We start from the raw sequence: 57,671 nt of genomic DNA on the forward strand, positions 1-57,671 counted from the left end.
ATATAGTCCACTTTTGAATATAAGCCTTCGTAATCGTAATCACAAGGAAATTCATGACTAATTTTAATAATAAATCGCTCATTTGGCAAATTATCCAACATCTCTTTTGAGTCAATTAAATATAAAGTAAAATTATTTTGTCTAGCATATTCTATAAGTGATTTTACAGGACCGGAGCAACCACACCCTATATCCATTATAATTTTAGTTTTTTCATTGTCTGGTTTAATGTTTAACTTTTTTAAAATATCTGGAAATATATTTTCTTCAGTTCCTTTTCTATATATATCAGAAAAGCCAACCTTTTCATTGTCATTTAACGAATTGTCCAAAGCCATATTCTTAAAATCCTCAAAACTAAGCATTTTACATCCTATCTTTAGCTGTGATTCCCATTATATTAAATGCTGTTTTTATTGAGACAGCAACGACTGCAAAGACTTTTAGCAAGCTATCTTCATTTTCATTGCCAACTACGCGGTTTTCATTATAAAACTTATGAAAACTAGCAGCCAGCGACTTTAGATAGTCTGGTATTTTTTGAAGCTGCCTTGAAGCAAAAGCATCCTCTAAAATTTCAGGCAAGATAAGCGCCTCAAAAAGTAAATTTTTAGCATTTTCATCTAGGCACTCAAAGTCTGCATTTATCACGTCACTAACACTTTTTCCAGCCTTTGCAAAGATCTGATTTATTCTAGCGTGAGCGTAATTTATATAAAAAATAGGGTTTGAGCTATCCTCTTTTTTAAGCTCATCCACGTCAAATTCCAAACTGCTTGTGCTTGCTTTGCTTATAAAGATAAATCTAAGCGCCTCAGCACCGATCTCGCTCGCGATATCACTCATCAGCACCGCATTGCCAGCGCGCTTGCTCATTTTATATGGCTTGCCTTCTTTCAGCAGGCTAACCATCTGCATAAGTATCACTTCAAGCTTGTTTTCATCGTATCCAAGGAAATTTATTGCAGCCTTTAGCCTTGCGATGTATCCGTGGTGATCCGCGCCCCAAATGTTTATATAGTGGTCAAAATTTTTCTCAAATTTAGCGTTATGATAGATGATGTCTCCAGCTAGATATGTCGGTCTGCCGTCATTTCTAACCACAACCCTATCGTTATCGTCGCCAAGCGCAGTCGAAGCGATATAGGTAGCGCCCTCTTTTTCATACATTTGATTTGAGCGTTTTAGCTTGTTTATGGTCGGCTCCAGGCGGTCGTAAAGTGCTTTTTCGCTGGCCCAGTTCTCTATAAAAATGCCAACATCAGCCAAGTCTTTTTTGATAATCTCAAGCACGATATCCTTACCAAACTCAGCAAGCTCAAGGTTTCTGCTCTCGTCATAAAAAATTTCTTTACCAAATTTCTCATTTGCAAGCTTAGCAATATCTAAAATATAATCCCCGCGATAATATTTCTCTGGATAGACGACACTTTCGTTAAAAAGCTGCTCTTTAGCCGCAAGTGATATCGATGTGCCAAGCAGATCTATTTGATTGCCCGCATCGTTTATGTAGTATTCTGTTGAGATATCGTAGCCAAGCCTTTTGCCAAGCCTAGCCAAAGTATCGCCATAAACTGCGCCCCTAACGTGTCCGATGTGAAGCGGTCCAGTCGGATTTGCGCTGATGTATTCTATTAAATAGCTGTCTTTTTTCGCATCTTCTTTTGCAAAATTTTCGCTATCTAGCAAAATTTGCTTTGAAGTTTCATCTAAAAATTCACTCTTAAGCTTGAAATTTAAATATCCATTTACCGCGCTAGCTTCCACTATCTTACTGTCACTAAATTTATCAGCAAACTCGCTAGCTATCATAGCTGGCGAGTTTCTTAGCTCTTTTGCGAGGCTAAAAAGTGGCGTCGCATAGTGGGCTAAATTTTTATCCTTTGGCTTTTCAAGCACAAATTCTCGCTCTAAAACCTTTGAAATTTCAGCTTTTACTTTATCTTTCAACTCTAAAACCTACGCGTTTTTAGTTGTTTCTTCTATCTTTTGACTAGTTGCACTCTCTTCTTTATGCTCGACTTTTTCGCTCTTTTCAGGGGTTGTGTCCTCCATCTCAGCTTTAAAAGTCTTTATACCTTTGCCTAGTCCTTTCGCAAGCTCTGGGATCTTCTTTGCTCCAAAAAGTAATACAATGATCGCCAAAACGATCAACCAGTGGCCAATACTAAAAGAACCCATCTTTTCTCCTTATCAAATTTTCTCAAAATATTATCATAAATTCCTGAATTTCTAACAATCTATCCACTCGTCGATGACGTTTCTTAAGTTTATCTTAGCACTTTTTAACCTCATCGCTCGAAGGATTGATTTTAGCCCTTTATAGCTCTTTTCTATATCATCATTTACTAAAAAATAATCATACTCTAAAATATGCTCCATCTCACCAACTGCGTTCATTAAGCGATTTTCTATCGTCTCATCGCTATCTGTTCCGCGGTTTTTCAAGCGCCTTTTTAGCTCTTTTTTATTTGCAGTTGTGATAAAAACTGAAGTGATGTAGCTTTTAAATTTCTCAAGTGCGATGTGAAAACCCTGCACATCGATGTCAAATATTACTATCTTTCCAGCTTCAAGCGCTGCTAAAACTGGCTTTAAGCTCGTGCCATAGTAGTTTTTATGCACCTGCGCCCACTCTAAAAACTCACCTTTTTCTATACCGCTTTTAAATTCATCTTCTTTTATAAAATAATAATCCACCCCATCAACTTCGCCTTCTCTTTTGGCTCTTGTCGTGCTTGAGATAGAAAAATATAGGTCTTTCTCTTCCTTTAAAAGACGGCCCAAAAGCGTGCTTTTGCCGCTTCCACTAGGTCCCGAAACTACTAAAATTTGTCCTTGCAACTACTTTTCCTCGAAACTTATATTTATCTTGATGTTCATATCTTTTAGCACATCTCTTAGCGAGCTCTCATTTAGCGACTCGTGGACGTGTTTTGTGATCTTTTTAGTTAGCTCTTCTTTATAGTCTTCTTTTGCATCATTTTTTGAGCTTGTTTGAGGTATGTCTTTTAGTCCAAATGCCGCTAACATCGTGTTTTCATCTATATCATCTATCGATGCCACATCAAAATTTAACTCACTTGATGCTGCGTCTTTGCTCTCTTCTTTCGTGTCTTCTTGTGCGTCATCTTCTTGGATATTTTCTTCTTCAAAAGTTTCATCCACAAGGCCTAGATCTTCTTTGGCTTCTGGCTCGCTCACATCTTCTAGCTCTTCTGCTGACATCTCACTAGAAGCGTTCTCGCTATCACTAGGCTCTAAATTTTCTAGCTCCTCACTTGAAATTTCATCCAAAGCCTCTTCTTCTATATCCTCTTCTGCTTTTTCATCATCTACTTGAATTTGCTCATTATTAGCCTCAGAGATCTCATCTAAATTATCCTCATCTTTAGGCTCATCTTCTAAATTTAGCTCATTTTCAAGACTGTCTTCATCATCAAATTTAGCTAGCTCGTCTATATTTAGCTCTTCTTGCTCTAAATTTTGAACATCTAGCTCAGTATCGTCTAAATTTTTATTTTCTTCGTCAGCCTCTTCGCTATTTAGCTCTTCATCAAGCGAATCAATCTCACTAAGCTCAAATTTACTCTGATCTATCTCATCAAGCTCGCTACCCGCGTTCTCTTCATCAACCAAGCCTGCAACATCATTTTGGTTAATAATATCATCTAAATTTTTATTCAGCTCTTCATCTGCTTCAGACTCTTCTGGCATATTCTCTATCTCATCGACAAGCGCACTAAGCTCTGCTAGATCGCCATCTTTGCTCTCTTCGCTCTCATTTGCATCACTTATCGCTTCGCTAGTCTCTTCATCCACGCTCTCATCAGCAAGGTCCTCACTAGCAAGCTCTTGTAAGTCCTCAAACTCTTCTAAAGACTCCACATCGCTAGCTTCATTTTCCTCTTGCAAGTCACTCTCGTTAATCTCCTCGCTTGGGCTATCTATGCCACTTTCTAAAAGCTCTTTATCAAGGTCTGCGAAATTTTCTAAATTTGTATCTATATCAGGCAGCTTAAATCCTGACATCTCGTCAAAATTTATAGCCTCGTCGCTAAAATCACCAAAGTCGCTTTCGCCCTGCTCACTAGCATTTTGCTCGGCAGCTGGCTCATCTTTTGGGATATTTTGCTCAAAAACACTTATAAATTCAGTCGGTAAAAATGGTTTTTCAAGCATCAAAGTAGCAAATTCTGGTTTGCTCTCGCCGCGACTTGCCAGATACATCACCTTTTTGTCTGTAGCTAGCTCGCTACTATCCACGTCACTGTCGATTATGATAAAGTCAAACTGAGCATCGTCAAATCCATTTAGATCCTCAAATTCGCTATATTCGGTGCCGATTTTATTCAGACTTAAAGTTATCAGACGTGAAACTGCTGGATTTTTATTTATTAGAGCAACTTTCATCATCCCTCCTTGTAATAGTAAAAGCCTATTCTATGATAAATTTCATTGCTATTTTCTTAAAAAAACAGAGCCGGCAGATCATTTATCACTTTTAAAAGTAGGTCGCTCATTATCTTCATAATGCCTGCTAAAATGGCTATCAAAACAGAAAATCCGATCGTCACCTTGATAGGGTAGCCGATGACTAGTAGGTTAAACTGCGGCATCGTCTTCATGAGCATGCCAAAGATAGAGTCTGAGAGCAAAGAGAGAGCGATAATTGGAAATGACATAATAAAGCCAAACATAAATAAATTCGTAAATAAATTTATCGCATAGCTCATGATGCCAGGGCGTGGATAAAAATCGCCAAGAGGCACCACAGCAAGCGAGCTAGCGTAAAACTGAAGGAGCAAATGGTGACCATCAAATGCCAAAAATGTTAGTAGCGCGATGAAATTTATAAGGTTTGCGATGACTGGAGAGTTTGTGCCAGTTTGCGGGTCAAGCACCGATGCCATCGAAAAGCCCATGACCATCGAGATTTGCTCGCCTGCCATTTGAAGCGTGGCAAAGATGATGGTTAGCATAAGTCCAGCACTTAGACCCAGCATGACCTCGCCTAAGATCTCGCCGATTAAGAAATTTATAGAGTTTTCATGAGCTTTTGAGATGGGAAATAGCACAACGCAAAGGACAAAAACTAAAAGCGTTTTTACGCTAAGAGGAATTTGATTGTGTGAATAAAATGGAAAAAAGACAATGAGACCGCTTAGGCGTGCAAACAAAAGCATAAAAACTATTGCTTTATCGGCTCCAAAAAATTCTACTAGTTCCATTTTGCTCTTTTAAATTTTTTGCTAATTTTACAAAATTTTACTTTGTTTTTTAAATTTAAGCGGTAGTTTTTAGAAATTTGAAGCTAAATTTTAAGAGATTTGCACAAGCTCTTTGTTCTCAAGCTTGTATGAGTTGTCACATTTCGCGGCTAGGTCGTTGTCGTGAGTGACTAGAACAAGGGCAGCATTATTTTCATTTATATAGTCAAACAAAACTTGCATCACTTCATTTGCTGTTTGCTTATCAAGGTTGCCAGTTGGCTCGTCTGCAAAGATGATCTTTGGCTTTTTGGTAAGCACTCTAGCGATGCTGACACGCTGCTGCTGACCGCCGCTTAGCTCACCAACTTTTTGATTTATTACGCTTGAAATTTTAAGCGCTTCAAGATCATTTTTTTCTATATTTTCGCCAGATAAGATGCTTGCAAGCTCGATATTTTCATAAGCGCTAAAACCTTTAAAAAGATAGTGCGACTGAAAAATGATGCCAAAATGAAGCCTTCTAATGGCCAAAAGCTCGTTTTGAGAAAGTTCATAGATCGATCTATCTTGGTAGATGACTTCGCCAAAATTTGGCTTTAAAAGTGTTGAAAGTATGTGTAAAAGAGTTGATTTGCCACAACCGCTAACGCCGGTTATCGCGATGCTTTGTTTTTGATTGAGAGTTAAATTTATATTGTTAAAGAGCGTATAATCATACGCAAAGCCTAGATTAGACGCTCTTAAAATTTCCATTAGCCTATTTGAGCAGCAACTTCTGCAGCAAAGTCATCTACTTTTTTCTCTAAGCCTTCGCCAAGCTCGAAACGAACGTATTTTACGATCTCGATCTTGCCGCCAAGCTCTTTGCTCTTCTCTTCGATAACTTGTTCGATAGTCTTTTTATCGTCCATTACATAAAACTGACCTAAAAGTGTGAGGCGTTGGTCAAGCACTGTGTTATCAGCGTAAAATCTCTCGATCTTGCCAGGGATAATCTTGTCCCAAATTTTCTCAGGTTTGCCCTCAGCTTTTAGCTCTTCTTCGATCGCTTTTGTAGCTTTTGCAAGCTCAGCCTCACCTATCTGGCAGCGACTAGCATACTCAGGGATGTGGTGAAGTGGCTTGCCTAGGCGTTTTAGCTCTTCATTTTCTTTTTCAAGCTCAGCGCGAAGTGCGATAAATTCTTTCTCAACAAAATCTTTATCAAGGTCTTTGTAGCTTATAACGCTTGGCTTCATAGCAGCTGCATGCATACATAAATTTCTTATAAATTCAGCTGATTTGTTTGCAACTTCAGCACTTTCACAAGCTGCACCGATAAGCACGCCAACACGGCCATTTGAGTGAACATAGCCATTTACAACGCCCTTATCATCAGCGCTAATAGTCTCAAAGCGGCGAACTACAAGGTTTTCGCCGATAGTTGCGATCTGAGTTTTGAAGTATTCTTCAAATTTAACACCATTTAAAGTGCTTGTATTTAGCTCTTCAACTGTTTTTATGCCACTTGATTGGATGTGAGCTGTTGTATCTTTTGCAAGCGCTTGAAACTGTGGGTTTCTAGCAACGAAGTCAGTCTCAGAGTTGATCTCGCTGATAGTTGCTTTTTTGCATTTTGAGCAAACTTCAACGCTTACTAAGCCCTCGCTTGCAAGGCGGTCAGCCTTTTTAGCAGCTTGACCTAGGCCCTTTTCGCGAAGGATATCAACAGCTTTTTCCATGTCGCCATTTGCTTCGCCAAGTGCCTTTTTGCAGTCCATCATGCCAGCTCCGGTTGATTCGCGGAGCTCTTTTACCATTTGTGCAGTTATTTCCATTACTCTTCGTCCTCGCCAAAGTCTTCTTCGCTCATAGCCTCAGCTACAACTGCGTCTTTCTCATCTTGGCTTACTTCTTCGCCAGCAGCTTGCTCGCCACCATCTTGCTCAAGAAGTGATTTGCCTTCGTTAATCGCCTCAGCCATCTCTTGGCAGAAAAGTTGAACAGAGCGGATCGCATCATCGTTTCCTGGGATAGGATAATCAACAACGTCAGGATCGCAGTTTGTATCGATAGGTGCTACAACTGGGATTTTTAGGCGGTTTGCCTCTTGAACAGCGATCTTTTCTTTAACTGTATCAACAACAAATATCATATCAGGTAGGCTTTTCATGTTGCGGATACCACCAAGAGTTGCGATAAGCTTCTCTTTTTTGCGGCGAAGCATCAAAGCCTCTTTTTTAGTTAGTAAATTTATCGAACCATCTTCTTCCATAGCCTCGATGACTTCCAGTTTGCGGATAGACTGGCGGATAGTGCCGAAGTTTGTCATCATACCACCTAACCAGCGGTGATTTACATAAGGCATTCCACATTTTTCAGCGTACTCTTTTATAGCGTCGATAGCCTGTTTTTTAGTACCGACAAATAGCACTGACTTGCCTTCAGCAGCTGCGTCACGAACGATGTTGTAAGTGTAGCGGAAGTAGCGGATAGTCTTTTGTAGATCTATAATATAGATACCTTTTCTCTCGCCAAAGATAAATTTTTTCATCTTTGGGTTCCAGCGGCGTGTTTGGTGACCAAAATGTACGCCACACTCTAATAAATCTCTCATAGTTACCATGAGTTTCTCCTTGTTTTAGGCATTTTGCCTTGAATTTAGTTTTATCCTCCACGACCATTAATGCTCTCGCACAACCAAATTTAGGATTGTCGTGTGTGAAATAAAGCTTGGATTATATTGAAACTTGGCTTTATTGAAGCTAAATTTAAAGATATTTTTAGCTACAAATAAAGCTCAAATTTCTTTAAATTTACTCAAAAAAGCCTTTTTTAACGACCTTTTCATCCTTAACGCAAAACTCACCTTTTGCTATCACGTCGTATAAATTTAGCTCCTCGTCAAAGACGCAAAGATCAGCGTCATTGCCAACTTTTATCTCGCCTTTTTGGCTTAAATTTAGATATCTCGCCACGTTTTTGCTCATCAAAGCCAAGGTATCTTCTATCTTTAAAATTTTATTTCTTACCAAAGCTTGCAATACCTCTAAATTTGACGCACATGAGGCACAGCCGTATCCCACAAGCTCGCCATTTTCATTAAATTTAGGCACGCTGCCGTTGCCATCAGAGCTCATCGTTAGGCGCTCCAAATTTAGCCCATTTTCAAGGCCGTAAGCCACCACCTCATGAAGCGGGGCAAATTTACTTCCGCCGCTTGTGATATCGATGTTTCCGCCCATTTTTTGAAATTTTAAAGCCTCGTTAAACAGGTCTTTCGTCCTAGCGCAGTGCGTCGGCGAGAAGTAATGAACTGGGAATTCATAGTCTTTTATCACCTTAAAGACGTTGTCAAATTTCTCGCTTAGTCCGCCCATGTGCATGTGAAGCACGCCACCTTTTTTAGAGACCATGCCGCCTATGCGTATCTTGCTTAGAATTTTGATGAGCTCCTCTTTTGAGACGTAGCTGCCACGGTTGTCGGTCAGTGCGATCTTTACGCCGATCACTTTGTCGATTAGTATGAGATCCTTTGCGATGTCGCCGGTAAATGTCACACAGGGGCTTGCGTATGAGCCGGTGTGGATGAAGGTCGAGATGCCCTCAAACTCGAGCGCTTTTGCTTTGGAGTAGAGATTTTCTAGGCTTCTAGTGACACCATCAGTCCCCAAAACGCCAACAAGCGTCGTAGTGCCGTATTTTACGATCTGGCTAAGCGTGATCTCAGGCGTTCTTGAGTGATATCCAGCCTCGCCGCCGCCACCCGTGATATGCACGTGCTGATCAATGAGACCTGGAGCTAAAACCTTGCCCTTTAGGTCGTAAACGCTAAGCCCTTCTACGCTAAAGCTTAGCCCCTCGCCGATAGCTAAAATTTTACCCCCACCTACCAAAACATCGCGCTTGCCAAGAAATTTTGGCGTGTATAGATTAGCATTTTTAAGCAAAAGCATCTTTTCTCCTTTATTTGCTAAGTTGAACTTTTTCTTCTATCTCCATCAGTTTTATAAAAATTTGCTCGATATTTTCCCTATCCACGGCACTTAGCTCCATCTTTTTTGAGCTAAGTAGCATCTGCACAAACTCTTCATTCATAAGCTGCTCAAAGCCCAAATTTCTAGCATTTTGAGCTATTTTTGCCGCTAATGGATTTTTAAAGCTCTCATATCCCATTTTTATCCTTAAATTTCACTGCAAATCCGCAAAATCTACCGCACACGCCGTCTCTTCGGTACGAAAAATATCTCTCGTCGCAGTGCGTGCAGACCTCGCTAAAGTTTAAATTTCTAACCCCAAGTGCGCTAAATTCATCTCTCAAGGCTGCGTTCATATCAAAATTTCTACCTATTTTATATGCGTTAAATTCTCCAAGATCAAGCTCGCCCACTTCGTAGCAGCTGCCTTTTATATTTGCTCCCACAAAGACGCTGATGTCGCCCGCTCTTGAGCCAAATTTCTCGCTCATGAGCCTAACTGCTTTTGTGCAAATTTTTAGCGTCACGCCAGCTCTGCCTGCATGAGCCACGCAGATAGCGCCCTGCTTCTCATCTATCATCACGACCGGCGAGCAGTCAGCCACCAAAACACAGATGCCTACATCGCTTAAATTTGTGATCACAGCGTCGCACTCTGGCAGCTCGTCCTTTTCATCTTCAAGGACAAAAACCTTGTCCGAGTGGATCTGCTTCATAAATTTAAGCTGTCTAACGCCCAAATTTCTAGCCAAAATTTCTCTATTTTTTATGACATCTTTTGGCTCATCACCCACGTGATCGCCCAAATTTAGCGAGCTAAATTTAGCTTCACTCACGCCACCAAGCCTGTTTGTAAAGCCAGCCGTGATTCCATTTTTATCAAAAACGATCTCTAAATTTTCACGCATCTTCGCTCGCTTAGTAGAGGCTTGAAATTCTCTCGACCTCGTCCCAGCTAAGGCCGCCATTTTGCTTAGCTTCAAGCATCCTAGCCACGTAGCGAGCCAGCAAGTCGCTCTCGATATTTACGCGCCTGCCGACTTTGAAAGTGCCAAAAAGGCTATCTCTAAACGTGATCGGTATGATCGTTAGCCTTATGCTCTTTGGCAAAATTTCATTTATCGTAAGGCTCACGCCCTCGACGCCCACCGAGCCCTTGTTTGCCATCAGAGCCATCGCCTCACGTGGCAGATCGATGTAGAAATCAACGCCGTTTTCATGCTTTTTTATAGCCGAGATCACGCCGATAAAGTCGATGTGTCCTTGCATCAAATGCCCATCTACACGCTCTCCAAGCTTCATCGCTGGCTCGATATGCACCAAGCCACTTAAATTTTCAACCGCGACATTTGCCCTGCTCTCTGCGCTTAGCTCCACGCTAAAGCCATCATCATATAGTTTTATGACACTTAAGCAAGCGCCGTTTACTGCGATGCTATCACCTAAATTTGGGCGAAATTTAGCTCTTAGCCGTAAAACATTTTGCGAGTAGCTAATGACCTCGGCAAGCTCCCTGATTAAGCCATTAAACATATTTTGCCTTTAAATTTTTTAAGGATTTTACTAAATTTTGCCTAAATTTGGCGCATGGATAGATTTGCTGGTTACGTGAAATTTAAAAGATATAAATGCCAAATATCACAACTGACATAAAGATACGCTTTTGAGCGGTCATGCAAAAAACAAAAAACGCGAGTGCAACCTAGGAAAAGAATGTAAAAATGCTGGCAAATTAGCGATGAGCCGCTAGCTTGGTAGCAAAAGTCACTTGCAAGGTAAATTTGGCTGGCGGTAAATTGCAAAAGATTTTAAACTTGATCTAGCCAGTATAAATTTAATCTGCCATTTGCCTTTAAATTTACATATTCTAAGCGCGAAATTTATATGGCTCGCCAAAAAACAGCAATAATAATTTTACTACCAGACGCATATCAAAAGCTTTTGGCTAAATTTCGCCCTAGCTCGTCTGCAAAACTAGCCACGTCTTACTAAAGTCATGCGCCGCTAGGTCGTCCCTCTTTATCCATAGATAAACTCTGCCCTCTCCGTCCCAGTCCATGTCGCTATCCCAGTCGCTATCTATCTGCAAAAGCAGCTGCCACTGGACGGCATTTTTCTCAAACTCAGCAATATTTGGGTGGTGATAAGCGCTGCCATCGCCGCAGTCAAGGCCGTTTGCCACGAGCTCGCACTCTAGCTCCATGCCGTCTTGGATGTTGTCAGAGTGACCAAGTAGCTTGTTTTCTTTGGCCTGCCAGCTTGGCTCGATGACCTCGTGATAGGCCGCCCACTGCTCCTCGCTGAATTTGCCAAATGGCACGAGCGAGCTTTGCAAACTTGGCAAATTTAGCTCATTTTTAAAGCTAAGAGAGCGTGCGCCAAATGTGAAATTTCCGCTATCTATGTTTTGGCGAGCAAGCTGGTCTTGAGCTGCCTCACTAAAGATAACGGCAAAACCCTTTTTATCAGCAGGGTCGTAGCCCCAAATGCGTAAATTTATATCATAAAAAAGATAGAGCATGCCACTTTTTGGTAGTAACCCGTCGATGTCAAATTTGCTAGCTTCAGCAAAATTTATCTGCGCCACAAAGCTAAGCGCGCCGTTTTCATTTGAGGGCCAAGGCACATTTGCTGGCAGATCAGGCTGCCCGCCAAATTTAGACGCTCCAACAGCGATATCACCGTCATCTTTAGCCTGCGTATCTATCTTTATAGCATTTTTGGCCATTGGCTTTAAAAACTCAAAAAGCTCATCCAAGCCGTGCTCTTTGCAGCCTTTAGAAATTTCATTTAGATCCATATTTTTCCTTTCTAACAAGCATCAATGTAGATGTGATACTTTTTGCAGTGCAAGCAGCGAAACAAATACCCAGCAAAGTCACCGCCCGCTACGAGCAGCTCGCGAGCCATTTTCGCGTCGTAATCGTCCCTTTTTGCGTAGTCATCAAAGACCTCGTCTGCGATGCCAAGCTCCTCAAGCTCCTTCGTGCCCACATCGCCCAAAAATGCGCAATAATCATCACAGCACGCCACCCAGTGCTCACCCTGCCAGCTCTCATAGCCAGGTGTTCTATTAAAAAGCTCCTCATCTTTTTTAGCATCATCCGTGGCAAGCTTGTCGGCGCTCTGCACAAAGGTAGCGTCAAATTTCTTGGCAGCTTCGCCATTTGCGATGCAGGCTGGGCAAAGATAGGTGACATCTTGCTCGCTGTAGATGCCATTGTTGTAATAAATTTCTGTGTTTTTGCCGCAGCACTCGCAAATGACACTCATATCATCTTTAAATGCGCCAGTTTTTAATGGCTCTGGGTGATAGCGAAATTTTGGCAAGGTAGCAGCCTTTTCTTTTTGAGCCAAAATTTGCTCTTTGCTCTTTGGCCTTGGCACCGCCCATTTGTCGCCCTCATCCACAAACTGCACAAGGTAGCCAAGCGTTTTTAGCTGTTTTTTGTCGTTTTTATCGTGTATCTTTAAAAGTAGCTCGTAAGCACTCTTTTGCATAGACAAAAGCTGATAAATATCGACTAAAACGCTCTTTGCCTGTGGCTCCTCGCTTGCCTCAAGCTCTTCTTTAAACTGATAAAGCGCTTCCACGCTTGCTGCATTACCGTTATTTTTGTAGTAATCTTTTGAAAGATTTATATATTTTTCTTGAAATTTATCCACAAATGACCTTTGTTTAAATTTGCTAAGAATTTTAGCCTTAAACACTTAAAAGTCGCATAGATGAGTTATTAAAATTTAGAAGATTGCGATAAAAATATAAAATTGTTTAATTTTTTAAATTTTAAAAAAGTATATTAGATTTAATGTAAAGGAGAGTCACAAGCAAATTTACTTAAATTTCAACTCACTTGTGACTATAAATTTTACTCCTCGTAAGCTCCGATAGAGAGAATTTTATCTATTCTTTTTGCGACAAGCTCATTTATATCAAGCTTCTCAAGCTCGGCTAGCTCTGAGATGAAGTAGTTTGCAAGTGCTTTTGCAGCACCGTCTTTATCTCTATGAGCTCCATTTATCGGCTCGTTTATCACGTCGTCTATAAGCGATAAATTTTTTAAGTCATCAGCCGTTATCTTCATAGATTTTGTAGCTTGCTCTTGCTTAGCTGGGTCGTTCCAAAGTATCGCAGCACAACCCTCTGGCGAGATGACTGAAAAGACAGAGTTTTTCATCATGGCAAGTCTATCAGCCACGCCGATAGCTAAAGCACCACCGCTTCCGCCTTCGCCGATAACGACAGCTATTATTGGAGTTTTTAAATTTGCAAATTCAAATAAATTTCTAGCTATGGCCTCGCTTTGACCTCGCTCTTCAGCACCAACGCCAGGATACGCACCTGGAGTGTCTATCAAAAATAAGATAGGTAGGTTAAATTTCTCAGCCAATTTTGCTACGCGTAAAGCCTTTCGGTAACCCTCCGGATGAGGCATACCAAAATTTCTTTTTAGTTTATTTTTAGTACCGCGACCTTTTTGCTCGCCTATAACGACAGTCTTTTTGCCTCCGATATAGCCGATGTAGCAAACTATTGCTGGGTCGTCGCGAAATGCCCTGTCGCCATGAATCTCATAGCCATCAACTAAAAATGAATTTATATAGTCAATAGCATATGGTCTATCTGGGTGACGAGCAAGTTGCAAACGTTGATATTCGTTTAAATTTTTATATACTTTTGATATCTCTTTAGATAGGTTCTTATTTAAAATTTCAACAGCATGTTCATCGCCTCTGATCTTAGCATTTGCTATATCTTCATCAATCTGCTTTATGCTCTTTTCAAAATCTAAATAATTTGACATCTTAATCCAACTTTTTAAATATCACGACACCGTTTGTTCCGCCAAAGCCAAATGAGTTGCTCATAACAGCTTTTATATCAGCTTTTCTAGCTTTATTTGGAACGTAGTCTAGATCACAGTCTGGATCTGGCGTTTCGTAGTTTATTGTTGGAGGGATGATGCCATCTCTCATTGCCATTATAGATATGACAGCTTCGATCGCACCAGCACCACCTAAGCAGTGTCCAGTCTGACCTTTGGTTGAACTAACTGGTGGGCACTTATCACCAAAAACAGCCTTTAACGCAGCTGTCTCGTTTTTATCATTTACTGGTGTTGAAGTACCATGCGCATTGACATAGTCTATCTTTATACCTTTTGCCATATCAAGTGCTTGCTTCATCGCGCTTAATGGACCTTCGAGTGTTGGTGATGTGATATGATGTGCATCTCCGCTCTCACCAAAGCCAACTACTTCAGCGTAAATTTTAGCACCTCTTGCAACAGCTGACTCATACTCTTCAAGCACAAGTGCGCCAGCGCCCTCGCCCATTACAAAGCCATCGCGGTTTGCGTCAAATGGCCTTGATGCCTTACTTGGTTCATCGTTTCTTGTTGATAGCGCTTTCATCGCTGCAAAACCACCTATGCCAACACCACAGATAGTTGACTCAGCACCGATAACTAGCATATTTGTTGCTTGACCGATCATTATGCATTTTGCAGCTTGTGATATCGCATGAGTGCTTGCTGCACAAGCTGTTACGCTTGATAAATTTGGACCTTTTAGTCCGTGATTTATTGAAACTATGCCACCTAGCATATTTACAAGTGCAGATGGGATGAAAAATGGCGAAATTCTCTTTACGCCTTTTTCAAAATATGTGATTGAGTTTTTCTCAATATTTGGCAAACCACCTATACCAGCCGCTGAACTAACGCCAAATTTATGAGCGTCAAACTCCTTAAAATTTGCATCAGCCATAGCTTCGTTAGATGCTTTTATGCCAAGCTGTATGAAACGATCTACCTTTTTCACCTCTTTGCCGTCTAAAATGCTATTTGGATCAAAATCAGTTATCTCGGCAGCAATTTTAACAGGGAATTCGCTTACATCAAAGCTCGTGATCTCTTTCACACCTGTTTTACCCTCGCAAATAGCCTTAAAAGAGCTCTCTTTATCAAGACCAAGTGCGTTTATCATGCCAATACCAGTTACAACGACTCGTTTCAATACATCTCCTTAAATCAAACTATGCAAATTTAAATTATTTGCCTAGTTTTTCTATATAATTTACAACGTCTTGAATGCTTACTAATTTCTCTGCTTCGCTATCAGGAATTTCTACTTCAAATTTCTCTTCTAAAGCCATAACTAGCTCTACAACGTCAAGTGAATCAGCGCCTAAATCTTCGATGATTTTAGACTCTAGTTTTACCGCTTGTGGATCTACGCTTAGTTGCTCTACAACTACGTCTCTTACGTCTTCAAATACTGCCATTTAAGGTCTCCTTATAAAAAATGTCTGTTATCTTATAATATTTACGCTTTTATTTATTTTAAATTTCAAAACTTGTTGAAATTTCATTACATATAAAGTCCGCCGTTTATTTTTAGCGTCTCGCCAGTTACGTAGCTAGCGTGATCACTTAGTAAAAATGCAACCGCCTCGGCTACTTCGCTAGCACTGCCAAAGCGTTTTAGCGGGATATTATCGCTATAAGTTTTTTTCACCTCATCACTTAGCCCATGCGTCATATCAGTCTCGATAAAGCCCGGAGTTACGCTATTAAAGCGGATATTTCTACTTGCGCCCTCTTTTGCAAAGCTTTTATTCATAGCGATTAGTCCGCCCTTGCTGGCTGAATAATTCACCTGTCCTGCATTTCCCATCTCACCAACGATAGATGCGACGTTTACGACCGCTCCAAAGCGCTTTTTACTCATTACTTTTAAAGCCTCTCTACATCCTATGAAAGCTGAAGTTAAATTTGCATTTATCACATCTGTAAATTCGCTAGTTTTCATGCGAAGCGCTAGTTTGTCATTTGTGATACCAGCGTTATTTACAAGGTAGCTTAGCTCGCCATCGCTATCGACTATCAAATTTATACCTTTTATAAACTCATCTTCGTCTGTTGCGTCAAATTTTATCACCGCAGCCTTGCCGCCATTTTGCTCGATCTCAGCCTGCAAAGCGTCTGCTATCTCAGGCTTTGAGCGGTAGTTTATCCACACTTTTAAGCCCATATTTGCAAGCGTCTTTGCGATCTGTGCGCCGATACCTCTGCTTGCACCTGTTATTAGCACGTTTTTTCCGCTAAATTTCATAGATTCTCCTTATAAATTTTGCTTATATTATCAAATTTAAAATAACGCCTCATCCATTTCAGCTGGGATCTCAAGCCCCATGAGCTTTAAAACGCTAGGCGCGATGTTGTTTAGTCCGCCATTTTTTAGCTCTTTTACACCATCAGCCATCACAAAGCAAAAGACGTCATAGGTCGTGTGGTTTGTCAGTAGCTCGCCGCTGCTATCACGCATCTCTTCGCAGTTTCCGTGATCGCTCGTGATGATCATAGCGTAGTTTTTCTCTTTTGCCTTGGCGTAAATTTCTCCAAGAGCCCTATCCACTGCCTCAACCGCCTTTATAGCGGCCTCGTAGTTGCCAGTATGCCCCACCATATCGCCATTTGCGAAATTTACCACTATAAAGTCTTGCTCGTCATCCATGCCCTTTAGCACGGCTTTGCAAACCTCAGCAGCGCTCATCTCTGGCTTTTCGTCGTAGGTTTTTACTTTTGGACTAGGGATAAGCACCCTCGTTTCGTTGCTAGCTAGCTCCTCGACGCCGCCATTAAAGAAAAATGTTACGTGGGCGTATTTTTCAGTCTCAGCCGTGTGAAGCTGCCTTAGTCCAGCAGCCGCTATGACCTCGCTTAGGGTGTTTTTTATCTTTTCATTTTTAAATAGCACTTCAAATTTAAAATTTGCGTCGTATTCGGTCATGGTGATTAGATTTTTGATAGCAAAAGGTCGCTCAAACTCGCCAAATTTCTCCTCACCTAGAGCCTCGCAAATCTCTCTTGCTCTATCATTTCTAAAATTTATAAAGATCACGCCGTCGTCTTCGCCCATGCCACTAAAGCCATTAAAGCTTGCTGGCTTTACAAACTCATCTGTCACGCCCTCATCGTAGCTTTTTTGTAGATACTCTCTTGGTGATAAGTTGCTTAAATTTGCTCCCTCTACCAAGCTATCATAGGCCTCTTTTACGCGCTCCCAGCGTTTATCTCTATCCATCGCGTAAAATCTCCCACAAACCGTCGCTACCTTAAATTTAGCCTCTAAGCTTTTTATGAAATTTAGACCGCTATTTGGGCTAACGTCGCGTCCGTCGGTGATAGCGTGAGCAAAAACTTCGCAGCCATTTTTGCTAGCAAGCTCGCACATACCATCAAAATGCTCCATATGAGAGTGCACGCCACCGTCGCTATAAAGCCCTATGACGTGGATCTTTTTGCACTTTTTAAAAAGAGCCTTTAGCGCTTCATTTTCTGCTATAGAGCCGTCATTAAAGCCACGTGAAATTTTGACTAAATTTTGGTACAAAACTCGCCCGCTTCCTATACACATGTGCCCTACTTCGCTGTTTCCCATCTGCCCTTCAGGTAGCCCCACAGCGTTTCCAGAGGTTTTTATGAGTGAGTTTGGAATTTCTTTAAAAAATTTATCGTAGTTTGGCTTTTTGGCCGCCTCAAATGCGTTAAATTTGCCATTTTTATTTGATCCAATGCCATCAGTTATTATAAGTATAGTTTTTTGAGCCATTTTTAAATTTTATCCTTAAATTTAGATAATTTTTAAGGCCATTATACTAAAATTGCTTTTTTTTAAAATAAAGGCTCCCATGTTTTACTATATCTACGAAATTTTAAATTTTAATATCTTTCAGTATATCACCGTTCGCGCTGGCATCGCGTTTTTCATAGCATTTATCTTGACAGCTTATCTGATGCCTAAATTTATCGCCTGGGCAAAGGCAAAAAACGCCGCCCAGCCTATCTACGAGCTCGCGCCACAAACTCACCAAAAAAAGGCCAAAACGCCGACCATGGGCGGACTTATCTTTGTTTTTACTGCAGTCATCGCCACGATCATCTGCGCTAGGCTTGATAACGCTTTCGTGCTAGCCTCGCTCTTTTGCCTAGTTTGCTTCACTCTGCTTGGCTACAAGGACGACTACAGCAAAATTTTAGGTGCGAAAAACCACGCCGGCCTAAGCCCAAAGGCAAAGCTCTTTTTTCAGTTTCTAATCGCCTTTTTACTCGCAGCATTTTTATATATCAGCAAAGAGCTAAACACAGAGTTTTACCTGCCATTTTACAAGCAGCCGATCTTTGATATGAAAATTTTTGCCATTTTCTTTTGGACGCTAGTCATCGTCGCAGCCTCAAACGCGGTAAATTTAACAGACGGACTTGACGGACTAGCTGCCGTGCCATCGATATTTTCACTTCTAACACTTGGCGTTTTTGCCTACATCTGCGGTCACGCTGTCTTTAGCTCGTACCTACTTTTACCAAAGATCGCAGGCGTTGGCGAGAGTGTCGTCGTAGCCTCTGCGCTAATTGGCTCGCTCATGGGCTTTTTGTGGTTTAACTGCCATCCTGCTGAAGTCTTTATGGGCGATAGCGGCAGCCTAAGCGTTGGCGCATATATCGGTTTTATGGGCGTTGCGACCAAAAATGAAATTTTGCTCATCATCATCGGCCTCATCTTTGTCGTTGAGACGCTAAGCGTCATCTTGCAGGTTGGCAGCTTTAAAATTTTTAAACGCAGAATTTTCCTCATGGCGCCTATACATCACCATTTTGAGATAAAAGGCTGGGCGGAAAATAAGATCATCGTGCGCTTTTGGATCATCGCGCTTTTGGCAAATTTGATCGCACTAACGGCGCTAAAGATCAGGTAGATCATGCGAGCGCAGATAGAGCCTGACTTTGAGAGTGCTAGAAAAAAATATGATGAAATTTTGGAGCAAATTTTAGCCTACACCGACTACTGCGACGAATTTGGCGATGAAGACGGCGAAGAGTACTGCAAAGTAGAGCAGCGCCTAGCAAAGATCAGCGGCAAGGATATGAGTAAATTTAGCCTGAACGAGTGGTGGGAGGCCGAGGGCGCTGAAAATCTCGCCTTTGACATCGCTTTGCCAGAGCCAAAAGTGGTGCCAGATATAACAAAAGACGAGCTTAGGCAGATCGTAGAGCGTATGTTGGCGCCTGTGCCTGAATTTGATGATGATTTTTTAGAGGCATTTTACGCAAGAGTGACATTTGCCTGCAAGGGTGCATATTTTGCAGAGTTTTTGAAGCTAAATTTTGCCAAAACCTTTAGCTTGGAGCTCTTTGAGCGCCACGAGATAGAGGGCGTGATGCGTGAGCTAAGTGCTAACGAGATAGTAGAAATTTTATGGGGCAAAAGAGGATAAAAGCATGAGAAAATCACTATTTGGCTATGGTGGCACGACAAAGGCGATCGCTAAAAACTTCGTAAATGACGGACTTTGGGACATCTACGATGATAAATTTAGTGAAATTTCAAAAGATGAGTTTGGCAACGCTCTTTTGCCAGTTGGCGAATTTGACCCAGCAAAAAGCAGCCTAGAGATACCAAGCCCAGGCATCCCACCTCACCACGAGCTTATCAAAAAAGCTAAAAATTTAGTTAGCGAATATGACTATTTTTATGAAATTTACAAGGCCCATTTGCCATTTAACATCTGGATAAGCGGCACAAACGGCAAGACGACGACCACAAAGATGATGCAGCACCTGCTAGAGAGCAAAGGCTCAGTCATGGGCGGAAACGTCGGCATCGCGCTAGCAAATTTAGACCCGCACGCTAAAATTTGGATACTTGAGACTAGCTCATTTACGCTTCACTACACAAAGCGCGCCAAACCAGGAATTTACGTGCTTTTGCCGATAACTCCAGATCATCTAAGCTGGCATGGCAACATGAGCGAGTACGAAAAGGCAAAGCTTAAGCCACTTGCTAGCATGAGCGAAACGAGCGTAGCGATAGTGCCTGAAATTTACGCTAGCACGCCAACCAAAGCAAAAGTGATCGCCTATAAAGATGAGAGCGACTTGGCTCGTTTTTGCGGTGTAAATTTAGACGACATAGCCTTTAAAACGCCATTTTTGCTTGATGCACTACTAGCACTTGCGGTTGAGAGAATTTTATTTGATCGCTGTGATGTAGGACTTTTAAACACATTTGTTATTGAAGCAAACAAGCTTGAAGAGCTCACCGACAAGATGGGGCGAACCTGGGTAAACGACACAAAAGCGACCAACATAGACGCCAGCATTCAAGCCGTAAAACGCTACAAAGACCACTTCATGCACCTAATCTTAGGCGGTGACGACAAAGGCGTTAGTATGGATGAGCTCTTTGAAAATTTAAAGGGTCTTAAGGTCAAAATTTACGCCATCGGCTCAAACAGCGACAAGCTTATGAATTTAGCTGCTAAATTTAACGTGCCTGCCCTAAAATGCGACTTTTTGCAAAACGCTGTAAATGAGATAAGCAAAGAGCTAAAAAAAGGTGAGATAGCGCTTCTAAGCCCAGCAGCTGCGAGCCTTGATCAGTTTAAGAGCTACGCCGAGCGAGGAGATAAATTTAAAGAGTTTATAAAGGCTCTTTGATTTTAAGCTATTTTTCAAATCTTGGCGTTTTGTCTAAATTTTGACACTAAATTTAAAGAAAAAAGCAAAAATTTTCTCTATAAGAGTTTTTTATTGAATACTTTTTAAGTTTATGCTAATATTTGGCGAAAAAATTAAGGAAGAATTTTATGCCAATTACCCCTAGAAATGATGCAAATTTTAAAGAAAACTTAATAGATATCATCAAACTATCATACAGCGCCGACATTAATAAGCCTTTCATCTCTGGCGACAAGCTGCTTATGGGCTATAGCTTTAGTCTAAAAGACGATCTAGACGCGATATGTACTCAAATTTATGGTGCCAACAAAACAAAAGTGATCGAGGCTATTAGAAAAACAATAACCGACACTACAACAAAAACTGTGGTTTCAAAAATAAATACAGAAAAGCTTTTTAACGATATAAATAATGCTGCAAGGGCTGCTTGCGGCGCAGAGTTGCCTGAGTTTAAATTTAGCCAAAACGAGCAGTTAAATGCCATTTTAGAGTCAAAGCTAAAACCATTAGCGGCTGATATAAAAGAGAAACTAAGAGGCTCGTCGCTTGCAAATTTAGAAGAGGTCAAGCTCACTTCATCAGGGACGTCTAATGTCTCAAAAGAGCATGTGGCACTTCTTGCCCTGCTTCACATAAGTAGCAAAAAAAATATCGACCCAGCTTTAGCAAGCTATATCAAGAGCAAAAGTCGCTTTAAAGCGTGGTTTTGGCTAGCTCACGAGAGCTTTAGCGGTGATAACCCACACAACCTTAAACTTTTAAGAAAAAAGATCTCAGCTCAGTTTGGCCTTTACGAGTCAGACGAAAACAACAGAGCTCTAAACGACATGTCTAGCGCGGCTAGCATGGAGCGCATCAGCTTTGGCGAGTGCATAGATATCTTTACCCACCTAAATATCTCTAAAGCTATGTATGTAACAAAAGACAAAAACGGCAAAGAGCACAAAGAAGATGTCACGCACTTAGAATTTATGCAAAAAGACGAAGAGAGATCAAACAGCACCGCTTCAAAGTGCGAGGAGCTATTTAAGCCATTTGCCGATAAGCTAAATTCTCTTTTAGCCTCCCAAACATCAAAGAAATTTAGCACTGAAAATATCTACTGCGTAAATTTAACCTCCTCTTCTACGTCTAACGCTTCAAGGATAAACAAGCTTTTAAAAAAAAGGGAAGAAGAGCTTTATAAACAAGAGGATATGCTCATACTCTGCCCTATCAAGACGGCTACTCCTATTAGGATATTTCAGCCTAAAAAGAGCAACTTTACCATCGTGCTGGCTAGCCAAAGCGAATTTGACTGCAGCGAACTAAACCCAAAAGAGCTAAATCCTAGCAGACCAAACTATGGCAAGCTAAATTTATGCGAGCTAATACTGACTGACTTTAAATTTGACTCTTACGAAAAAGAGAACAAGGGCGCTTCAGCTGATAGAGATATCAAATTTAAAAACGCAAAGACAAAGTCAGATAGTGTGATCCTTTATAAAGACAATGACGATAGTAAAGATGATAAAAACAAGACAAAGGGTGCTTGCTTTACTAGTATAAGGCAAAGTAGCGATGAGATAGAGTACAAGCTAGAAGATGGTGTCGTAAAGATGAGCCACTTTAAGCTCCCCTCATCTAAAGACGAATATCTAAATTTCAATCTTCTAAATTTCGCTAAGGAGAATAACTTTACCCTTAGAGATGATAAAGACTCAGCTATGTTTGATATGAAGCTTCGTCTAGCTCTTGGCAATAATGTAGTACCTACATCAACATCTAGCTCAAGCCTAGCTCTAACACTAGATAATCTCATCATTGAAAACGAAAAAGGTGAAGCTAGTGATATAGATAAGATATATCTTCACCACTGCGGTGATAAAAATATATATGAGAGTATATCTTTAGTTAAAAATAAAGAGTCAGATATCAAAAACTCATATACAGCTACATTCAATATCCCTATAGATAGAAATGACAAGAAAGATACTAAGCTTATAGTCTATTCAAGTGATCTAAGCAAAATTTATGATACTAAAGGGATACATGCATACACTGGTACAGCTATCATATCTATAGGATATAAAGATAAAAGTGGTGGTAGTTTTAGCTATACAAACAAGGTATCTTTAAGAGATATAACAGATCATATAGTAAATGTAGTCTCTGATAGCCAGTATCCATTTAAGACAAATGAAGAGATAAGCCTAAAGGCTATATATAAACAAGAAAAAGGTAGTAAGAGATATAAAGAGGTACTTTGGGGATATAAGGTGATAAAAACCACAGAGTATAACGAAGTATCTAAATCAAATCCAAAAGATGTGGTAGAGCTAAAAGATAAAAAGGGTAAAGAGATAAGATTTAAAATTTCAGATCTTATAAAGAAAGATCATTTAGATAAGCTAAAGCAAGGTGGTCATACTATAGTATTTTTCGCATATCTTGAAGGAGAGAGTGATAAATTTAAATACAAAAGCGTATATGGTAAAAACCATATAAGGATAGATATAAAGATACCTCTATATATTAAATTTAAAGATGATAAGCTCATCATATATGAGTTTGAGCATGCTATAAGAGAGAAGAGCTTTAAAGCTAGTCTAAATCATGATGATGCCTTAGTAAATAAAAGTGGCCACTTATATATAAATAAAGATATGTCAGCACAGGATATAAATATCTATGAAGATGACAAACTTACTAAAGAGCTAAAGAGTGAAGATAGTACAAATAAGAGATATCAAATTTACATAGATGAAGCAAATTTCGCAAACAATCAAAACCCAAGCAACACAAACCAAACAGGTCAAACAAAGATAAACCAAGATACCAAGTATGGCATCAACCTACTAAGCAAAGATAATATGAATAGCTTTATAAACTCTTTTAATGAGTCAAAGAGCATAACAAGAGTAGATAATGGTATGTGGGTGGATGGGGATGAGGGGGTTGGGGTTATTATCACAAATAGTAATGTAATTCGGATTACTAGAAAATGGGAATATAAAGCGCCTACTCACTCATCCAGTTCTACAGTAAGTGAATTTAAAATTAGCGATAGCGATTTAACGGGCTATATATTAGAACCATATGGCGAAACTACAAAACAATCTGGTCAGGACAAAAGAATACCTACAGGAAAATATAATCTAACGTGGCATGTTTCTACAAAATATTCAAAAGACAAATACTCTAAAAATAAGCGTGGAAATTTTTTAGAAAATGGATTTCCAAAATTATATAATAATGATGTTCCTAAAAGTAGAGCCATATTAATACATGTTGGTAGTAAAGGAGAGCATTCTGAAGGATGTTTACTGCCAGGGAGTGATATCGTTGTTAGTGAAATAAATGGGAAAAAGTATGTTACAGGTGTTTCTGGTAGCATAAACAAATTCTATCAGCTCATAGAATATATTGAGAGCAATGGAATAGATAATGTAAAAGTTATAATTGAGGAAAAATATGAAGACTATCAATAAAATAATTCTTTTTTATCTAGTGCTATTTATGTCGCCAGCTCTTTTTGCAGAACAAACTGCTAAACACTGTTTCAACGAATATTTAGATAGCAAGGCTCGTTTTATAAATGAAAACAAATTTGACAAATTTGATTTTTCTGGCATTATAGCTGACACTCGTACAAAATTTTTGGGCTATATCGGAGCTGATTATCAAAGACTTCATATAAATTTTAGTAGCGTCAAAAAGGTCTCAAAGACAAGATATATCGTATCTGGTGAGTACAAAATAACCACAGAGGCTCGCCCATTTAACGGCGAAATTCAAATAACCAAGATAAAAAAGTATGCAAATTTAAACTACGGCGTTGATGACTTTATGAAAGGCAAGATCAATGCCCAAGGCATAGCCTTAGCGAGCTATTTTTTAAAAGGCGATGGAGGTTTTCAAGCCAAAGGTCAAATGCTCATAAAATGGTACATTAATAGCGATCAAAGGCTAGCGTATGACGATATATCAGAAGATGAGGATATGTACGCAAATGATTTATTTTGCGGAGAGTGTAAGGTGGGCAAGGCGCAAACAAAACCATGCGCGTGGGGGCATTATAGGATACCAAACAGCGGCGATCTTGATGTGGGAGCTGGGGAGTTTAGTCCTAGTCCAAAATATCTTAACAACGGCTGGAGCGACTTTAACAAGGATGAGTAAATTTTCTATAAAAAGCTTTTTAATACTATCTCTAGTTTTAGGCTTTCTAAATTTAATAGCTAGCGAAAATTTGCCGCACATAACGAGTGTTGATGATATCAAGGTTGGTAAAAATTTGACTTTACAAAACGTCAAATACTTCTTAGACGGCGAAAAGGCAAGCTTTGTAAATTTAGACAAAACACAAATAATGACGCTTAATTTTTGCTGTGGAGGTAACGGCGAAATTCAAAGAATAAATGTCAAATTTTATGATAAAAATTTGACTAAAGACTATATAAATTTCAGCAAACTCAAAGAATTTACTACAAATTCTGGTATCAAGCTTGGCGACAAACAAGAACAAATTTTAAAAAAACTTGGCAAGCCAAACAACCTACTAGAGAAAAGTGACACAACTACTGTTACCTATACCACTGAACAAAATGAAAGCAAACTCTTGCAAGAATTTGACATGCCGCTCTACTATGAGAAATTTATCTTTTATGGCGGTGTTTTAAAAGAATATGAATTTGGCTTTGAGTATCCGTGATTTTAATATAGTTTTATAAAAGATAAAATAACCTACAAATAGCTCAAATACTCACCAAACAAGGATAAATTTAAAGATATTACTTTGACATAAAACAATGATAATATCTGGCTCATCTTGCTACAATCTCCACAAAATAAGACCTTAGCTATACATATTTTATAAATTTATCCGATATGGCTTAGAATACAACGAGGAAAGATATGAAAGAAAAAAAGCTGATCATAAAAGACATTCAGGGTGAAATTTACGTCATAAGCCAAGATGGAAGCATAAAAATGCTAAAAGATGGCGATGAGATTTACGCTGGTGAGAAAATTTTTACTAAAAATTTAGATGCCAAGATCACTTTAGAAGATGGCGAGCAGGTAAATTTAAGCGCTCATCAAAGCATAAATTTAGATGAAATTTTAAAAATTTCAGCAAAAGAAGCAGATGAGCAGAGCGATCACTCTAACGGCTTTGGCGCGAGCGAGGGTATATCTTTGAGCATGGCTAGTTTTGCTACAAGCGGACATAGCGCAAATATCCATCAAATTTACAACCAACACAGATCTTTAGAGCCAAACATAAGTAGCGCCCAGCCAAGCGAGCTAAAAAGCGTCTCAGGCGCTTCTAGCACGTTGGTAGAAAAAAGCGGCGGCGCTGCAGAGCCAAAAGAAGAGCCATTTATAGATACCATAAATGTGTTGAAGGTCACAAACAGAGGACTAGACGCAGACATCTGGCTTTATGACTCAGCTAGAAATGGTGGACGAGGGCTTGATTATTATGATATAGAGCATAATAGCAAAAGCATACTAAAAGAGTGGAGTGCAAGCCATCACGTAAGTGCGACAAGTACATTTAATGACTTATATTACTATAGCGGACAACAGGTTGATCCTTTAGCTTTTCCAACCAAAACTAGCAGACTACGCGACCGTACTCCGACAGCTATGGAGCTTGCTAAGATAGGCAGAGATCCAAATGCAGACTATGCCAATGATAGACTAAGCGAAAATATGACCAGCTTCTTCAAGCCACACAATTTAAACGGACACTATAAACTATATGAGTCCAAGATCACAGCAGATGGAGTAATGGTCAGCATGGATGGCTGGATATTTATAAAAAATCGTAGTGATATTAACAAGTTTTATTATGATTCAAAGCATGAAAGGCAAAGCATTAAGTTTGAATTTGATGGTAGAGAAATTTCATGGCAGCCATTTGGATCGGCAAGCAGAAATGGTGGCTTAGACGAAGGTAATTCTCCAAGCAGTATCAGCACATATACTAATGATCTAAATTTAACAGAAGACTACGGCTTTTATAAAGTACATATAGAAGTATCTGATGAGAGATATAGTTATACTTTTGTAGCATTCTCTGGCATCAGCCCTAATAAAATTATTTCAGATGACCCTACTAACACTAACATAAAACTAGTCAGCAATGCCTACATGGAGGCTCTTGCTCAAAAAGGCCTTGTAACAAAAGAGAGCGATACTTTCTACAAGGCAAAAGAAATAAATGGTACGAAATTCGGCGACAATCCAAATGACTTTGATAAAGAATTTAAGCTAACATTTGAAGGCACAAAAGACGTTGGTAGCAACGATAATGACAAATTTATCTTTAACTCGCACGATATCGACGCAAAAGGTGGTATAGACACGCTAGTTTTTACCCAAAACGTGGATCTAACCAAGATAAGTGAGCTAGATAAGCGCCTTGAGAGCTTTGAGCGCATCGAGCTTGATCACACAAAGGCAGTAAAGCTAAAGCTAAACGGGCAAAACATAATCGACATGATAGACTCCAACCCTACCAAAGGGCCTGATGGCTTAGAGAGCCTAAATACCATCCTTAAAATTTCAGGCGATAGTGACGACGTGGTGCAGCTCGTTGGGAATTTCATAAAAGCTACAAGCGCCGAAGTAGCTGCGCTAAATACAAAAAATAGCGTAATCGGAGCTGGTTATAACAAACTCGATGAAGTTGGTGGCGAAGCGGTCAATCAAGTCTATAGAGGTGAAAACAACGCTGGACAGACATTTTTTGTCGAGATAGATAAAAACGTGCATGTCGAGGTGATGTAGTACAAACTATATAAAATTTAAGAGATTTTCGATACTACAATACACACATTTTACAGGGATGAAAAAATGCCAAATTTTGACGCCATAAGGATCGGCGTTATCAAAAAGATCAAGGGTGAAGCCATCGCCATAGGCAGGGACGGCACTATGAGGGTGCTGCACAAAGGCGATGAAATTTACCTTGGTGATGATATAAAAACGAGCGAAAACTCAAACCTTACCATTGCTTTTGATGACGGCGAAAAGGCTTATGTCGGCTTTAACTCAGTATTTCACACTATAAATGTCTTTGCCGAGCATAAGGGCGAGCTAGTCATCCCAAAAAATGCAAACATCCTTGAAAATCACAAAGAACACGCAAATGACGATGATCAAACCTCCCATCAAGAGCTATCTTCTCACGGCTCATCATCGCACAACTTCGCCTCAGCAAGCAGTAGTGGCATCAAATTTGAACTAGGTGGCCACTACTCAAACATCTACGACTTCTACACTGGTTTGCGCGCTCTTGAAGCTAGGCATGACGAGGTCAAATGGCCAGTTGGCGAGGCTAAAATCGGCGGGGTCTCTTACGCTGGATTTGGCGGTCAAAACCTAAATTTTACACCGCCAGAGCCAAACATCGTGCTAAATTTTAACCTTACAAGCGACACTGGTGAGAAAAAAGGCTTTTTAGGAGGAGCGCAGCTAAACTCACTACCAAAAACTCCTGATGGCAAGAAAATCATCACAAGCATAGGGGTTGATATCCCAGACGTTGCTAAAAATGGCGACATCATCACGATAAAGACAAACATGAAAGGCGGTGGCAAAACTAGTAGCTACAAAGTAGATACGATAACAAACGAGTTAATCCCAGTTGATAGCACCGGCACGCCCACTGGAGCGCCTCCGATACCTATCGTAAATGGCAAAGCAGAGATCACTGGGGTTGAAATTTTAAACCATGGCAAAACGACCGTGACAAGCTCATACACCACTGGTGGCAAGACATTTACAGCGCCGCCAACTGCCTATGAGCTAAACGACACGCCAGCCATCTCAAAAGTGACAGCCACGCTTGATCTTGATAAAAATGGCGATGGCGTGATAGACGCGACCGAGCTAGGATATGGCAGCGGCACGCAAACTAGCGGCATGAAATTTATAGTGCCTGACGAGCTTAGCACTGGAGATAAGATCACGTTTAAGCTAAATGAGCCGGGCAAACCGCCAGTTGAGAAGAAATTTACGCTAGATAAAGAAAATGGCACGGCAACTGACGAGGACGGCAACACCTATACATTTACGACCGATGAAAATGGCGCAGTCAGCTTTAGCGTGCCAAACATCGCAAACATCACAGCAGGAAGCAGCATAGAAACTGGCGTAGTCGATAAATTTGGCAACGTCTCAGCCACAAGCACTACGCCAAGCAGCAGTGTAAGTGACACTGTAAAAGTGACGCTAACAGCTGATAAAAACGGCGATGGTCTGATAAGTAGCGACGAGATAGGAGATGGCACTTCAAAGGTTGAGATAAATTTACCTCGCACTATAAAACCAAAAGAGAGCGTCACTATAAACATAGGTGGCTCGCCAAAAGAATTTGTAGTAAGCGACGATGGCACAAGCGTCTATGATAAAAATAACCCAAGCATAGTAGTGCCAATAGTTAATGGCAAATTTGAAATGCCAGGCGTAAGCGTGCCAGTGACACCTGGCTCAAGTGTATCTATAAGCACAACGGTTAATGACGAGCATGGCACGCCAAAACCAAATGGCTCAAGCAACCAAACCACCCCAAGCGTCGTAGTAGCTCCACCTGTAAAATCAGCCAAGATAAGCTTTGATAGTGACTTGGGCTCTAGCAATAGAACTCCAGATGGCAGGATAGATACTTCAGAAAACAGATACAATGACGGCGATCCAACAAAGACTGAGGCATCTATAAAAATCCCAAGCGTGATAAAAGAAGGCGATAAGATAGCCATCGATGTCACCAACCCAGACGGCAGTAAAACGCACAAGGTCTATACATACACTAATGGCAAGATAATCGCCCCTGATCACAATGAAGTGCCACTAAATGATGGTAAATTTAAGATCACAGTGCCTATAGAGCATGGCAAAACCACAAGCATAACGACGACCATGATGGATAAGGCTGGCAACAAAGGCGAGAGCGATACAAATGAGATAAAATTTAGCGACAGCCCAGTGGCGAAATTTGTCAAAGACGCTGATGGAGATGGGCTCATAGATGACACCACTGGAGCTATAACGACCTCTGATGTAAAGGTCTATCTCCCAAGTAGCGCAGTGCCAAAAGATGAGCTAAAGATAAGCATCCTAAACCCACTTACTAACAAACAGTCAACCGTGAGCTACATCCTAGACGATGATGGCGTGCATATGATAAACAAAAAAGACCCAAGCGATATAAAAGTGATAAGTGACGGCGCTATCACCATACCAGACGTGACGGTAAGTAGCAAGCGTCCGACCTTAGTCGATGCGACCCTTATAAAAGATGACGGAAGCGCGATCTCTGGCACTTCAAGTGGTAGGCTATTTGCCTTTGGCGTGCTTGATTATATAGATGATGTAAAGCTTGTTACAAAGATAGATAATGCTGATATCCACTCCGCAAAATACCTAAACGAAGAGGACTACGAACACATCATCTCGACAAGCCAGTATGAGTCAAATTCGACCCAAAAGATAAACTACAACATCGCTCTTACAAATGACGAACAGCCATACATTAAATTTGGCATAAATAAGCCCGATACCACAAGTGACGGCAAAGGCTACGTGCTAATAGAGATAAAAGACGAAAACGCAAATATAAGTGATAGCTTTATAGCTAAGATCGAAAACAATACCGTCATAGCAGACTTTGAAAAAGCTGGCAAAAAGCTAGATAGAACACACCATATCATAGACGCCACTTATGTGGGAACTGACGGCGTGCCTCAAAGAGATGATAACCTAACTATCACGGTCGATCTTGACTCAAAGCCTGACAAGCTAATAGAATCTGACTTTGATAATATAAAAAACGGCTCTGGCAACTACGCTATAAATTTTAGTGGCAAAGGCGAAGCTGCAAACAATCCGCACGATGAAAAATCAAAAGATGTAGAGGTCATAGATGCTGAGACATCTGAGAAGACTACACTGACACTTGATAGAAATTTAAGCTACTCTGGAAGCTTTAACGTAGCGCAAAATACTGGTAGCAAAAACTACATAGTAGAAAGACTAGATGATGCTGGAAATTTAGCCGTTCAAACCGTGACTATGGTGGCAAACAAAGGCCTTGACGTTGATATGTGGTTTTTTGACTGCACAAACACAGAATTTTGGTCATACGACCCAGCAGTTACGACTGGTCCAAGAGCGGACAATACCTCCCCAGGAGGATATGGATACCACGTAGCAAATCACTATGAGGCATGGACCAAATGGGCAGGTGTAAGTGCTACTACTACTTATAATGAGCTTTCTTTTCAAGGAGGTAAAGACTGGAAGCTAAAATCAACAAGACCGCACGCAGGTGAGCTAAACACAAACGATATAGCAAAGGTGGGTCACTCTCCAGAAGCAAGTGATACCGATCACACTGGGGCACATTATAATCTAAACAAGACAGGAAACTACGTCCTTGAAGAGGCAGAGCCTATAGGAACTGATCTGATCATGAAAATGAAAGGTTGGATATATATAAAAGAAGATGGTCAATACAATATAGCAGCAAAGCACTTTCAAGATATGGTAGATGTAAAAATAGCAGATGAAAGTTTTGGAAAGTGGGCATATTGGTTTGGTTCAGGCGACAATGGTCCTCACGGAGGCAATCATATTTATAATCTTAAAAAAGGATTTTATAGGATAGAGGTTGATTATGTCGATAGGACGCAAGATACATTCTTGGACATAATGATCAAGAAAAGGTCACAAAATGCTAGCGACTATAAAATAATAGGCTCAGAGGGTAGCGGCACGCACCTTTTTAGTGATAGTTATGTAAAAGCCCTACATGATAAAGGATATGTTAGCGATGAAAAAGATGGTCTTATAGCTGGCAAAAAAGGGTATAGAAACTTAATAAATCAAGAAAAAGATAGTAGTAAGCCGACAAAATATTTTGGCGATGACACGGATGACTTTAACAAAGTAATACATCTCAAACACAATAATGATAGCCTTGAAGGTAGTAACCTAAACGATGTCTTTATCTACAATGGCAAGAATATAGACGCAAAAGGTGGCGTAGATAAGCTGATATTTGTTGAAGATACAAAACTAGAAAAGGTGAGTAATTTAAATGATAATCTAAAAAGCTTCGAACGCCTGCAATTAGGCACAGAAAATCAAGCTGTTTCAATATCATTTAACACAAAAAATGTTCTTGACATAATAGACTCTAGAACAACAAAGATAACAGAAGGCGAATACTCAACCCTAACAACCGTATCTGGCACTGAAAGCATAAATACTGTTTTAAAGATACTAGGAGATAGCAACGATATCGTAAAACTAATAAACGATGGCACAAATAAATTTGAATTAGCGACAAACGAAGAGATCACTTTGCTAAACTGGAAGCACAGCAAAGCTATAGGTGGTAGCTATAATAAAGTAGAAACTGACGGTAACGGACATGTAAGAGAATTCCAACCAGATCCAACACACAACCCAGATGTGTGGAAAACATATAAAGATGCAAGTGGCAAGCCGATCATCGACTCCTACGACACTCCAGTAAATCACGTCTACAAAGGCACGTACACTGATGGAACTAGCACAAAAACATTTTTCGTTGAGATAGATAAAAATATCAAGATCACTCACGAGGGAGATGATCAAAACAATACCTTTACCTACGAAGGCAACAAGATAGACGCAAAAGGCGGTGTTGATACGCTCATCTTTACTGAAAATGTCGATCTTAGCAGAGTAGATGATCTAAATGATAAACTAAAGAGCTTTGAAATTTTACAGCTTGGTAGCAAGAGCACTCAGGCTGTCTCGATAGGACTGGATGCCAAAAGCGTGCTGGATATCATAGACTCACAAGTAACAGATGGTGGCTTAAAAAGCGTAAATACCGTGCTAAAGATCAAAGGCGATAATAATGACAAAGTAGCGCTGGAGGGCAAAGGCACTATTTTTACGCAAGCAACAGACAGCGAAGTGGCAGCACTAAATTTAATGCATAGCACTTTAGGCGATACACACAACCAAGTGGCGATTGATGGTAGCGGACATGCGCTAAATCAAGTCTATAAAGGCGTATATGGCAGCGGAGCTGGCGCACAAACATTTTTTATCGAAATAGATAAAGATGTAAGTGTAGTAAATTTGGTGCATTAAATTTAACTTTGTCGGGCTAAAAATTTATAGTTTTATATTTAAATTTCTTAAAAACAAAAGCTTCTTGTAGATTTTTAAACTTAGTTTAAATATTTAAAATGTATAATCCAATTTCTTTTATCAAGGTGGTTGGATAGCTCAGTCGGTAGAGCAGCAGACTGAAAATCTGCGTGTCGGCAGTTCGATTCTGCCTCTAACCACCATTTCTTTTTAATAAAATTTTTCATAAACATGGACAGATGGGTGAGCGGCTGAAACCACACCCCTGCTAAGGGTGCAGCTCTTAATCGGGGCTCGAGGGTTCAAATCCCTCTCTGTCCGCCACCACTTATAAACAATCACAAACTTTTACCAACTTTTGCAAACATTGAGCCACGATTTTAACGTTATTTTAAAGCCTTTATTCAAAAAATTACAAACTATCACAAACAATGACAAACTATTATTATCATAACTTTTTAGCTGACTATTTGGCTGACTAGCTCAAAAAAGTAGCAAAAACTTTTGACTTGGTCAGCTAAAAGAAAAATAATACCTAAACTCTCACGCCAATTAGTGATCACAGAATTTAAAAGTTAAAGCCAACAACGTATACAAGCTCTAAAAACCTAAGAGCCTTGATAGATGTAAAAAATAGAGATAGCACTTCATAGCAATTTTATAAAAATAACCCATTCTTGCTATGAAATTTCTCTATAAACAATAGAAAATTTTAGTTAATAAAAGTTGATTTACTATGAAAATTTGAATTAAAAATTCAAGGGCATTGCGCCCTTGAAATTATGATCTAACAGGTGAAAGATAAGGTTTTTCAGAGTGCATAGACATCTCGTTTTGTTGTCTAAATGCTATATACTCTTCTTCACTTAACCTTTTTATGTTAGCTATAGTGATCTTAAGAGGTGTGATACCTGAGAGTGGGTCATGGTCTTGAGCATTTGCAAGCTCGTTACCGTCAGCCTCACTATAGTGGAAAGTCGTAAATATCGTACTCTCTCTAAGGTCAGGATTTATGCGAAGTTTAGCTGCGATCCTGCCGCGTTTGTTCTCTACCATTGCGTAGCAGCCATCTTCTAGTTCTCTTTCTCTTGCGATATCAGGACTTACTTCGATTAGCGGACCTTCGATACCAGCGCCGTACTCTAGCGGTGGGCACTCTCTAGTCATCGTACCAGTGTGGTAGTGATAAACTTTTCTACCTGTTGTAAATAGGCAAGGATAGACCTCATCAGGTACTTCGCTCATCGCGCCTGAGCCTACTGGATAGCCATCAGGTATATGCATTTTGGCTTTAAATTCAGCCTCCATGCTCGCACGCTTATCTTTATCGTCAGCGTAAAGTACTGGAGCTAGGCGGAATTTACCATTAGGTAGCATTGATTTGTGATCAGTATAAAGATCAGGTGTGCCTGGATGATCTTCATCAGGGCATGGCCAGCTGATGCCACCTAGTTTTTCAAGTCTATAGTAGCTGATACCACCAAAGAATTTAGGCATTAGTTTTCTAAGCTCATCCCAAACCTCTTCTGCACTTAAGAAGTCAAATCCCTCAAGTCCCATAGCTTTTGCGATGTTACAAACTACTTTCCAGTCAGGCTCTACGCCACCTACTGGTTCGCTTGCTTTTCTAGTTCTTTGAACACGTCGAGATGTGTTGATAAATGTTCCATCTTTCTCACCCCAGCCAGCTGCAGGTAAGACTACATCGGCCTTTTGAGCACTTTCAGTAAAGAATAGATCTTGCACGATAAAGCAATCTAAGTGGTGTGTAGCATGCACAAAGTGCTCTGTCCAAGGGTCACTCATAACAGGGTTTTCGCCATAAACGTAAAGCACTTTTAGCTCACCGCTATCCATCTTATCAGGTGCGTATGTTAGTTTAAAGCCAGGCACTGGATTAAGCTCGAAGTGCCAAACTTTGCGAGCTTGCTCTTGTGCGTAAGCGCTATTTACTGGGCCTGCTGGGATGACATTAGGTAGTGCGCCCATATCGCATGAGCCTTGAACGTTGTTTTGTCCACGAAGTGGATTTACTCCAGCGCCTTTTTTACCTAAATTTCCTGTTATGATCGCTAAATTTGAAAGTGAGAATACATTTGATGTACCGTCACTAAACTGAGTGATACCCATAGTGTAGCAGATAGCTGCACTGCCAGCCTTAGCGTAAAGTCTAGCAGCCTCAATGATGAGCTCTTTTTTCACACCAGTCTCACGCTCAAATCTCTCAGGAGTGAAGTCTTTTACGGCTTCTTTTAGATAATCAAAACCCTCTGCATATTTTTCGATAAATTCTGTATCTTGTAAATTTTCAGAGATGATGACGTTCATCATTGTGTTTAGTGTTTTGATGTTTGAGCCAACTGGAATTTGCAAGAATATATCTGCTTTTTTAGCCATATCGGTGCGTTTTGGATCCACGACGATCATTTTTGCGCCGCGCTCCAAGCCTCTTTGCATCTGCATAGCGATGATCGGGTGGCATTCGCTTGTATTTGTGCCTATTAGTAAAAATACATCTGTATCAGTCGCAAACTCAACAAGATCGTTTGTCATTGTTCCGTTTCCAAGGGTGCTGGCAAGACCTGCCACTGTTGGAGCGTGTCAAAGACGAGCGCAGTGATCTACGTTGTTGCTTCCTAAAGCGCGAAAGAATTTTTGAAATACATAGTTGTCTTCGTTGTTTGAACGAGCTGAACTAAAGCCCATGATAGAGCTTGGACCATATTTTTCTACGCTATTTTTAAAAGTCTTTCCTAAAAATTCATAAACCTCTTCAAAGCTAACCTCTTCGAGTTTGCCCTCTCTGTTAAACTCTCCGTTTAGTTTTCTCATCATTGGTTTAGTTAAACGTTTTGGAGAATTTACAAATTCCCAACCAAACATACCTTTTAAGCACAACTCGCCATCATTTACATGGTGGTTCTCAGTCGGCTTTGCATCGACTATCCTACCGTTTTCTACGATAAGGTCTATGCCGCAACCAGTTCCGCAATACGGACAGGTTGTTTGAACAATCTTTTGCATAGATTTCCTTTCAAGTAATATTTCTAATAACTCGGTTATTATATACCTTAGAATATAAAATTATTTTTAAAACTAATATTTTTTTTTAATTTTCTTTTAAGTAAATATGCAAAATTTGCATATTTCTTTGACGCTGAATTTACGGAGCTTTTTGCTGCTTTTGTCTTATTTTGAATTTGGTTTTTTAGTTTAAGTGATTAAAAATAAATTTGAAAAATATGAAAATTTATAAAAAGATGGGCGATTGCTCGCCCTTTGAATTAGTTTTTGCGTGTGTTTGCGTCTGGAGTGAAAAGTGGCTTATCAAGAAGCTTGAAGTCGCCTATAAATTTCTGACCCTCTTCGCTTGTCGCCCATTTTATAAATTTCTCTGCATTTTCGATGTCAGTTTTTGGGCAGTGTTTTGGATTTACTGCGATTAGAGAGTAGAAGTTTTTAAGGTCGTTGTCGCCCTCGTTGATGATGACCATCTCAGGATGACCTTTTTGGTTTGCTTCATATTTGATATAAGTACCGCGATCAGTAAATGTAACGCCTTTTTGCTCAGCAGCAGCATTTATCGTAGCTAGCATGCCTTGACCTGTTTGCATATACCAGCTATCTTTTTCAGGGACTTCACCAGCGATCTTTTTCCAGATGCCTTTTTCTTTATTATCTGTGCCTGATTTGTCGCCACGTGAGAAGAATTTGATACCATCTTTTTTGATGAGCTCAAAGCTTTGTTTGATATCTTTACCTTTAAATTTATCAGCGATTGATTTATCAGCGATAACGACGAAGTCATTGTACATTACGGCATTTCTTTTTAAGCCAAAACCTTTTTCTACAAATTCTTTCTCAACTTTTGGTGAGTGAACGAAAAGTATGTCAGCGTTGCAGTCTTCGCCAAGCTTTAGAGCTGCACCTGTACCAACAGCTGTCCATTTTATATCAACACCTGTTTTTGCTTTATAAGCTGGGTAGATCGCATCAAGCAAGCCAGTGTTGTCTGTACTTGTTGTAGTCGCCATGATTAGTTCATTGTCAGCGCCAAACGCCAAAACTGCGGCTGCTAGTGAGCCTAAGATAATCTTTTTCATTTTTCTCCTTTAAAAAAAATTGTGATATTATAGCACATTTAAAATAATCTTAAGAAATATGCTAGGAAAGAATAATTGGATTTTTTACTTAATGGCTTTACAGAAGCCTTTAATCTACTTTTAAATGACAACCTTGAAACATATTCAGCCATCAAGGCTACTCTTTACACATCAAGCGTGTCGATACTTTTTGCCGTTCTTGTGGGCTTTCCACTTGGTTTCATGCTTGGATTTTATGACTTTAGGGGCCGAAAAATTTTACGCCTTTTAAGTGACACGGCTCTTGCCATGCCAACAGTTGCGATCGGCCTTATCTTATACGCATTTATCACTAGAAACGGTCCGCTTGGCAGCTTAAATTTACTCTTTACGCTAAAAGCGGTCATGTTAGGTCAGTTTGTGCTTGCCCTCCCTATCATCATCTCGCTTACTGCAAGCGTGGTTGAAAATATGGAGAAAAAGCACTATCTAACTATTCTAAATTTACGCCTTGCACCGGCAAAGCTAGTTTGCTGTGTGCTTTACGAGTTACGCTACGCTCTCATGGTCGTCATCGCCACCGCATACGGCAGGATCGTGGCTGAAGTGGGCGTTGCGATGATGATAGGTGGCAACATCAAGTACTTTACCAGAACGATCACTACAGCCGTTTCGCTTGAGACGAACAAGGGCGAATTTGCCATGGGTATAGCGCTTGCCATGGTTTTGATATTTATCGCATTTTTAGTAAATTTAGCGATCTTTGCGCTAAGAAAACTAGACAAATAGGAGCAAATTTTGATAAAGATAAGAAATTTACACCTAAACTACGGCAAAAGCGAGATCCTAAATATCCCAAGCCTTGATATAAATACTAAAAAGATAACCGCTCTAATGGGTAGCAACGGCAGCGGCAAAAGCACGCTCATACGAGTGCTCTCACGCTTGCAAAGCCCAAACAGCGGCGAAATTTCACTCTGGGGAGAGAGCAAGCCAAGCCTTGAAATGCTGCGTAAAATTTCAGTTTTACTGCCTGAACCTGCCCTTTTAAAAAGAAGTGTGAGAGAAAATTTCAAAGCCATCTTAAAAAGTAGAAATTTACTAAGCGAATTTGAGGAGCGAACTAGCGAAGCTCTGGCACTTGTAGGACTTGATGAGAAGTTTTTAAACAAGCGCCACTTTGAGCTAAGCTCAGGACAGACGCAGCGCATCGCATTTGCACTTGCACTTTCTTTAAGAGCGCCATTTTATCTGCTTGATGAGCCGACAAACAGCGTTGATATCGCCACTTCAAAGCTCTTTAGCAAGGCTATAAATTTGATGCACGAGAAATATGGCTGCGGCTTTGTCATCGCAAGTCACGACGAGAAGTGGCTTAGTATGCTAGCAAACGAGTGCGTTTTCTTACACAAGGGCAGAGTCTGCGAGTTTGAATACAAAAATATCTTTGAGATAGAAGGTGGCGTGCTAAGCTTTGGCGATAATGCGAAGCTAAATTTGCCTTCAAATTTTAAAGGCAAAAGTAAGATCACGATCAACCCAAGCAAGATAAAAATTTCTAAAACAGGTGGAGAGGGTCAAATTTCAGGGATTTTGCACTCAGCCTCGCTTTACATGGGCGATGAAAAGCTTTTGAAGGTCAAAGTTGGCGACTTTTTGATCAAAATTTTTAGCCACGATGATGAAATTTTAAAGATCGGCGAGAGGGTATTTTTAGAATTTGAAGATGGCTCGATGCTAGCTTTGGAGTAAAATTTACTCCCACTCTTTAGATTTAGTCCAAAAATAAAAATGGATATCAAAAAAGAGCTAAATTTTAATAATCCTGCTAAAAAATCATATCTTATATAACTCCCTAAAAATGGCGTTTTTAAATATGCAATTAAGGCATATTTAAGCTTTTTTTAACTTTTCTAATTTATTTTATTTTAAGCCACATTAATAAGGCAATTAATTGTATAGTTTCAGTGTCGTTAAAAAACTATTTAAGGAAAAAGGTGAGCACAAAAGAGGAATTTGCAGCTGGCAGAAAACTTTACTACGCTACTTTCTCTAAATTCTTCGTATTTAGTGAAGATGAAAAGAGATTTGATGGCCTTAGTAAAATGCTTGATCTCATAGAAGAATACAGCCTAAATGATGAAGTCTCGCATGCTGTTGCAAATATCAAAAGTAAATTTGACGAGAAAGATCCACAAAATTTGATCACCGAATTTGATGACATTTTTCACACTCCGCCAAGTCCGCTTCGAAACTCGCTCTCTTTTTACGATGAGGGATATGAAGTTGGTCATGCTTGCGCTAATGTGCGTAAAATTTTAGCTAAGACAAACATCAGAAGAGATGAGAGTAAATTTAAAGAGAATGAAGACAACGTGGGCTTTGTTTTTACGCTGATGAACGAATTTATAGGTAAATTTGACGAGTGCGAAGAAGAGCTTTTTAAAACAATAATAAATCCAAACATTGATGAGTTTATAGAAAATTTATACGAGCATCAAAATAGCGAAATTTATAAAGATGTAGCCGTTTTGTTAAACGAATTTATAGCTTTTGAGCGCGTGGCTCTAAACTCACCAAAACCACTTAGAAATGAAAACAAAAAAACTGATGGCCTCTCAAGGTCAGAAAGTATAAGAAGAGAAAAAAATAGGATAAGAAAACTAAGAACGGAGGGTACATATGCAAAATAGACGCGAATTTCTAAAAAAAGTCGGTCTAGTTGGCGCTGTGGCAGCAAGTGGTGCGGTAGCAGCAAATGCTAATGAAAATTTAAAATCAGGAAAGAGTAAAAAGACCGAAGTGCTTTACAAAAGAAGCAAATACTGGGAACTTTACTACAAACAAGCAAAATAAAATTTGATAGAAATTTAAGAAAGGATGAAAATGTCTGAAGCTAGATTAAACGCTACGCCAAACAACATCGGCCGTAGATCGTTTTTAAAAATGGCTGCATTAGCAAGTACTTGTGGAGCGGCCGGCTTTGCAGCAAGCAATGTCACAAGAGAAGCAACAGCTCAAGAGATGGCAAACCCATTTCCAGACTCAAAAATAGTAAAAACTGTCTGCACAGTTTGCTCTGTAGGATGCGGAGTGCTAGCAGAGGTAGAAAATGGTGTATGGGTGCGTCAAGAAGTAGCACAAGATCACCCAGTAAGTGCTGGCGGTCACTGCTGTAAAGGAGCAGACGTTATCGATATGGTGCGCTCACACTGCCGTGTAAAATATCCGATGAAAAAAGTTGGTGGCAAGTGGCAACGCATCTCTATGACGCAAGCACTTGACGAGATCGGTGCAAAACTAAAAGCTTACCGCGAGAAAAATCCAGAGCAAGTAATGTTTTTAGGATCAGCAAAAGACTGCAACGAGCAAAGCTATTATATAAGCAAATTCGTTGCGATGTTTGGGACAAACAACCTAGATCACCAAGCACGTCTTTGACACAGCTCTACAGTCGCCGGTGTGGCGAATACTTGGGGTTATGGAGCTATGACAAATCACCTTGGAGATATCCAAAATGCAAAGTCTATTTTTATAATCGGATCAAACCCAGCGGTAAATCACCCAGTTGGTTTTAGACACTTTTTAAAAGCAAAAGAAAAGGGCGCTAAGCTAATAGTAATTGATCCAAGATATACAAGAACGGCGGCAAAGGCTGATTATTTCGCACAAATTCGCCCAGGAACGGATATACCTTTTGTATATGGCATGATGAATCTCATCTTCGAAAATGGCTGGGAGGATAAGAAATTTATTGATGACCGTGTTTATGGTATGGATCTGATTCGTGAAGAGGCTGCAAAATGGACACCAGAAGTCGTTGAAGACGTGACTGGAGTGAGCGCTGCAACTCTTAAAGAGATCACAGAAGTCTATGCTAAAAATCGCCCTGGCTCGGTCGTTTGGGCGATGGGTCTAACTCAGCACACAATAGGCAGCTCAAACACTCGTATAGCTCCGATCTTGCAACTAGTGCTTGGCAACATGGGCGTAAGTGGCGGCGGATGTAACATCCTAAGAGGCCACGACAACGTTCAAGGTGCAACTGATATGGCAAATTTACCAGATAACCTACCTGGTTATTACCCTAAAAATGAAGGAAGCTGGAAATATTTTGCAAAAATGTGGAAGGTTGATTTCGAGTGGTTGCAAAAGAATTTTATCAAGCCTGAGTGGATGTTTAAGCCAGGATTTTCACTTGCACGCTGGTGGGCTGGTACGCTCAATGGTAAAGATGGCAATGATGCGATCGATAATGCAGGAGATAGCCTAAAAGCTCTTGTAGTTATAGGAAATGGTATCACATCTACTGCACAGCAAGCAAAGGTTCAAGAGGGTCTTGATGCGCTTGAGCTACTTGTTTGTGTAGATCCGTTTGTAAATGACGCTGCCGTTATAACAAATAAAAAAGATAATGTATATATCATACCTGCTTCAACTCAGTATGAAACTAGCGGCACAGTCGTAGCTACAAACAGAAGTGGTCAATGGAGAAGCCAAGTATGCAAACCACTTTATGAGAGCATACCTGATCATGAATTGTTATTTGAACTAGCTAAACGTATAGGCTTCTATGACGAGCTAACTCGCACTATAAGGGACGCTGACGGCAAGATAGAGTGGCCAGAAGCTGCTACTCACGAGATAGCAAATATTATAAAAACTATAGGTATGACTGGCTGGACACCTGAGCGCCTAAAACGCCACCAAGAGAACTGGGATAAATTTGATGAAGTAACATCTCTTGGCAAGCCTGGCACTCCTGTTGAGGGCGAATACTACGGACTTCCATGGCCATGCTGGACAGAAAATCACCCAGGTAGCCCAATACTTTATGATACAAATAAATCAGTTCGCGAAGGCGGAATGGGCTTTAGAAACCGCTTTGGTTTAGAGCACAACGGTGTTAGTCAGCTAGCAGCTGAGGGCTCAGCGCCAGTTGGTTCATCTATAAATGGCGGATATCCTGAGATCAAAAAAGACAATATCGAGAAAATTTTAGGCATCACACTAACTGATGATGAAAAAGCAAGGATCGGAGCCAGCTGGTCAACTGATGATAGTAATATCATAGCAACAAAATGCTTGGAGAAAAACATCGCTCCGTATGGCAATGCACGTGCTAGAACTATCGTTTGGACATTTGCCGATCAGATCCCTAAGCATAGAGAGCCGATCCACTCACCAAGACCAGATCTAGCCAAGAAGTATCCAAGCTTTAAAGATAAAGCAAAACAATACCGCGTTGATACTAAATTTGAAAGCTTGCAACAAAGTAAGGACTTCTCAAAAGAATTCCCTATCAACCTTATTACAGCTCGTCTTGTAAATTTCAGTGGTGCTGGTATGGAGACGCGTGCTAGTAAGTATCTATCACGCATTACGCCTGAGATGTTTGCCGACATCCACCCAGAGCTAGCGGCTAAACATGGCATTAAAAATTGGGATTTTGTTTGGGTTCATTCACCTGAGGGTACCAAGATCAAGGTTCGTGCAAGGATCGTGCCATCGGTTAAGCCAAATATGATCTTCTTGCCATTCCACTGGGCTGGATATATGCAAGGTGTTGATATGACTGGAAATTTCCCAGAAGGAACTTTGCCATTTGCGGTTGGTGAGAGTGCAAATACCGTAACAAACTATGGATATGATATCAACACTCAAATTCCAGAAACAAAAGGCGGTCTTTGCCGCATAGAAAGGGCATAATATGAGCGCATTTAACGATAACAATAGACTTAAATTTTACTGCGATACAGATAGGTGCATTGATTGCAACGGTTGCGCGGTAGCGTGTGATGAAGCTCATGAGTTGCCTATCGGCGTTAGAAGACGCCGCGTTATAACGCTAAATGAGGGTGTGCCAGGTAAAGAAATTTCAACGTCAATCGCATGTATGCACTGCGAAGATGCGCCTTGTTCGCTTGTTTGTCCGGTTGATTGTTTCTACATCAGAGCTGATGGCATCGTACTTCACGATAAAGATATCTGCATAGGTTGTGGATACTGCTTATATGCTTGCCCATTTGGTGCGCCACAATTCCCTAAAGATGGTGCTTTTGGTGCAAGAGGTGTAATGGATAAATGCACCATGTGTGCAGGCGGTCCGCTACCAACTAATAGTGAAGAAGAGCGCGAAGTATATGGACAAGATAGAATTTCTGAGGGCAAGGTGCCAGTTTGTGCTGCGATGTGCTCTACAAAAGCTCTACTAGTTGGCGAGTCAGATGTGATCGAAAAAATCTACAATGACAGAGTTGCTGCAAGAGGTTATGGCGAAAAGAACCTAAAACAAACTACTGTTTGGAAGATCGCTTACTACGCTGGCGACAGACTAAAACTAAAAGCGTAAATTTATAGGTGCTTTTTGCACCTATAAAATTTGTTATTTTCTCTAATTTTATACTTTAAGAAATATGCCAATTTTGCATATCAAATTTTAATTACAATAACGTTTATCTCGTATCAAAATGCGTTTAAGCTTTTTGCTTTGTTTAAGCAAATTTTTACTACAATCCAAAATTAAATTTAGCTTTTTGGGCTATCATTTGTGAAAACTTCAAGGAGCAAGATGGAACCGATTTATAAAACTCAGATCATCAAATATAAGGGCGAGCAAAAAGCGCAGGTTGATGATATTTTGGTGCGTGAGATCAAGCTTGAAATTTACATAAATGACAAAAAATTTGGTGCCGTTATGGCAACGCCAACGGATCAAAAGGCGCTTGCTGTGGGCTATTTGATCAGCGAAAACGTCATCACAAAGCCAGAGGACATAACAGAAGTTAGGCTCTCAAGCGACGAGCTAAGCGTCTATGTAAGCGCCAAAGTGAACGAAAAACGTCTAGAGCAGTTTGACGAAGAGAAGGTCATAATAAGTGGCTGTGGCAGAAGCTCAACGGCAAATATCGACCCACAGGCGATGGCGGCAAGAGCCGTAAAAAGCGGAGCTAAATTTAACAAAGATATGATCCTTGCTCAAATGAGGGAGTTTTATACGCAGTGCGAGCTTTACGAGATGACTGGCTGCGTGCATACGGCAAAGCTTTTTGTGAGCGAAGATAAATTTTACATAGGCGAGGATATCGCTCAACACAATACGATCGACAAAGCCGTTGGCAAGGCCGTTTTGGATGGAGCTAACTTAGCAAATTCATTTTTGATGGTGAGTGGCAGACTTAGCTCAGAGATGGTTGCAAAGGCCGTTATGCACGGCATCCCAGCGCTTATCTCAAGGACAGCACCGACTAGCCTTGGCGTGGTGATCGCTCGTAAATTTGAGCTTACACTTTGCGGCTTTGCAAGGGGCGAAAATATCAACGTTTATAGCGGCGAAGAGAGAATTTATGAGTAAAAATTTAGAAGAGCTAATAAAACAAACGCTAAATAAAAGCGGCAAACTTGACTGCGGCACGGCTTTTAAGATCGCAAATAAGCTTGGCATAGAAGTCGGTGAGGTAAGCGACGAGGCAACTAGGCTTGGCATCAAGATAGACAACTGCGAGCTTGGACAGTTTGGTGGCTTGGATAAAGACCGCGGTAAATTTACATTGTCACTAAAACTAAAAGAAGTGAGCGACGAAAAGGGCAGAGTTTTTTGCAAAGATGCAAGAGAGATGGCGGCGGCTAACGGCGGGCTAAAGACCATGCGCTCGACGCTTAGAGACTACGGCTTTGACGTGAAGTACTGTCAGCTAGGCTGTTTTAAGGAAAAGAAAGGCAAAAAGATGAGAGTAAAGACAAAGACTTGGATAGAAAACGACGAGGGCGAGCTTATATTTGGCAAGGGCAAAACCGAAGTTTTAGACGTTATAGCCGAGGTTGGCTCGATATCAAAGGCAGCTGAAATTTTAGGTATGAATTATAAAAAATGCTGGTCACATCTGCAAATTTTGCAAAAAAATTTAAAAGAAGATCTCTTTACGACCAAGCAAGGTGGCGGAGATAGCGCTGGCACCACGCTAAATGATAGAGCACACGAGCTCATAAACGCCTATAAGCAGCTTCAAAATGACATCGAAGACTATGCAAATAAGCGCTTTAAAGAGCTATTTTTAAAACAAGACGAAAAGAAAAACGATAAAAAATAAACCAAATTTTTAAAAGGAGAAAAACATGTATGTAAAACTAAACGACAGGACTTATCTAAACAAAGATAAGATCACGAGAATCAAGATCGATAGCGTTCAAGACGGCATTCGTATCCGTTTCTATGAGGGTGCAAACCAAGTTGCTAAGAGCCAAAGATTTGAGAGTGAAGCAAAAGCTAACGAGTGGTTAGAAAAAAACTTCTTAAACAAATAATCACGCGAGTGGGCGCCCTGCCCGCTTGTAACCTCACTTTATACAAAATTTCATTATAATCGCGTTTTTAACCAAAAGGAAAATCGTGCCAACTATAGATGAAGTAAGAAAAAATATCATTTTAAAAGATGGAATTTACTATTTTGACTACACGGCCTCAGGCCTTGCCTATGCGCCTATCGAAGATGAAATTTCAAAATTTTTAAAAACCTACGCAAACACCCACTCAGACAGCAGTTCAAGCGCCGTGCTAACGCAAAAACGCTACGAAAACGCAAGAGCCGAGTTAAAAGAGCTTTTGGGGCTTGATGATAGCTTTTATCTAATAGCAACAGGCCAAGGCGCAACGGCTGCGATAAAGAAATTTCAAGAGATAATGGGAATTTATCTGCCGCCAACGACAAGAGCCTTGATCGGCGAAGCAAATTTAAGAAGCGTAAATTTACCACTTGTGCTGGTTGGACCCTATGAGCACCACTCAAACGAGATCAGCTTTCGCGAGGGACTTTGTGACTGCGAACGCACCTTGCTTGATGAAAACGGCGAGATAGACTACGTGATGCTTGAGAGGACGCTAAAACTAAACGCAAAAAGAAAGATCATCGCCTGCTTTAGCGCCGCCTCAAATGTCACGGGCGTAAAAACCGACTACAAGAGAATTTACTCGCTCGTTAAGAAATTTGGCGGAGTGGTGGCATTTGACTGCGCAGCAACCAGCTCGCATGAAATTTTAGACGCCGCCTATTTTGACGCAGCCTTTTTCTCGCCTCACAAGCTACTTGGTGGAGTTGGGAGTTGTGGGCTTTTAGCGATCAAAAAAGAGCTTTATACAAGTGATATACCAAGCTTTGCAGGTGGCGGCACCATCGCTCTTGCGACGCCATCAAAGCACCTTTTTATAAAAAATGCCGAGCAGCTTGAAGAGGCTGGCACGCCATCTATCTTGGGGCTGGTGCGAGCAAGCCTAGCCTACAACTTGCAGGCAAGCGTCGGATTAGAAAAGATCAAAGCTCGCGAAGATGAACTGGCAAATTTCTTTGAAAAAGAGCTTAGCAACATCGAAGATATCACCATTTATGGCCCTAAAAATGCAGAAAAACTGCCTATTTTTTCATTTAATGTGCGCGACATTTCGCCTTATGACTTTGCTGCAACGCTTAGTAACAACCACGGCATACAAAGCCGCGCTGGCGTGATGTGTGCTGGACCTTATGCTTTTGATCTGCTGGGGCTTAAAGAGAATAAGATCTTAGAGAAAAAACCAGGTTTTGTAAGGGTAAGCATGCACTACACGCACACAAAAGAGGATGTGCTCTATCTCATAAACGCTATCAAATCATCGATCAAAAAGCACCGCGAGCTTTGGGGTGAAGAAAAAGCGATGTATGAGATGTTTGGCGGTAAAATTTAGGCTAAATTTTGTTTTCGGTTAAATTTAAACTATCAAGAAAAGTTAAAAATTTAAAATTTTAAAATACAAAAACAATTATTATTTTTTAATATGAATTTGCTCGTTCTTTCCATTTAAATTTTAACTGTATCGAATAAAATTTACCATCTTGGATCAAATTTTGCCAGCAGAATTTAAAGCAAATTTGCTGTTTTTATACAAAGTTATATCTGCTCGGTCTTAAAAAATCTAACAAAACACACCGCCATTGTGAGTGGACAAAAAAATATTAAGCATTTTATATTGCTTTTACATCTAGTTAAATAGAAATTTATAAAGATTTTTTATGTGATAGCCGTTTAAAATTGGCAACAACTAGTTTTTATGTTGATTAAAAAAAGTTAAAAAAATAATTTTCAATCACTTCTTCAACCACCAACCATAATTTAAATATACTTTAGGAATTTCATCATTATCAATATCTATTCCTAATTTTTCCATTTTGTCAAACCATTTATCTCGTTTTGATTTTGGTAATTTTGTACCACAAAAAGGGCAAAATTTGATTGAAATACTGCTTGTGCCACCATCGTGAATTATAATTCCATATTCATCAAATCTAGGATAATACGAAATAAGCACGTCTGGGCAATCATAAATATTGTTATGAATCTTACAATTTAATTTCGTTGCCTCTTTCATTTGAGAGCAACAGTGTTTTACCTTAACCATTTTTTCTTTATTTGTGCTATTTACATTTTTTCAAATTTTACTTTGAAATTTCATCTTTTATCTTTTGATAAAGCTCCAAAATTTCATCTTTTTTGATGATGAAGCTATTTTTATTTGCGATCAGATAGGCTGAGCTTTGCATGATGTCGCCAGCCACTTTTAGCCCATTTTGCTTCATGGTTGAGCCAGTCTCGACCACATCGACGATCGCATCACTTAGCCCAACAAGTGGTGCTAGCTCGATCGAGCCATAAAGCTTAATGATCTTGACGCCAACAGCAAGCTTGGCAAAGTAGTTTCTAGTGATATTTGGCATCTTAGTAGCGATCCTTAGCTCAGACCTTGAAAAATCAAGCTCATCTTCGTTTTTTATGCCGATGCAGACCTTGCACTTGCCTATTTGCAGATCAAGTAGCCTTACTACATTTGGCTTATGCTCTTCAAGCACATCAAGGCCGACCACGCCGATATCTGCGGCTCCTTCAGTGACGTATGTTGGTATATCTTGGTTGCGAACCATTAAAAATCTAAAATTTCCCTCTTCAAGGATGAGTTTTCTATCCTCAAACATAAAGCTCGAACCAAAAATTTTTCTAAAAATTTCAAGCGTATCTTCTGCGATCCTACCCTTTGGCAAGGCTACTGTTATCATTTTAAAATTTCCTTTTTCTCATCGATTATTTTTTGCATGGCACGAAAAATCAGCATCTTATCGCAAATGGCATTTTTAAAAAATTTAGACAAAAAGTCACCATCCCCGCCAGTAAAATAGACCTTTTTGCTGCCTGCTAACTTTGAAATGAGCGTGATAATGGGCTTTATGATGCCATAACTCACAGCGTCGCTCGTCTTTTGAGGCAACGCATCGATGTCTATTTGCGAATTTAGTGTCACATCAAGGCGTGGCGAAATGCTTTTATAGGCATTTAACATAGTTGTGATGCCTGGCAAGATGTAGCCGCCAAGATGAAGTGAGTTTGCCATTATATCGACAGTGATAGCACTTCCAGCATCTACTATAACGCCATCATTTATCATATAGCAACCTGCTTTTCTATCTACACCTAGACCTTGATAGATCGTGTCTATCTCGAAGTAAGGCTCTAAATTTACAAACATTTCGTCCTTATCTATCATGCGCAAAATTTCTTCATTTACGCAGATAAAATAGACCTTTTCGTCTGGCTTGTAGTTTTTAAATTCGCTAACTTTTATATGTGTGATCTTGCCATTTTGCAAAAAAGAGGCGTTGGTGTTGCCGATATCACACAAAATCATAACAGCTCCAGCCTTGCTCTTTGAAGTAGCTTAGGGATTTTGAGCAAATTTGAGAGTTGTAAAAGATCACACGTTTTTTGATCTTGGTTTGAAATTTCTCTTCAAATTTAGTGCAAATTTCATTTATCTCGCTGGCTTCTTTAAGCAAAAGCCTGCTCTTTGCACTTCTTAAAAAAACGATCTCGTAGAAATTTTTTGTATCGACACCAAAAAACGCCTCAAGCGAGCGTTTCTTGGTAAATTCACTAAGATCAAGCCTTTTTAGATCTCTTAGCAAGATCTTTTTAGCTTCAAAAAGCTCCCAAATTTTTTGGTTCATTGCCCTAGATTAACATACTCGTTATCGTAGTAAAATGCGCCATTTCCCATAAAACTTTTATCTTTTATCTCGTCGCTAAACTCATAAATTTCAGCTCCGCTAAGGTCTAAATTTGTCTTTATAACATAGCCTGTTTTTTCGATGACATAGAGCTTATTGTTGATAATAGTAGCCGCTGAGAAGATAGCAAATTTGAAATTTATCTTATTTTGCTCTTTTAGCATGAGGTCTGTTCTTACTATCGTGCCATCTTTTTTAAAGATGTAAATTTCATCGTTATGAACTAGCACGTCTTTGATCTCACCGTCATAATAAACTGTTTGGCTTGGGTTGATGACGATTAGTTTTTTAGCTGTTGCTGCGATTAGGTTATCGCCCTCAACGCCTAAAAATATGATGTTGTTAAAGAAATTTTCAGAGCTTACGACAACGTCGCGCAAAATTCTACCAGTCTCTTTTTGTACGATATAAATTTTACCATCAAGTGCTGGATAGACGATGAGTGAGCTCATAAAGTAAGGTGCCACAACTCTTGAGTCAACCGCTGCGATTTCAGATGAGCTATACTCCATTAGTGTCGTAGCAGTGCTTATATCGATTAGATAGATGTGGTTTGATGCGCTGATAGCTGCAAGCTGGTTTTGATCAAGTGAGGCTGCTACGATCGCAGTTGGGAATTTACCGCTATAAACGCTGTGACCGCTAGGATCAGTCACGTTTAGATCGCCATTTATACTAGCTGAGATGACAAAGCCGTTGTTTTCGTTTAAGAAGTTGAAATTTTCAGGCAAGGTAACGCTTTTATTTAGCCCATTTTTAGTGATGATATTGCCATTATCAAGCGTTGCGCCATTTGCATTTGCTGATTTGATGTAAGAAGGAAGATCTTTTGATAAAGATATCTCACCAGAAGTTTGCGCAGGCTCAAAATATTGTCTTTTTGTGCCGCATCCGCTTAGAACTAAAGCCAAGGCAAAAGCCAAGAATAGTGTAAGTTTTTTCATTATTTTATTCCCTGATAGTGTTTTAAATTTTTAACTAAAGTTTGTAGTTGTGAGTCAAGTGCGATCTTGTTAAATTCGTCGTTTGCCTCTTTGATCTTGTTTTCTTTTAAAAGCTCAAAACCTTTTAAAAGTGCGTTATATTCGCTTAAAATTTGAGTATTTGCATCGCCAGTTTGTGAAAGGATGATATCTTTTACGATCGGATTTACTTTTAAATTTGTAAGCTCGCTAATGCCTTTTGTATCGTTTTTATCAAGCATTTGCCCAAGTGAAAAAAGTGCATATAAGCTTGGCTCTTTCTCCTTTAAAACATTTAAAGCGCTTGCGTCATTTGGATTTAAGATAAGCTTTGAATAGGCTAAATTTGCCTCCTCAACTCTGTTGTCGTTTAAAACCTTGCTAGCGTAAAATCCAATGAGTGCGACGATAGCTGCCACGCATAGCACGATCAGCAAAGTTTTGTATTTCCTAAAAAAACGCTCTCCCTTGATCATACTCTCAAGAAACTGCTCCTGGGCGTCGATCTCTTTTTTTATCTCGGTTAAGTCTTCTTTTATAGCCAACGTTTTTCCTTGCTTTTGAAAAATTTTAATTCGCAGATTTTAGCATAATTAAATTAAAAGTAGCCCAAAATTAAAGCTTGAATGTGATATAATGCCTCAAAATCAATTAAAAGGTTGCTTAATAATGCAAATAGACGACACTCTCTTAAATAAACTAGAAAAACTCTCAGCATTACAAATTAATGATGAAAAAAGAGAAGAGATCAAGAAGCAATTAAGTGAAATCGTATCTTTTGTCGATGTTTTAAATGAGCTTGATCTAAGTAGCGATGAGGCAGTAGTTAGCTCTATAAAAGGTGGCACTCCATTAAGAGAAGATGAGCCACATTTAAGTGACGTTGTCGATGAAATTTTAAAGCACGCCCCTTCACGCGAGGGACACTTCTTTGCCGTGCCAAAGATCATAGAGTAAAATATGGATCTAATCGAACAACTAAGAGCGCAAAGCTCGGATGCCCAAACCAAAGCATCAGAGAGCAATCTCTCTGGTGACATCCAAACGCTTCTAAAAACCGTTGTTTTCAATAAAGCCAGTGACCTCCACCTAGTCTCAAGGTCTGAGCCTCAAATAAGGATAGATGGCACTTTAAGACCGCTTGAATTTGGCGTGCTAAGTGGCAAAGATATAGAAAATTTATGCTACGCTCTAATCACAGATGCCCAAAAGAGCGAACTTGAGAACAATAAAGAGCTTGACTTTGCTATTGAACTTCCAAATATCGGCCGCTTTCGTGGCAACTACTACTACACGATGAATGGCGATCTAGCGGCAGCTTTTCGTATCATACCTATCGATATCCCTTCGCTTGATGATCTAAATGCACCACAAATTTTTAAATATATCATTAAACGAGAAAAGGGTCTTATACTAGTTACAGGACCAACTGGCAGTGGTAAATCAACGACGCTTGCCGCGATGCTTAATGAGATAAATTTAAATTATAGAAAGCACATCATCACCGTTGAGGACCCAGTCGAGTTTGTGCATAACAACAAAAAAGCCCTATTTTCACATAGAAATATCGGCACCGACACACACTCTTACTCAAAGGCGCTAAAATTTGCACTTCGTGAAGACCCAGATATCATACTTGTGGGCGAGATGAGGGATAGAGAGACGATCTCTACGGCTATTACAGCAGCTGAGACTGGACACCTAGTCTTTGGCACTCTTCACACAAACTCAGCCATACAAACTATAAATAGGATCGTTGATAGCTTTGATGGAAGCGAGCAGCTTCAAGTAAGAAATATGCTTAGCGTTTCGCTAACTGCTGTCATCTCACAAAGTTTGATACCAAAAATAGGCGGCGGAAGGTGCGCTGTGCATGAAATTTTGATAAATAATATGGCGATATCAAACTTGATACGCGAAAACAAAGTGCATCAAATTTACTCTCAAATGCAGCTAAATCAGCAACAAACTGGCATGAGCACGCAGACTCAAGCCCTGATGAAAGCGCTAAAAGAGGGCTTGATCACAAAAGAAAACGCGCTAGCCTACTCAACTAGCCAGCAAGAACTTCAAAATTTAATAGGAACTGTATGATGGATTTAGTAACTTGGTTTGACATTATCGTCATCGCCCTTGTCCTGATACTTGGTGTAAAAGGCATAATAAACGGGCTTATAAAAGAGACTTTTGGACTTATCGGACTTATCGGCGGTCTAGTTGTCGCTAGTAGATTTTCAGATGTAGCTGAGAGCTTCATAAGCAAAAATATCTATAAATTTGAAAATCCTTCATTTTTACAATTTGTCGCATTTATCGGACTTTGGCTAGTCTTTTGGCTAGTTTGTCTGCTAGTTGGCAAATTTTTATCAAAGATAGTTTCAGTAAGCGGCCTTGGCTTTTTAGATAGGCTTGGTGGATTTGTCATGGGAAGTGGCAAAATTTTCCTCACATTATCAGCAGTCGTCGCCGTAATGTCAGGCACTTCGCTAAATAAAATGATCGAGCCATACTTCACAAACAGCAAGGTCTATCCGCTCCTACTTGAAACTGGCAGATGGATAACAAATATCGATGTGAAAAACATCAAAAATGAGCTGGACGAAATGGTAGTAAGACCAAAGGATACAAACAAGAGTGATGCATTTATATCAATGGATGCAAATGCGAGCATAAACACCGACACAAACGTCACTAAAGGGGAAGAAAAATGATAGAAAATTTAGAATATGATGCCTTGCTTGAGAAATTTAAAAGAGTTCTTCGCGACAACGGTTTAAAATATACAAAACAGCGTGAAATTTTACTAAAAACGCTTTATAACAACGACGAGCACTTTACGCCAGAGAGGCTATATCTTTTTATAAAAGAGACCTATCCTGAGCTAAATATCGGCATCGCAACTGTTTATAGGACGCTAAATTTACTAGAAGAATCAGAGATGGTAACATCTATCAGCTTTGGTTCACAAGGCAAGAAATTTGAGCTTGCCACAAAGCCACACCACGACCACATGATATGCAGAAAGTGCGGCCTTATCATAGAATTTGAAGATCCTATGATAGAAAAAAGGCAAATAAGCATTGCAAAAGAGCATGGCTTTAAACTAACTGGTCACATGATGCAGCTTTATGGAATTTGCGAAAAATGTTCAAAAAATAATATAAAGGGAAAGTAAGGTGATATTTGACAACCAACATGAAATTCAAAGATTAGAAAGCATAGATGAGCTTAGAAATTTAGGCATAAATCCATATCCACATTTTCTTAGAAGAGATATGAATATCTCTAAATTTAGACTTAAATTTAACTATATAAAAGATACAGAAGAGAAAAAAGCAGAGGGGCAGCTAGTAGGCCTTGCAGGCAGGATAAAGCTGATCCGCGACGCTGGCAAAGCGGTCTTTGCAAACATCGAAGACGAAAATGGAAATTTACAAATTTACTTTAGCAACAAGACACTTGATCCAGAGTGGTTTAAAATCGTTAAGAAATATGTAGAAATAGGCGATATCGTCTATGTTAGAGGATACGCTTTTATAACAAAAACTGGCGAATTTTCAATGCATGTAAATGAGCTTAGCTTAGCTACAAAATCAATAAGTCCGCTTCCAGAGAAGTACCACGGGCTAGTTGATGTTGAGACAAGATACCGCCAAAGATATCTTGATATGATAATGAACCCTGAAGTTAGGGCTGACTTTAAAAAGCGCTCGGTGATTATAAGCACGATTAGAAGATTTTTTGAAGAAAAGGGCTTTTTAGAGGTTGAAACTCCGATGCTTCACCCAATAGCTGGCGGTGCAAATGCAAAACCATTTGTGACATTTCACAACGCTCTTGGAGTTGAGAGATACCTAAGAATCGCTCCCGAGCTATATCTAAAACGTCTTGTAGTTGGTGGTTTTGAAGCTGTTTATGAGATGAACAGAAACTTCAGAAACGAGGGTATGGACCTAACCCACAACCCTGAATTTACAAGTATCGAGTTTTACTGGGCATACCACAACTACCACGATCTAATGGGCATCACAGAGGATTTATTTAATGTCATTTTAGAAAAACTTGGCATGGAGAAAGTGATAAATTTTGACGGCATGGAGATTGATTTTAGTAAGCCATTTAAACGCATAAGCTATAAAAAAGCCTTAGTTGAGATAGGCGGACTTGCTGAAGATGTGATAAATGATAAAGCTAAAATTTTAGCAAAACTAAGAGCAGATGGCTTTGAAGCAAACGAGAAGCTTGACCTTGGCCACTTGCAAGCTGAACTCTTTGACAACTACGTAGAGAGTAAGCTCATCCACCCAACTTTTGTCATAGACTATCCGATCTCTATTAGCCCGCTTTCAAGAAGAAGCGACACAAATCCTGACGTGGCAGAGAGATTTGAGCTATTTATCGCTGGTAGAGAGCTAGCAAATGGCTTTAACGAGCTAAATGATCCGATCGATCAATACAACCGCTTTAAAGCGCAGATCGACGCTAAAAACGCAGGCGATGACGAGGCTCACGAGATGGACGAGGACTATGTAAAAGCCCTAGGATACGGCATGCCACCAGTTGCAGGTGAAGGCATAGGCATCGACAGACTTGTTATGCTTTTAACAGATAAAAAATCAATACGCGACGTTGTCCTCTTCCCAGCGATGAGGCCACTAAAAACTGAGACAAAGGAGAACGAAAAATGAGTTTGCAAAGCTACGATAAAGACATTTACGACCTAGTAAATTTAGAGCTAAAACGCCAGTGTGACCACCTTGAGATGATCGCTAGCGAAAATTTCACATATCCAGAAGTCATGGAAGTGATGGGCTCAATCCTAACAAACAAATACGCTGAAGGCTACCCTGGCAAGAGATACTATGGTGGTTGTGAATTTGTCGATGGGATCGAGCAGATCGCTATCGATAGATGTAAAGAGCTTTTTGGATGTGAATTTGCAAACGTTCAGCCAAACTCAGGCTCTCAGGCAAACCAAGGCGTTTATGGTGCTTTGCTTAATCCAGGCGATAAAATTTTAGGCATGGATCTAAGCCACGGCGGACACTTAACTCACGGCGCAAAGGTAAGCAGCTCTGGCAAGATGTATGAGAGTTTCTTTTATGGCGTAGAGCTTGATGGTCGCATAAACTACGATAGAGTTATGGATATCGCAAAGATAGTAAAACCAAAAATGATCGTTTGTGGCGCTAGCGCATACACAAGAGAGATCGAGTTTAAGAAATTTAGAGAGATAGCTGACGCTGTTGGCGCGATACTCTTTGCAGACGTTGCTCACATCGCTGGTCTTGTAGTAGCCGGTGAGCATCAAAATCCTTTCCCACACTGCGACGTCGTAAGCTCAACTACGCATAAAACTCTAAGAGGCCCAAGAGGCGGCATCATCATGACAAACAACGAAGAGTACGCTAAAAAGATAAACTCTTCTATCTTCCCAGGCATCCAAGGCGGACCACTAGTTCATGTCATCGCTGCAAAGGCAGTTGGCTTTAAGCACAACCTTAGCCCTGAGTGGAAAATTTACGCCAAACAAGTAAAAGCAAACGCTAAAAAACTTGGTGAAGTGCTAATTAGCAGAGGCTTTGATCTAGTAAGTGGCGGCACTGATAACCACCTAATCCTAATGAGCTTTTTAAACCGCGAATTTAGCGGAAAAGACGCGGACATCGCTCTTGGAAACGCTGGCATAACTGTAAATAAAAACACAGTCCCAGGCGAGACAAGAAGTCCGTTTATCACAAGCGGCATACGTGTAGGTAGCCCAGCTCTTACAGCTCGTGGTATGAAAGAAGCTGAGTTTGAGCTAATAGCAAACAAGATCGCTGATGTGCTAAGCGACATAAACAACGCATCTTTACAAGAGAAGATAAAAGCCGAACTAGTCGATCTTGCTCATAAATTTATAATCTACGATAAAGCGACATTTTGATGCAAAGTATTGATACATCTCTTATAAAGATAATAACGACCCACTACTACATCAAACGTGACACGATCGTCAATAAGATAGAGTACAAGGGTAAAATTTTCTTTGATAAATTTGAAAAGATCAACGAACCACTAACTTATAGTGTCATGAAAGAGCATGAGGAGGGCAAAGCTATAATCGCCCACTCGCTAATCAATGCAAGTGATAAGGTCGAAAATATAGTCTTTGACTACAACGGCAGAACTCCAGATAGGTTTTGGCATAGAGCTCAGCTTCTTTTAAGAGAAGAAGGCTTTATAAATTTCACAGCCTACGAGACCAAGACGCCAGGCCACCTGCACCTTTACGTGCACAAAGGCCACACTACGCTAAATGAGGCTTGCACGCTTGCAAATATGCTCAGCGCAAAGCTCTCACAAAAGCTAGCCAAAGAGTGGAGAATGTTCCCAAATATCGACATGCCAAAAGAATTTAACATCCTAACGCTGCCTTATAAGCTCTACCAAAAAGAGCGCGGGGCAAGTTGGTCAAAATATATGTAAGGAGAAATAATGGAAAACGAAGAGTTAAAAGATATACTTTTAGAAAAAGATGATGAGGCAAAGGGTGCAAAACTAAAGAAACTTCTTATGTTTATAGCAGCTCTTGTTATACTTTTTTTAATCATCATCGTAGCCATGAAGCTTATAAACTCAAGCGACTCGACACAAGCACAAAATGAAGCCGACTCAAGACTAGTTCTGCCTCCAGTGCCAGCAGAGCAGCCAGTCGATACACAGGTGCCTGCGCAAGATACAAATTCAGATGTTAAAAAAGGCGATACTCAGCTTTTCGAGCAAGTACCTATCGTGCCTGAAAACAAGCAACAAGATGATTTTGAAGATATGATCAAAAAGCTAAAAGATAAAGAAGGTGCAAAATCAGCTCCTAAAACTGAAGAGCCAAAAGAGGTAGTAAAAGCTGTAGAGCATCCAGCTGAAGCGCCTAAAAAAGCTGAGACAAAGGTAGAGGCTCCAGCTAAAAAAGCTGAAACAAAAAGCGAAGCTAAAGCAGAGAAAAAAGCTGAGGCGAAGCCAGCCAAAACTGAGGTAAAAACAGAGAAAAAAGCTGAAACTAAGCCCGAGAAAAAACCTGAAACAAAGGTAGAGAAAAAGGCTGAAACTCCTGCAAAAGCAGAAAAAGCTGAGAAAAAAGTAGAAGCTCCAGCAAAAGCTGAGAGCGTCGCAAAAGGCTCTTATGTTCAAGTATTTGCAACTAGTAAATTTAACCCAAATGCCGACTATATGAAAAAAATAGCAGCTAAAGGCTATAGCTACAAAACTATAAAAGCTGGCGAGCTAACTAAAATTTTAGTTGGTCCATTTGATGAAAAAGGGCTACAAAAAGCCGTAAATGACATAAGAAAAGATGTCAATAAAGACGCTTTTGTCTTTAGAGCAAAATGAAAACCTTCGCAGTTTTTGGAGATCCGATAGCTCACTCGGTATCTCCAAGACTACACAACAAAGCCATTGCCGATCTGGCTCTTGATGCCCTATATACTAGGGTTTTGCTAAAAGATGGCAATGAGCTAATCAATAAATTTAGATCCTTAAAACTAAACGGCGCAAATGTCACACTCCCACATAAAGAATTTGCTCTAAATTTAGCCGACGACGCCTCAGAGGCAGCCCAAAAAATAGGCTCTGCAAACACTTTGGTGCTAAAAAATGAGAAAATTTACGCCTACAACACTGACGCACCTGGTTTTTTAAAAGCGATATCAAATTTCAAAGAGGCAAAAAGC

55 protein-coding genes and 2 tRNA genes (1 of these 57 running past the window's edge) are annotated in these 57,671 nt (G+C 40.0%); 29 read left to right on the forward strand and 28 right to left on the reverse strand.

Annotated features, from left to right (window positions below; all coding sequences use genetic code 11):
- The 20 genes from B9N65_RS03645 to gpmI form a co-directional block, all read right to left on the reverse strand.
- A partial coding sequence (locus B9N65_RS03645) for a hypothetical protein (RefSeq protein WP_219336878.1) occupies positions 1-365 on the reverse strand: 365 nt, incomplete at its 3' end.
- 1 nt (position 366) lies between these two features.
- The gene (argS, locus tag B9N65_RS03650) at positions 367-1,950 is read right to left on the reverse strand and encodes an arginine--tRNA ligase (RefSeq protein WP_087582851.1); all 1,584 of its coding nucleotides are present in this window, start codon (positions 1,948-1,950) and stop codon (positions 367-369) included.
- Between the two features lie 9 nt (positions 1,951-1,959).
- Positions 1,960-2,181, reverse strand: coding sequence for a twin-arginine translocase TatA/TatE family subunit (tatA, locus tag B9N65_RS03655; RefSeq protein ID WP_002941241.1), 222 nt, complete (start codon positions 2,179-2,181; stop codon positions 1,960-1,962).
- 51 nt (positions 2,182-2,232) lie between these two features.
- On the reverse strand, positions 2,233-2,844 hold the full coding sequence (gene gmk, locus B9N65_RS03660; RefSeq protein ID WP_009294763.1) for a guanylate kinase: 612 nt from the start codon (positions 2,842-2,844) through the stop codon (positions 2,233-2,235).
- On the reverse strand, positions 2,845-4,413 hold the full coding sequence (locus B9N65_RS03665) for a Highly acidic protein (protein WP_087582852.1): 1,569 nt from the start codon (positions 4,411-4,413) through the stop codon (positions 2,845-2,847). It lies immediately after the preceding gene.
- A 56-nt stretch (positions 4,414-4,469) separates the two neighbouring features.
- Complete coding sequence (gene fliR, locus B9N65_RS03670) at positions 4,470-5,231, reverse strand: flagellar biosynthetic protein FliR (RefSeq protein ID WP_087582853.1); 762 nt, start codon at positions 5,229-5,231, stop codon at positions 4,470-4,472.
- Positions 5,232-5,321: 90 nt separating this feature from the next.
- Positions 5,322-5,966: an ABC transporter ATP-binding protein gene (locus B9N65_RS03675; RefSeq protein ID WP_002941236.1), complete on the reverse strand. Its 645-nt coding sequence runs from the start codon at positions 5,964-5,966 to the stop codon at positions 5,322-5,324.
- Positions 5,966-7,030, reverse strand: coding sequence for a translation elongation factor Ts (tsf, locus tag B9N65_RS03680; RefSeq protein WP_087582854.1), 1,065 nt, complete (start codon positions 7,028-7,030; stop codon positions 5,966-5,968). Before tsf ends, B9N65_RS03675 begins: the two co-directional genes overlap by 1 nt.
- A complete protein-coding gene (gene rpsB / locus B9N65_RS03685; RefSeq protein ID WP_085658056.1) occupies positions 7,030-7,818 on the reverse strand; it encodes a 30S ribosomal protein S2 in 789 nt (262 codons plus the stop codon). The genes tsf and rpsB overlap by 1 nt, the downstream gene beginning before the upstream one ends.
- A gap of 190 nt (positions 7,819-8,008) precedes the next feature.
- Positions 8,009-9,148, reverse strand: a complete 1,140-nt coding sequence (gene iadA / locus B9N65_RS03690) for a beta-aspartyl-peptidase (RefSeq protein ID WP_087582855.1) — start codon at positions 9,146-9,148, stop codon at positions 8,009-8,011.
- 10 nt (positions 9,149-9,158) lie between these two features.
- Entirely contained in the window at positions 9,159-9,368 is a 210-nt protein-coding gene (locus B9N65_RS03695; RefSeq protein WP_002941393.1) for a hypothetical protein, read from the reverse strand.
- Positions 9,358-10,077 carry a peptidoglycan editing factor PgeF gene (gene pgeF, locus B9N65_RS03700; protein WP_087582856.1) on the reverse strand — a complete coding sequence of 240 codons (720 nt, stop codon included), beginning with the start codon at positions 10,075-10,077 and terminating at the stop codon, positions 9,358-9,360. The genes B9N65_RS03695 and pgeF overlap by 11 nt, the downstream gene beginning before the upstream one ends.
- 10 nt (positions 10,078-10,087) lie before the next feature.
- Positions 10,088-10,702 (reverse strand): riboflavin synthase, encoded by a 615-nt coding sequence (locus tag B9N65_RS03705; RefSeq protein ID WP_087582857.1) that lies wholly within the window; start codon positions 10,700-10,702, stop codon positions 10,088-10,090.
- A 424-nt stretch (positions 10,703-11,126) separates the two neighbouring features.
- Entirely contained in the window at positions 11,127-11,969 is an 843-nt protein-coding gene (locus tag B9N65_RS03710) for a YwqG family protein (RefSeq protein ID WP_087582858.1), read from the reverse strand.
- Between the two features lie 11 nt (positions 11,970-11,980).
- Positions 11,981-12,835 carry a CbrC family protein gene (locus B9N65_RS03715; RefSeq protein ID WP_087582859.1) on the reverse strand — a complete coding sequence of 285 codons (855 nt, stop codon included), beginning with the start codon at positions 12,833-12,835 and terminating at the stop codon, positions 11,981-11,983.
- A 203-nt stretch (positions 12,836-13,038) separates the two neighbouring features.
- Positions 13,039-13,974: an acetyl-CoA carboxylase carboxyl transferase subunit alpha gene (accA, locus tag B9N65_RS03720; protein WP_087582860.1), complete on the reverse strand. Its 936-nt coding sequence runs from the start codon at positions 13,972-13,974 to the stop codon at positions 13,039-13,041.
- Between the two features lies 1 nt (position 13,975).
- Positions 13,976-15,187, reverse strand: a complete 1,212-nt coding sequence (locus tag B9N65_RS03725) for a beta-ketoacyl-ACP synthase II (RefSeq protein ID WP_087582861.1) — start codon at positions 15,185-15,187, stop codon at positions 13,976-13,978.
- Between the two features lie 34 nt (positions 15,188-15,221).
- On the reverse strand, positions 15,222-15,455 hold the full coding sequence (gene acpP / locus B9N65_RS03730) for an acyl carrier protein (protein ID WP_002941395.1): 234 nt from the start codon (positions 15,453-15,455) through the stop codon (positions 15,222-15,224).
- Between the two features lie 86 nt (positions 15,456-15,541).
- Entirely contained in the window at positions 15,542-16,285 is a 744-nt protein-coding gene (gene fabG, locus B9N65_RS03735; protein ID WP_087582862.1) for a 3-oxoacyl-ACP reductase FabG, read from the reverse strand.
- 36 nt (positions 16,286-16,321) lie between these two features.
- Positions 16,322-17,785, reverse strand: coding sequence for a 2,3-bisphosphoglycerate-independent phosphoglycerate mutase (gpmI, locus tag B9N65_RS03740; RefSeq protein WP_087582863.1), 1,464 nt, complete (start codon positions 17,783-17,785; stop codon positions 16,322-16,324).
- 79 nt (positions 17,786-17,864) lie between these two features.
- On the opposite strand from gpmI, the gene mraY reads away from it, so the two are divergent.
- The 10 genes from mraY (at position 17,865) to B9N65_RS03790 (ending at position 33,153) form a co-directional block, all read left to right on the forward strand.
- Positions 17,865-18,929, forward strand: coding sequence for a phospho-N-acetylmuramoyl-pentapeptide-transferase (gene mraY / locus B9N65_RS03745; protein ID WP_087582864.1), 1,065 nt, complete (start codon positions 17,865-17,867; stop codon positions 18,927-18,929).
- Positions 18,930-18,932: 3 nt separating this feature from the next.
- Positions 18,933-19,448 (forward strand): hypothetical protein, encoded by a 516-nt coding sequence (locus B9N65_RS03750; protein ID WP_087582865.1) that lies wholly within the window; start codon positions 18,933-18,935, stop codon positions 19,446-19,448.
- Between the two features lie 4 nt (positions 19,449-19,452).
- Positions 19,453-20,670: a UDP-N-acetylmuramoyl-L-alanine--D-glutamate ligase gene (murD, locus tag B9N65_RS03755; protein ID WP_087582866.1), complete on the forward strand. Its 1,218-nt coding sequence runs from the start codon at positions 19,453-19,455 to the stop codon at positions 20,668-20,670.
- 149 nt (positions 20,671-20,819) lie between these two features.
- Entirely contained in the window at positions 20,820-24,161 is a 3,342-nt protein-coding gene (locus B9N65_RS03760) for a DUF5675 family protein (protein ID WP_087582867.1), read from the forward strand.
- Positions 24,145-24,852 carry a hypothetical protein gene (locus B9N65_RS03765; protein WP_087582868.1) on the forward strand — a complete coding sequence of 236 codons (708 nt, stop codon included), beginning with the start codon at positions 24,145-24,147 and terminating at the stop codon, positions 24,850-24,852. Before B9N65_RS03760 ends, B9N65_RS03765 begins: the two co-directional genes overlap by 17 nt.
- Entirely contained in the window at positions 24,845-25,384 is a 540-nt protein-coding gene (locus B9N65_RS11145; RefSeq protein WP_219336879.1) for a hypothetical protein, read from the forward strand. The genes B9N65_RS03765 and B9N65_RS11145 overlap by 8 nt, the downstream gene beginning before the upstream one ends.
- A 203-nt stretch (positions 25,385-25,587) precedes the next feature.
- Entirely contained in the window at positions 25,588-27,468 is a 1,881-nt protein-coding gene (locus B9N65_RS03775) for a hypothetical protein (RefSeq protein WP_087582869.1), read from the forward strand.
- Positions 27,469-27,534: 66 nt separating this feature from the next.
- Positions 27,535-32,829 carry a hypothetical protein gene (locus B9N65_RS03780; protein WP_087582870.1) on the forward strand — a complete coding sequence of 1,765 codons (5,295 nt, stop codon included), beginning with the start codon at positions 27,535-27,537 and terminating at the stop codon, positions 32,827-32,829.
- A gap of 127 nt (positions 32,830-32,956) precedes the next feature.
- Positions 32,957-33,032: transfer RNA gene (locus B9N65_RS03785), tRNA-Phe, on the forward strand.
- Positions 33,033-33,062: 30 nt separating this feature from the next.
- Positions 33,063-33,153 (forward strand) — tRNA-Ser (locus B9N65_RS03790).
- Positions 33,154-33,609: 456 nt separating this feature from the next.
- On the opposite strand, the gene B9N65_RS03795 is transcribed toward B9N65_RS03790, so the two are convergent.
- Positions 33,610-35,853, reverse strand: coding sequence for a molybdopterin oxidoreductase family protein (locus B9N65_RS03795; protein ID WP_257640019.1), 2,244 nt, complete (start codon positions 35,851-35,853; stop codon positions 33,610-33,612).
- Positions 35,854-36,113: 260 nt separating this feature from the next.
- Positions 36,114-36,932 (reverse strand): tungstate ABC transporter substrate-binding protein TupA, encoded by an 819-nt coding sequence (tupA, locus tag B9N65_RS03805; protein WP_002941321.1) that lies wholly within the window; start codon positions 36,930-36,932, stop codon positions 36,114-36,116.
- Between the two features lie 75 nt (positions 36,933-37,007).
- Here tupA and tupB point away from each other — a divergent pair, with 75 nt between their 5' ends.
- The 10 genes from tupB (at position 37,008) to B9N65_RS03860 (ending at position 46,626) form a co-directional block, all read left to right on the forward strand.
- A complete protein-coding gene (gene tupB / locus B9N65_RS03810) occupies positions 37,008-37,700 on the forward strand; it encodes a tungstate ABC transporter permease TupB (RefSeq protein WP_087582873.1) in 693 nt (230 codons plus the stop codon).
- Between the two features lie 9 nt (positions 37,701-37,709).
- Positions 37,710-38,663, forward strand: coding sequence for a tungstate ABC transporter ATP-binding protein TupC (gene tupC, locus B9N65_RS03815; RefSeq protein ID WP_087582874.1), 954 nt, complete (start codon positions 37,710-37,712; stop codon positions 38,661-38,663).
- A 245-nt stretch (positions 38,664-38,908) separates the two neighbouring features.
- A complete protein-coding gene (locus B9N65_RS03820) occupies positions 38,909-39,604 on the forward strand; it encodes a TorD/DmsD family molecular chaperone (protein ID WP_087582875.1) in 696 nt (231 codons plus the stop codon).
- Positions 39,594-39,767 carry a twin-arginine translocation signal domain-containing protein gene (locus B9N65_RS03825; protein WP_021085020.1) on the forward strand — a complete coding sequence of 58 codons (174 nt, stop codon included), beginning with the start codon at positions 39,594-39,596 and terminating at the stop codon, positions 39,765-39,767. The genes B9N65_RS03820 and B9N65_RS03825 overlap by 11 nt, the downstream gene beginning before the upstream one ends.
- 30 nt (positions 39,768-39,797) lie before the next feature.
- Positions 39,798-42,620, forward strand: coding sequence for a formate dehydrogenase subunit alpha (locus tag B9N65_RS03835; RefSeq protein ID WP_257640020.1), 2,823 nt, complete (start codon positions 39,798-39,800; stop codon positions 42,618-42,620).
- A 1-nt stretch (position 42,621) separates the two neighbouring features.
- A complete protein-coding gene (fdh3B, locus tag B9N65_RS03840; RefSeq protein ID WP_009294800.1) occupies positions 42,622-43,263 on the forward strand; it encodes a formate dehydrogenase FDH3 subunit beta in 642 nt (213 codons plus the stop codon).
- A gap of 219 nt (positions 43,264-43,482) precedes the next feature.
- On the forward strand, positions 43,483-44,265 hold the full coding sequence (fdhD, locus tag B9N65_RS03845; RefSeq protein ID WP_021085019.1) for a formate dehydrogenase accessory sulfurtransferase FdhD: 783 nt from the start codon (positions 43,483-43,485) through the stop codon (positions 44,263-44,265).
- A complete protein-coding gene (locus B9N65_RS03850) occupies positions 44,258-45,001 on the forward strand; it encodes a winged helix-turn-helix domain-containing protein (RefSeq protein WP_002941311.1) in 744 nt (247 codons plus the stop codon). Before fdhD ends, B9N65_RS03850 begins: the two co-directional genes overlap by 8 nt.
- Positions 45,002-45,026: 25 nt before the next feature.
- Positions 45,027-45,215: a hypothetical protein gene (locus B9N65_RS03855; RefSeq protein ID WP_002941192.1), complete on the forward strand. Its 189-nt coding sequence runs from the start codon at positions 45,027-45,029 to the stop codon at positions 45,213-45,215.
- An 85-nt stretch (positions 45,216-45,300) separates the two neighbouring features.
- Positions 45,301-46,626: an aminotransferase class V-fold PLP-dependent enzyme gene (locus tag B9N65_RS03860; protein WP_087582878.1), complete on the forward strand. Its 1,326-nt coding sequence runs from the start codon at positions 45,301-45,303 to the stop codon at positions 46,624-46,626.
- A gap of 399 nt (positions 46,627-47,025) precedes the next feature.
- On the opposite strand, the gene B9N65_RS03865 is transcribed toward B9N65_RS03860, so the two are convergent.
- The 6 genes from B9N65_RS03865 to B9N65_RS03890 are packed head-to-tail and all read right to left on the reverse strand — an operon-like array spanning position 47,026 to position 50,501.
- Positions 47,026-47,337: a DUF6980 family protein gene (locus B9N65_RS03865; protein ID WP_219336880.1), complete on the reverse strand. Its 312-nt coding sequence runs from the start codon at positions 47,335-47,337 to the stop codon at positions 47,026-47,028.
- A 37-nt stretch (positions 47,338-47,374) separates the two neighbouring features.
- Positions 47,375-47,989: an ATP phosphoribosyltransferase gene (gene hisG / locus B9N65_RS03870; protein WP_087582879.1), complete on the reverse strand. Its 615-nt coding sequence runs from the start codon at positions 47,987-47,989 to the stop codon at positions 47,375-47,377.
- A complete protein-coding gene (locus B9N65_RS03875; protein WP_087582880.1) occupies positions 47,986-48,615 on the reverse strand; it encodes a type III pantothenate kinase in 630 nt (209 codons plus the stop codon). The genes hisG and B9N65_RS03875 overlap by 4 nt, the downstream gene beginning before the upstream one ends.
- Positions 48,602-48,934 (reverse strand): hypothetical protein, encoded by a 333-nt coding sequence (locus B9N65_RS03880; RefSeq protein ID WP_087582881.1) that lies wholly within the window; start codon positions 48,932-48,934, stop codon positions 48,602-48,604. Before B9N65_RS03880 ends, B9N65_RS03875 begins: the two co-directional genes overlap by 14 nt.
- Positions 48,931-49,938, reverse strand: a complete 1,008-nt coding sequence (locus tag B9N65_RS03885) for an L-seryl-tRNA selenium transferase (RefSeq protein WP_087582882.1) — start codon at positions 49,936-49,938, stop codon at positions 48,931-48,933. Before B9N65_RS03885 ends, B9N65_RS03880 begins: the two co-directional genes overlap by 4 nt.
- Positions 49,938-50,501, reverse strand: a complete 564-nt coding sequence (locus B9N65_RS03890) for a hypothetical protein (protein ID WP_087582883.1) — start codon at positions 50,499-50,501, stop codon at positions 49,938-49,940. Before B9N65_RS03890 ends, B9N65_RS03885 begins: the two co-directional genes overlap by 1 nt.
- Positions 50,502-50,625: 124 nt before the next feature.
- Here B9N65_RS03890 and gatC point away from each other — a divergent pair, with 124 nt between their 5' ends.
- The 9 genes in view from gatC to B9N65_RS03935 are tightly spaced (at most 9 nt apart) and all read left to right on the forward strand, a layout consistent with a single transcriptional unit that may run on beyond the window.
- Positions 50,626-50,913, forward strand: a complete 288-nt coding sequence (gene gatC / locus B9N65_RS03895; RefSeq protein ID WP_021085025.1) for an Asp-tRNA(Asn)/Glu-tRNA(Gln) amidotransferase subunit GatC — start codon at positions 50,626-50,628, stop codon at positions 50,911-50,913.
- Between the two features lie 3 nt (positions 50,914-50,916).
- Positions 50,917-52,050 (forward strand): type IV pilus twitching motility protein PilT, encoded by a 1,134-nt coding sequence (locus B9N65_RS03900; RefSeq protein WP_021085022.1) that lies wholly within the window; start codon positions 50,917-50,919, stop codon positions 52,048-52,050.
- A complete protein-coding gene (locus B9N65_RS03905) occupies positions 52,050-52,667 on the forward strand; it encodes a CvpA family protein (RefSeq protein ID WP_087582900.1) in 618 nt (205 codons plus the stop codon). Before B9N65_RS03900 ends, B9N65_RS03905 begins: the two co-directional genes overlap by 1 nt.
- Positions 52,664-53,131, forward strand: a complete 468-nt coding sequence (locus B9N65_RS03910; RefSeq protein WP_002941362.1) for a Fur family transcriptional regulator — start codon at positions 52,664-52,666, stop codon at positions 53,129-53,131. The genes B9N65_RS03905 and B9N65_RS03910 overlap by 4 nt, the downstream gene beginning before the upstream one ends.
- A 4-nt stretch (positions 53,132-53,135) precedes the next feature.
- On the forward strand, positions 53,136-54,644 hold the full coding sequence (gene lysS, locus B9N65_RS03915; RefSeq protein WP_257640023.1) for a lysine--tRNA ligase: 1,509 nt from the start codon (positions 53,136-53,138) through the stop codon (positions 54,642-54,644).
- The gene (locus B9N65_RS03920) at positions 54,641-55,885 is read left to right on the forward strand and encodes a serine hydroxymethyltransferase (protein ID WP_087582885.1); all 1,245 of its coding nucleotides are present in this window, start codon (positions 54,641-54,643) and stop codon (positions 55,883-55,885) included. The genes lysS and B9N65_RS03920 overlap by 4 nt, the downstream gene beginning before the upstream one ends.
- A complete protein-coding gene (locus B9N65_RS03925; RefSeq protein ID WP_087582901.1) occupies positions 55,885-56,427 on the forward strand; it encodes a DUF1882 domain-containing protein in 543 nt (180 codons plus the stop codon). Before B9N65_RS03920 ends, B9N65_RS03925 begins: the two co-directional genes overlap by 1 nt.
- A 9-nt stretch (positions 56,428-56,436) precedes the next feature.
- Positions 56,437-57,330, forward strand: a complete 894-nt coding sequence (locus B9N65_RS03930) for an SPOR domain-containing protein (protein ID WP_087582886.1) — start codon at positions 56,437-56,439, stop codon at positions 57,328-57,330.
- Positions 57,327-57,671 carry the beginning of a shikimate dehydrogenase gene (locus B9N65_RS03935; protein WP_087582887.1) on the forward strand. 444 nt of this gene lie beyond the right edge of the window, so 345 of the gene's 789 nt are visible here — the first part of the coding sequence; its start codon is at positions 57,327-57,329; its stop codon lies beyond the right edge, outside the window. The genes B9N65_RS03930 and B9N65_RS03935 overlap by 4 nt, the downstream gene beginning before the upstream one ends.

This window comes from Campylobacter concisus (genome assembly GCF_002165815.1).
Lineage (GTDB): Bacteria > Campylobacterota > Campylobacteria > Campylobacterales > Campylobacteraceae > Campylobacter_A > Campylobacter_A concisus_BH.

Coding starts and splice junctions, on each gene's coding strand:
- pgeF (WP_087582856.1), bottom strand. CDS start 10,077: ATGCGTGAAAATTTAGAGATCGTTTTTGATAAAAATGGAATCACGGCT.
- B9N65_RS03705 (WP_087582857.1), bottom strand. CDS start 10,702: ATGTTTAATGGCTTAATCAGGGAGCTTGCCGAGGTCATTAGCTACTCG.
- rpsB (WP_085658056.1), bottom strand. CDS start 7,818: ATGGTAACTATGAGAGATTTATTAGAGTGTGGCGTACATTTTGGTCAC.
- hisG (WP_087582879.1), bottom strand. CDS start 47,989: ATGATAACAGTAGCCTTGCCAAAGGGTAGGATCGCAGAAGATACGCTT.
- acpP (WP_002941395.1), bottom strand. CDS start 15,455: ATGGCAGTATTTGAAGACGTAAGAGACGTAGTTGTAGAGCAACTAAGC.
- fdh3B (WP_009294800.1), top strand. CDS start 42,622: ATGAGCGCATTTAACGATAACAATAGACTTAAATTTTACTGCGATACA.
- B9N65_RS03750 (WP_087582865.1), top strand. CDS start 18,933: ATGCGAGCGCAGATAGAGCCTGACTTTGAGAGTGCTAGAAAAAAATAT.
- B9N65_RS03900 (WP_021085022.1), top strand. CDS start 50,917: ATGGATCTAATCGAACAACTAAGAGCGCAAAGCTCGGATGCCCAAACC.
- B9N65_RS03855 (WP_002941192.1), top strand. CDS start 45,027: ATGTATGTAAAACTAAACGACAGGACTTATCTAAACAAAGATAAGATC.
- tupA (WP_002941321.1), bottom strand. CDS start 36,932: ATGAAAAAGATTATCTTAGGCTCACTAGCAGCCGCAGTTTTGGCGTTT.
- B9N65_RS03710 (WP_087582858.1), bottom strand. CDS start 11,969: ATGGATCTAAATGAAATTTCTAAAGGCTGCAAAGAGCACGGCTTGGAT.
- accA (WP_087582860.1), bottom strand. CDS start 13,974: ATGTCAAATTATTTAGATTTTGAAAAGAGCATAAAGCAGATTGATGAA.
- fdhD (WP_021085019.1), top strand. CDS start 43,483: ATGGAACCGATTTATAAAACTCAGATCATCAAATATAAGGGCGAGCAA.
- B9N65_RS03675 (WP_002941236.1), bottom strand. CDS start 5,966: ATGGAAATTTTAAGAGCGTCTAATCTAGGCTTTGCGTATGATTATACG.
- B9N65_RS03925 (WP_087582901.1), top strand. CDS start 55,885: ATGCAAAGTATTGATACATCTCTTATAAAGATAATAACGACCCACTAC.
- B9N65_RS03695 (WP_002941393.1), bottom strand. CDS start 9,368: ATGGGATATGAGAGCTTTAAAAATCCATTAGCGGCAAAAATAGCTCAA.
- gpmI (WP_087582863.1), bottom strand. CDS start 17,785: ATGGCTCAAAAAACTATACTTATAATAACTGATGGCATTGGATCAAAT.
- murD (WP_087582866.1), top strand. CDS start 19,453: ATGAGAAAATCACTATTTGGCTATGGTGGCACGACAAAGGCGATCGCT.
- B9N65_RS03905 (WP_087582900.1), top strand. CDS start 52,050: ATGGATTTAGTAACTTGGTTTGACATTATCGTCATCGCCCTTGTCCTG.
- B9N65_RS03665 (WP_087582852.1), bottom strand. CDS start 4,413: ATGAAAGTTGCTCTAATAAATAAAAATCCAGCAGTTTCACGTCTGATA.
- B9N65_RS03775 (WP_087582869.1), top strand. CDS start 25,588: ATGAAAGAAAAAAAGCTGATCATAAAAGACATTCAGGGTGAAATTTAC.
- B9N65_RS03850 (WP_002941311.1), top strand. CDS start 44,258: ATGAGTAAAAATTTAGAAGAGCTAATAAAACAAACGCTAAATAAAAGC.
- B9N65_RS03885 (WP_087582882.1), bottom strand. CDS start 49,938: ATGAAAAAACTTACACTATTCTTGGCTTTTGCCTTGGCTTTAGTTCTA.
- B9N65_RS03875 (WP_087582880.1), bottom strand. CDS start 48,615: ATGATTTTGTGTGATATCGGCAACACCAACGCCTCTTTTTTGCAAAAT.
- B9N65_RS03910 (WP_002941362.1), top strand. CDS start 52,664: ATGATAGAAAATTTAGAATATGATGCCTTGCTTGAGAAATTTAAAAGA.
- B9N65_RS03865 (WP_219336880.1), bottom strand. CDS start 47,337: ATGGTTAAGGTAAAACACTGTTGCTCTCAAATGAAAGAGGCAACGAAA.
- tatA (WP_002941241.1), bottom strand. CDS start 2,181: ATGGGTTCTTTTAGTATTGGCCACTGGTTGATCGTTTTGGCGATCATT.
- fliR (WP_087582853.1), bottom strand. CDS start 5,231: ATGGAACTAGTAGAATTTTTTGGAGCCGATAAAGCAATAGTTTTTATG.
- B9N65_RS03920 (WP_087582885.1), top strand. CDS start 54,641: ATGAGTTTGCAAAGCTACGATAAAGACATTTACGACCTAGTAAATTTA.
- mraY (WP_087582864.1), top strand. CDS start 17,865: ATGTTTTACTATATCTACGAAATTTTAAATTTTAATATCTTTCAGTAT.
- B9N65_RS03930 (WP_087582886.1), top strand. CDS start 56,437: ATGGAAAACGAAGAGTTAAAAGATATACTTTTAGAAAAAGATGATGAG.
- iadA (WP_087582855.1), bottom strand. CDS start 9,148: ATGCTTTTGCTTAAAAATGCTAATCTATACACGCCAAAATTTCTTGGC.
- B9N65_RS03780 (WP_087582870.1), top strand. CDS start 27,535: ATGCCAAATTTTGACGCCATAAGGATCGGCGTTATCAAAAAGATCAAG.
- B9N65_RS03765 (WP_087582868.1), top strand. CDS start 24,145: ATGAAGACTATCAATAAAATAATTCTTTTTTATCTAGTGCTATTTATG.
- B9N65_RS03880 (WP_087582881.1), bottom strand. CDS start 48,934: ATGAACCAAAAAATTTGGGAGCTTTTTGAAGCTAAAAAGATCTTGCTA.
- B9N65_RS03760 (WP_087582867.1), top strand. CDS start 20,820: ATGCCAATTACCCCTAGAAATGATGCAAATTTTAAAGAAAACTTAATA.
- tsf (WP_087582854.1), bottom strand. CDS start 7,030: ATGGAAATAACTGCACAAATGGTAAAAGAGCTCCGCGAATCAACCGGA.
- B9N65_RS11145 (WP_219336879.1), top strand. CDS start 24,845: ATGAGTAAATTTTCTATAAAAAGCTTTTTAATACTATCTCTAGTTTTA.
- gatC (WP_021085025.1), top strand. CDS start 50,626: ATGCAAATAGACGACACTCTCTTAAATAAACTAGAAAAACTCTCAGCA.
- fabG (WP_087582862.1), bottom strand. CDS start 16,285: ATGAAATTTAGCGGAAAAAACGTGCTAATAACAGGTGCAAGCAGAGGT.
- B9N65_RS03825 (WP_021085020.1), top strand. CDS start 39,594: ATGCAAAATAGACGCGAATTTCTAAAAAAAGTCGGTCTAGTTGGCGCT.